Raw genomic sequence first — 53,820 nt, forward strand, 5'->3', positions numbered from 1 at the left:
CACGGTCGCCGTCCTCGCCGATGTGCTGCGCTCGCACGGCGCGGACCGGGCGCGCACGGCCGCATCCTGGTCGCGCGTCGCGGTCGAAGGCACCCGCGGACGAATCCAGTTCTCCCGCACGCCGGGCATCAGCGTGTGGCAATGGGCCTGGCCGCCAGTCCAGGTCGTCGATCGAGACCCGGCGGAACCCGATCGCTTCCGGATCCTCCACACCGGTTGAGAGACCACGGCGGCCCGAACCCGGAACAGCCTGATCAGGGGCACCGTACTCCCCGGCCCGGGGCGGCGTCGCCGCCTTGTCAGCGAGCGGTGTTCTCGGCGACCGGCTTCTCCTCGGCCGCCGGACGTCGCGCTGTGGCGGGGGATCGCAGCAGAGTGCTGGCGGGGCGCGTCACGCCCTCCATGACGCTACGAGGCATGCCAGGTGAGCCAGCCGCCAAGGACTTGACGGGATCAGCCCCATGCCGGTTGGTCCCGTCGGCATGATGCGGACATGGACGCAGGTGTATGGGTCGGGGCGCTCTTCGGAGTGTGCGGGACCGTCGTAGGCGGTGGACTCTCGATCTGGGCAACGGTCATCGCCCAGCGACAGCAGGCTCAGGCGGCTCGACAACTCGTCATCGATCAACGGGTAGACACCGCAGTCGATTCGGCGATACAGATGTTTTCCCAGATCAAACAACAGCTCCTCGGAAGGCCCTCTGAGCGCGAAAGCGGAGGACCAGAGCGCATCGAGCTCTGGCGGAAGGCCCTACACCAGCAGGTGCACAAGCTGGAACCGATCTTGCTGAGGATCCGCAATGAGACGGTCCGCCTTCGGCTCAGCAAGATCGCCGAGTACTTGGCATGGCACGACGTGTCCATGACGCCGGAGCTTGGAGGGGCCTCAGGGATCCTCACGGATCTCTGTGATCACGCATTGGACTGCCTGGGCGCCTTCGTGCGGGACGAACCGCTTCCCAAGGAGAGCACAGGGCTCACCAAGGCTCGCGCGACCGAGGCGCTCTACCTAGAGGAGATGGAGCAACGAGCGCGCGACTTCTTGGAGGGGTACCACTGATCTCTGATGCCTCGGCCTGTTTGTCGGCGTGAGAGCAAGACAGGATGACGCCGTGGAAGCAGAGACGTTGGCGGGGCTGATCGGTTTCGGCGGTGCTGTGGTGGGTGCTGGAGGCGCCCTGCTCGGCGCATGGCTCCAGCAACATCATCAGGCCAAGACTGCCAAGAACGAGCGCCTCGAAGCTCGGGGGTACACGGCGGGAGAGAAGGCCCTCGCAGAGCTGTACCAACTCCGGCAGCACCTGGTGGAGTCTGGCGTGGCCGGAGAGGTCCCACAAGAGCGTCAGCCCTGGCGCTTCATCGCCGTTACGCACCTGGACGAGGCCGAGTTGGCCGTGATGCTCATGCCGCGAGCCCCGCTTGTCCACGAGCGTGTGGTGGAGGTCCTGATCCTCGCCAAGCGGTTCGAGCTAGCAGGGCAGCACCGTCACCAGCAGATCCGATGGATCAAGGGCTGCGTGGCCTCGGCGATCGACATCCTCTCTGCCCACATGCGCGGAGAGCCGGTCCCGGAGATCGGCTTGGACCGTTTCCGGACCCGGGCGCGAGAGCACGACAGCCGGTTTGAGCCCTGGAATGGCGGAGACGACGGATGACCGTAAGTCCGGCCAAGGAGAGAGAAGCGTGCAACCAGAGACGTTGGCGGGAATGTTCGGTCTCGGGGGAGCCCTTGTGGGCGCGGCGGTCTCCACCGGAGCGGTCGTCTGGCAGCAGCGGAAGATAGCCCGCGAGTCCGAGCGCGTTCACCTGCTGGGTCTTGCCGAGGCAGCGGCCAACGAAGTCATCCGGCTGAGCTACGAGCTTGAGGACCACTTCGATAAGCGCGTGGCAGACCACCAGACTCTGGATCGCCGAGAGTGGCGCGACGAGCTTCAACGCTTGAACCGAGCCTTAGAGGAACAGGCCCTGCGGTTCCCCGACATGGAGGTCCAGCGTTTCCTAGCGTCGGTCCACCACGACCTACTTAGCCCGGAAAAACTGTTCATGCACGCGGACGAGCGCAGGACGGTATCGAGGTACCAGTTGATCTGCTCGGACATGAAGCTCGTCATGGGTACCGTGCTCCGTCGCCAACCCTTTCCCTCTAGAAGCATATGGAACAACTCCCGGTACCTGTTTCGACCACTATGACTCCTGCGCATCTCGCCTGGCCGAACCGACCTGAGAAGGGGACGACGTGGAAGCAGAGGTATCAGCGGGATGGATCGGCCTGATCGGGGCCTCGGTCGGTGCGGCAGGCGCCCTCGTGGGTGGATGGTTCCAGCAGCGGTATCAGGCGAAGATGGCACGGGAGGATCGAGAGGAGGCCCGAAACGACCTCCTGGAGGAGCGCGGTAGAACCGCAGCCGACAAAGCCCTTGCCGAGCTGTACGCCCTTCGCAGGCACGTCGTCACGTGGAAGATCGGCTGGTCCGCCGTGGAGCGGGTCGAGTGGGTCCAGGAGGGGCACACCTACGCAGATGACGCGGAGCTGAACGCTGCTCTCATCCCGAAGGCCGCCGAGCTGAGAGAGCGTCTCCGAGACGCGTTGATCGCTATCCGCAGGTCCATGTTTATTGACGCCCACGAGGCAGGTAACGAGCCGTACTTAAGCGAGTTCGACACGGAACATGCGATCGAGCTGCTCTCGGCCTACATGCGTGGTGACGGCCTGCCTCAGCCCACCCTCCGGGAGGAGCGGGCGGGCGTGGAACGCGATATGCGGCAAAGGCTGTATGAAGAGGAGGAGCGACCTCGCCCGGATTCGTCATGACGCCCTCAGAACAGGTGCTTGCACTTTGTGCTAGTGCACCGGATAATCGCGATCAGTAGGATAAGTACGTCCTCATGCAGGCCCCGACTCCTCTGGAGGTTCCGGGGCCTTTCACATGTTCGGGAGGACTTCAGTGGAGGACGAAATCTGGCTGACAGTCCGCGAGGCCGCCGAGCCGACGGGCGTCAGCATCGTGACGGTCTATTCGTGGGTGCGCCGAGGTCACCTGACAGTCGAGGGCCTCGATCACCGAGGCCAGAAGCTCTTCCGCCATCTCGACGTCACGAGGGCCGAGATGACGACCCGGGCCAAGGCCAAGCGCGTGCTGGTCCCTGCGGCTTGACCTCTAGTCCCCCGTCGCGTGTGCCAGACCGAGTAGGTACATATAGGCGTGATTGCGGTCATCTGCCAACTTGGCGAGGGGCTCCGTGAGGTCAAAGCCGAAGTATCCCTGCCACGCCACCAAGGACATCTCCAACGAGGCCATGACGACCATGAGAGCGGTCATGACCGTGGCCGCCTCTCCGACGAGACGGTCATCGGACCCCGCTGCGAGGTTCCGAGCGCGGTTCGTCATCCAGGGCCGACTATGAGCGGCGCCTGACAGGAGGCCGTACGGCGTTGGCAACCACGAGGGCAAAGCGCTGGCGACCCGTTCCGTGATGTTGTAATCCAGCCCCGCAGATTCACCATCGACCTCGTAGCCGACGAGCTTTCCCTTGGCGTTGTGGCGTTGGACTACGTTGGCGTCCGCCAGTGATTGAGTGACGTACGCATCCAGGTCGACGGCTTCGACCTCTCGCTCAGGCCCGAGGACCCGAGCCAGCTTTGCTGTGTGTTCCGTGTCCTTGCGCCAGAGCCCCGCGCATCGGGCGAGCCGGAGGGCGCAGGAGATTGACGGGTCGATCAGGTACTCTAGGAAAAGACAGCTCTCCAGGACAGCCCGTGCCGCGACAAGCGGAGACCAGACGGGCGGAGGCTTTCGGACGATGTCGTGTTCCAAAGCCCGCACGTGATCGAGAGCCGTATCCCAGGAAAGCCCCGCTATTTCGAGAAGCATCCCGTGGAGCGATCCTCGGGCGGTGCCCACCGGATCAGAGTTGGCGTTGATTGTTTCGATATCCGACACAAGTCGCGAGCCTGTCTCAGGCTGCCAGTCATCTGGGAAGCACTTCTCCACCAGTTCCCTGTAGCGCCGCAGGACCTCAGCCGCAGCGGCGGCAAAGTCGTCCTTGATCGGCACGGCAAAGGGGCGGACACCCTCGCCCTCGGGTGTTTCGTCAAAGGTCATAGCTGGAGCGTACGGATGGTCACGGACATGCCGTCATTTCCTGACCGTCCACCCGTCACCACACGCACGTGAGGGGGTGCCGGCCGTGGCCCGAACCTTCTCCGCCGAGGACGAGGAGCAGCTCCGTCAGCTCCACGCTGACGGCGTCAGCCGCAACGAGACGGCCGTCAGTTGGAGTGGTCCGTCGGCACCATCACCAACCACGCTCAGCGCCTCGGGCTGGCCTTCGACCGTGAGGCCGTCAGGGCCGCGACTGACGCCCGTCAGGTAGATCTGAAGGACAGGCGTCAGCGGATTCAGGAGCAGCTCCTGGATCTCGCGGAGCGGGCCATCGACCGGGCCCAGAGCCGGTACCTCCTGACGGGCCCTGACCAGCGGCGGCAGCCACAGGCCAGGAGAGTGTGATCCGGCTGTGGACCTTGTCGATAACCCGCTGGCCGCGCATCTGGTCATCCGGGGTGCCGGCCGGGTAGACACGGATCTGCGGGCCGGGGCCGCCACGCTGGTCCCGGGCCCAAGCGCGCACATGTTCGGCCATGATCCCGGCGAAGGTGCGGCCCGACTAGGGCGCGTATCGGGTCGTGATCAATGAGCATCGCAGCTTCCGGGGCGGGTGCCCGTCTGGGGTACGGGGCCCGGCGGTCTGCGGCTGCGCCGTGTGGGCGCGAGTGACCGGAAGCAATGTCGGAGGCAGGCAGCGGGGTCCGGGGACCCCGGCTGCGTGCCCGCTGGGGCGGTGTGTCAGACCATGGCGAGCCGGTCCACCAGCAGCTCCACCCTGCACTCGGCGTCCTCCGGCGGGAGCCGTCCCGCCCGGGTCAGGGTCGCCAGCCCGTGCAGGGCCGCCCAGAACACCTCGGTGAACAGCGCCGGGGTGACGCTGTCCCCGGCGACCTCGCCCAGGTTCTCCAGCAGCGCGGCGAAGCCGTCCTTGAGCGGTTCCGGGGTGTCCTCCTGGGCGTACGCCAGGCCGCCGTCGAGCTGGAACAGGGCGTCGTAGGCGGCCGGGTTGCGTGCGGCGAAGTCGAGGTAGGCGCGGGCGAGGGCGGCGACCCGGGCGCGCGGGCCGTCCGCGGCGGCGGTCGCGGCCCGCACCGCCGCGGCCATCTCGGCGGCGCCCTGGAGGGCGACGGCGCCGATGATCTCGCGCTTGCCGCGGAAGTGGCTGTAGAGGACGGGCTGGCTGTATTCGATGCGCTCGGCCAGCCGGCGGGTGGTGACCGCGTCCCAGCCGTGCTGCTCGGCGAGTTCGCGGGCCGTCGCCACGATGAGGCGTTCGCGCTCCGCCCGTTCGCGCTGCTTGCGTTCCTGTACCGACATGATTCCATCCTAGCACCGCTAGACAACAGAGCAGCAGTAGAGTTAGCGTTGCCTCGGCAGCTAGCAACACTAGATTTCAGGAGGGGTCATCATGCTCAACGCACTCCAGGTCGTCACCACCGTGGTCGTCGGCGTGATGGTGGGGGTGGAGTTCGCCGTCCCCTTCTTCATCAACCCGATCATCAACGCACTCCCCGAGGACGCCGGCCAACTCGCCCGCGCCGACGGGGGCCGGAGGGGCGGCGCCGTGATGCCGTTCTGGTACATCACCTCGCTCGTCCTCGTCGGCATCTGGGCCGTCGCCGGATGGGGCGACCACGGCACCGGCCTCGTCGTCACCGCCGGCGCGCTGCTGATCGTCAGCGTGCTCATGTCGGTCCTGCTGCTCGTTCCGATCAACAACCGGGTCAAGACGTGGACCCCCGAGAACCGGCCCGCCGACTGGAAGCAGCAGATGAACCGCTGGGACCGCTGGCACTATGTCCGCGTCGCCGTCATCATCGCCGCCTTCGCGCTGCTGGTCGCCGCCCTCGCCTGAGCCCGCGGGGCGACACCGCACTGGTGGCGCACGATCCCCACTCCCCGGGCGGCAGCGGGCCACCGAAATCCCGACATCCGGGAATGCAACTGCCGCTGAGAGCCCGCAACTGCGATCCCGACAAGCTACGTCCCTCGATGACCTGCGCGGCTCCCGGCTCTGGTTCGGGTGAGGTCTTTGATCCAGATCACCGAGGCACGCAGGTGAAGCCCGGCGAGGTAGCTTTCCGGGGTCTTGTCGTAGCGGGTCGCGATGCCCCGCCACGCGTCGGGTAGCCGGGTCACGTTGCCGCGACCCGGCCCATGCTTGTTTCCAAGCACCACGGCTCAAGCAAGCCCATGGGCTTCACAGGATCTGCTGTTTGTTAGCGCCATCGCCCGAATGAAGCTGACGATGGCATTCGGAGTGAACGAGCCGAAGATTGTTGATCTCATCAGATCCGCCGTGTCGTCGGTAGGTGAAGTGGTGTTTGTGTAACCGCTTCTTCATCGCGTCGAACCAGTTGATCCACTCGCGTGGACTGTCTGGTTCGTATTCCGCGCCGGCGATCAGCGCTTGCCCGCAGAGTGGACAGGTTCCTTTCTGGCGGGCTGCCAGGGTAAGGCTGGTCTTGTCCATCGGTGGGGGTGTGCGCGTCTTGCGGCGTTGGCTCCAGTAGTCGCAGAGTGTGGGGTCGTCGGGTGAGGACTTTCCCCTGACCAGTTGGTGCCTTCTGATGTTGGTCCAGGCGAACTTGGGAAGGTGTGCACCTGTGGTGCGGTCACCGAAGACCCAGTTGTCGTTCTTGGACCGGTTGAGCCTGCCGAAGTACTTGCTAACGATCCAGTGCTTCGACTTCTTCGGGTGGGTGCGTTTGGCCCACTTGTAGGCGAGCGTCCACGCATAACTGTCCAGCGCTGAAAATGTTCGGCTGGACACCACTGTCCGGTAATACGCGGACCCGGCCTGCTCCAGCATCACCGCCTGAATCTGCGGCGCGGAGACTGAGCTGACGGCGATCCCGTGCTCGTCCTTCTGGTGACCACAGCCCTGTAAGTGCTGTACGCCTCGTCTAAGGTCGTCTCCGGCGTGAACAGGTGTCGTGGGACCTTGCGCATGGCAGTCTCGACTTCCTTCGAGGCGATCGTGCCGTCATGCGATGAGCTCATCGACGACCTGGTCGCGCAGTTGTGTAGCGCGATCGGATTCGACGGTCACGTCAGTCATGCGGCGAGTCCTTCCTGAAACTGCGTCAGAGCGGATCACCACCTGGCCCGCAGAATCCTCTCCGGAGTGTAGTCAGGCGACTACTCTTCAGGAGAGCTGTGTGTAGACATCCCGCTAAGCCACCGATCAAAGATGGCCCCGGGCGTGTCGACACTGCGGCTATGGCGTGAAGCGGATGGTTAGGTTAGCCCAGCCGTCCGGGCTCACGTACTGCCATGCGCCGAGTTCGTCGGCAGACAGCATGGCCTCGGAGTACAGGGCCCCGACCAAGAGTTTCCAGGGCTCGGCTCTCTCGACGGCTTCTTCGTGGGACAGATCTCGTAGCGACTTGTCGGCAGCTTTGAATATGGCTGTGCGGATGTCCACGTACCGTGGCGTGTGGGCGGTCCCTGTGGTGACCCCTGTTTTGCTGATAAACGTCCATTCGGCGTGCCAGGGGCCATGTGTCATGGGCTGATCGTCCGCTCTGGCGAAGTGTTCGGTGAGTTCTGTCTGCGCGAGGAGCCCTGAGTTTGCGGTGAATATGAGACAGAGACACGCCGTGGCGTCGGCGTGTCTCTGTCCGATACTCACCGCAAACTCAGCCGCCCCCCTGCCTATGCAGGGGCGATGCCTCGTTGGCGCTGAGCGTGAAGCCGGGCGATGGCCCGCAGCTGCCGCCGCTCGTACGCGGTGGCGGGGCGGACGGATGCCTGGGGCGCGCGCCACGTGAGGCCGGTGGGACGGGTGAGGCAGACGAACGGTCCTACGAAGTCGGTGATCGTGGCAGGCATGTCGTAATGCCGGTCGTAGACCACCATGCCGATCGCGAGGCTGAATGGGGTGCTGGTTGTCCTCCTCACTTCGGCCTCCGTCCCAGATGCCGAGCGATCAGTTCGCTCAGGGCGGCCGACTGCTGCCGGAGTTCCTCAAGGGTGGGGCGATCGTCGCCGCCCTGCTGCTGCCCGCCCTGCCCCTGCGGCCCGTCGTCCTGCCCCTGCGGCGGTGGGGGCGTTGCCGGAGTGGTCATCTACGCCACCACCCTCACGCCATGAATGACGCGCGGGCCGATGTCGATGCCGTGCACGGCCAGCCACAGCGTCCGCCGACGCTGCCGCCGCAGCCGACGCGCAGCGCGCTCCTCACGTTGCTCGTGCGCGATGACGTACGGCCGGACCATGGCGAAGCTGTGGTCGTACGGCGGCCCGGAGGCGGTGGGCCGTGCGGGTGCGTGGGGCACGCGTGCCGGAGGTGGCATCGTCGGCGTGTGCTGGTGCGGGGCCGCGCGGTGGCGGCCGGATGGCGGCAACAGCAGCCGTAGCAGCGCTTCGAAGATCCACGCGATAGCGTTTGCCATGCCTATCAACCTCCGTGGGGTTGAGGGCCACGCCCCCGGGCCGCGGTGCATGCGGTTGCGGGGGTCTTGCCTGTGGCCAGTGGTGTGGTGGCCGACTGCCCCGGCTGCACACCCGGTGTAGTCGATTGGTCACCAGGAGAACGTAATCCCCATAGAATGGGCAGGGTTCAGCAGCAATCGCTGTAATCCGCTGCCCTGCCGTGCCGCTTGCAGCGGGCGCAAGCCGGGAGGTCACAGCGTTGGACGAGTCGATCTCATCCGAGGACTTCAATAACCCCCCTCTAAACCCACTCCAGCGCTACGGCGCCGATGTAAGGCGCGTGCGCCTGGGACGTAAGCTCACGCAGAAGCATCTGGCCACGAGTACGGGCTACTCCGTGTCGTACGTCAGTCAGGTGGAGTCCGGAAAGCTGCTCCCGAGTGAGAAGTTCGCCAGCGGCTGTGACCGGGTGTTCGGGACGAACGGACTCTTCACGGGCATGCTCCGCCGACTCGAGGAGGGCGACCACCCCACGCATTTCGTGCCCTACGTTCAGTTGGAGCAGAAGGCATCGCACATTCTCAACTTCTCGGCGACCATCATCGTGGGCATGCTCCAGACCGAGGAGTACGCACGGGCCATCTTCCGCGCGGGCCACCCATTCGCATCCGACGAGGTGATCCAGGGCAAGGTGGCGGCACGTATAAGGCGACGCGATGTCCTCGACCAGGACAGGCCACCGAAGCTGTGGGCTGTGCTCCACGAAGCGTGCCTGCGGACATATGTGGGTGGCCCGGCCGTCATGGCCGATCAGCTTGAGTTCTTGGTGAAGTCGGCGGCTCGCCCCGGGATCGACCTTCAGGTGATCCCCTTCACGGCCGGAGCCGCAGCCGCGCATTCGGTGCCGTTTACGCTGCTCACCTTCAAGGACTCGCCTACGGTTCTGTACTCGGATGATCCGCAGGGAGGCAGGCTCTGCCGCACGGCGGCAACGGTGACGGTTGTCATGCAAAACTACGATCGGCTACGGGCACACGCACTGCCCCCTGACGAATCGCTGGCCTTTATCGAGACTGTGCGCGAGGAGTACACGTCATGAGCCACTACCGGAACCTTACGTCTGCCGTCTGGATCAAGTCGTCCTACAGCTCGTCGTCCGGCGGCGAGTGCGTGGAGTTCTCCCCCACCTTCGCCGCGTCCGGTGTGGTCCCAGTTCGGGACTCCAAGACCCCGCAGGGTCCTGCGGTCGTCGTCCCGGCGGACGCCTGGTCCTCCTTCGTCTCCGCCGTCAAACGCGGGGAGTTCCCCTCCACCTGACCCGCGCGACAACCAGCAAGCAAGCGGCCCCCGTGCATCGGGGGCCGCCGCATGTGATCAATTCCTTGCCTCCGTTGGTGACCGAGGCATAGCCTCCGGGCACAACAACCGTAATTCGGAAGGCAGTTCCCATGCGTACAGCTGTCATCACGGCGCCAGGACAGGTGGAGATCTCGGAGATACCTGTGCCGGACGTGGGCGACTCGGAGGTGCTCGTACGCATCGCCGCCTGCGGGGTGTGCACCATGGAGGCCAACCTGTACGCGGGACGCATGACCGTCTACCCCGCCGCCGCCGGCCATGAGATCGCCGGGTGGGTCGAGAAGGTGGGCGCCAAGGCCGCCGGGCTGGACGACATGCCGGCCGTCGGCGACCTCGTCACCATCGACGGGCTGCCCCGCTGCGGCACCTGCCGCAGCTGCCGGGCGGGGCAGTCCGCCATCTGCGTCGCCCTCCAGGGGCACAAGCGCGAGGACGGCGCGATCGCCATGGGCGCGGGGCTCGCCGACTACATCACGGTGGACGCCTCGCGGGTGTGGTCCGTGGGCGACACCGACCCGGCCGTCGCCGCCATGGGGGAACCGCTCGCCTGCGTGGTCCACTCGCTGCGCCGCGGTGGATTCCGGGCCGGCGACCGGGTCACGGTGATCGGCGCCGGGTACATGGGCCATCTGCACCTCGCCGTGGCCAAGCAGCTGCAGGCGCGCAGCGTGGCCGTGGTGGAGCGGGACGAGCAGCGCCTGGCCGCCATCGCCGCGGCCGGCGCGGACGCCGCCGTCGCCCCCGATGAGCTGGGGCAACTCGCCGGTGCGGACGTGGTGTTCGTGACCATCGCGTCCAAGGAGTCCATCGCCTTGGCGCTGGCCGCGGTCGCCGACGGCGGCCGGATCGTGCTCTTCGGCGGCTCCGACGGGCCGCCGGCCGAGCTGCCCGGCTACGAGGTGCACCGCCGCCAGCTGACGGTCACCGGCTCCTTCAGCCATGAGCGGGAGGACTGGCGAGCGGCGGCGGAGCTGCTGCGCGGCGGCGCGCTGACCGGCCGTCTTGAGACGCTGGTCACCGCGCGGTATGCGCTGGACGAGGTCGAGAAGGCGCTGAAGCAGGCCGCGGAGACGCCGGTCTACCGGGTCGTCGTGACGCCGTAACCCCGCGGGCGGCATTCCCACCACCCCCACCGAGAGGACCGAGAGGATCACCGTGCCGCACGAGAACACCCTGCGCGTCGGCGTGCAGCTGCACCCCCAGCACACCGATCTGGCCCAACTGCGCACCGCCTGGCGCGAGGCCGACGCCCTGGGCGTCGACTCGATCTGGACCTGGGACCACTTCCTGCCGCACCACGGCGACCCGGCCGGGAATCACTTCGAGTGCTGGTCGCTGCTGTCCGCGATGGCCATCGAGACCAGCCGGGCCACCATCGGCCCCCTCGTCAGCTGCACCGCGTTCCGCAATCCGCATGTGCTCGCCGACATGGCCCGCACCGTCGACCAGCTCAGCGGCGGGCGGCTGGTGCTGGGGCTCGGCGCGGGGTGGTTCGAGGCGGAGCACACGGAGTACGGCATCCCGTTCCCGGGGCCGGCCGAGCGCATGGACGCGTTCGCCGCCTCCCTCGCGGCGATCAAGGAGCGGCTGGCGAAGCTCAACCCGGGGCCCGCGGGGCCGCTGCCGCTGCTGATCGGCGGGGCCGGGCGGCGGCGCACCCTGGAGCTGGTGGCGCGCGAGGCGGACTGGTGGAACTGGTACGGCTGGGCCTCCGAGGACCCGGTCGCCGACTTCCGCGAGCTGAACGGCGTGCTGGACCAGTGGTGCGAGCGCGTCGGCCGCGACCCGGGCCAGGTGGCCCGTACGGTCATGGTCAACCCGGACCAGCTGCCGCTCGTGGAGGGCTTCGCCGAGGCCGGCGCGGTCCACGTCGTGCTGTCCCTGGCCGCGCCGTACGACCTTCGGAAGGTCGAGGAGCTGCTCAAGGTGCGCGAGGCGCTGGGCGCCGGGCGGGCTTCTTGACGGCTGACGCCGCGCCGCCCCGCGAGGTCCTGGGGCGGCGCTTTCGCCTGCTCATGGGCTGTCTGCTGCTGTCCACCCTCGGCAACGGCCTGTGCTTCCCGTTCACTTCCATCTACATCAGCGAGCTGCTCGGGCTCGGCTCCCGGGCCGCGGGCGGCTACTTCATCGCCATGGCGGCGGCCAGCTTCGCGGCCGCGCTGCTCGGCGGGCCGCTCGCGGACCGGGCGGGGCCGCACCGGGTGGGGGCGCTCGGCGCCGCGGCGCTCGCGGTCGGGTACGGGATGCTGGCCCCGGTCGACGCGGTGGTGCCGGTGCTGATCTCGGGCGCGTGCGTCGGGGTGGGCTTCGGCCTGTTCTACGCCTCGATCGTCGGCGTCGTGGACGCCGCCGTCCCGGAGAGCGGGCGCCGTACGGCCTTCTCCGTCCGGCACATCGTGAACAACGTGGGGATCGGGGCGGGCTCGGTCATCGCCGGCCTGGCCCTGCGCGGGGCCGAGGCCCCGGCCGGGACGCTGCGCTGGCTGTACGTGGCCAACGCGGCGGCCGCGGTGCCGCTGATGGTGGTGATCTGGGCCATGCGGCCGCGGGATCCGGCCGGGGGACGGAAAGGAAAAGGCGAGCAGGGCGACGGGCCGACGTACCGCACGCTGCTGCGCGGCCGCCCGATGGCGCTGCTGGTGCTGGCCCAGGCGCTGTTCGCGATCGTCGGCTTCACCCAGATCGAGGCGACGGTACCGCTGCTGCTCCACGACCACATGGGCATCACGCTGGGGTGGGTGTCCGCGGTGGTGGCGGCGAACTCGTTCGCGCTGGTGGCGCTGCAGCCGCTGCTGCGGCGGCGGCTGGAGCGGCTGCCGGAGACGGTCGCGCTGGCCGCCGGTCCGGTGCTGTGGGTGGCGGCGTTCGGCTGCGGTCTCGGCGCGGTGCTCGCCGGGGATACGGCCTCGTCCACGGTGCGGTACGGGCTGCTGCTGGCCTTCGCTGTGGTCTTCGCGGCGGGCGAGCTGATGTACTCCTCGGCGTTCTATCCGCTGCTGCTGCGCTGGTCCGGGGAGGCGGCCGTGGGCCGGGCGAGCGCCCTGGCGTCGCTGGCCTGGAACCTCGGCACGGCCTCCGGGCCGCCGATCGGGCTGTTCGTGATCGTGCACGCCTCCGCGACGGGCAGCTGGGTCGCGCTCGCGGTCGGCGCGGTCGCGGCGTTCGTGGTGGCGGGCGCGCTGCACCGCCGGGCGGCGGGCGGGTGAGCTCCCGCCGCCCGGCCGGGTGAGGCTACTTCGACCGCTGCCTACGCCTTGGGCAGATAGTCGTTGGAGTACGCGTCCTCAGGCGTGATCGCCTTCTCCAGCAGGCCCTGGTCGTACATGAAGTCGGCCATGCGGCTCCAGCTCTGGGCGTCGTTGGTGCCCAGCTCGCCCGCGTCGTTCTGCATCATGGGCGTGGTGGCCTTGAGCACCGCGAGCGCGTTCTTCTGCCGCTTCTCGTCCCCCAGCCCGGGGACGTACTTCTGGCTGAGCTTGACGGTGTCCTCGGGCTTGTCGATGGCGTACTGGAGACCGCGCAGGGTGGCGTCGACGAACTTCTTCATCTCGTCGCCGCGCTTGTCCAGCGTCTTTTCCTGGACGCCGATTCCCACGCCGACCAGCGGGTCGCCCTCGGCGCCTCCGTCGAGCGTCAGGGAACGGACCTCCTGGCCGGCCTCCTTGAAGGCGACGGCGTCATTGTTGAGGTAGCCCATCACGCCTTCGACCTTTTTGCCGGTCAGCGCCGCCTGCTGGGTGAAGCCGATGTTCTTCACCTTGGCGTCCTTGACGGAGAGCCCGCCCTCTTTCAGCAAGGCCAGCAGACCGAAATACGTCTCGCCATAGGGCCCGGGGGTGCCGATCGTACGGCCCTTCAGGTCCGTGGGCTTCTTGATGTCGGAATTCTTGGGGACGATCAGGCCCACCGGGTATTTCTGATAAAAGGTGGCGATGTCCACGATGGGGAGATTCTTGGAGCGGGCCTGCAGCATCTCGTCCCCGCCCGCGTAGACGACATCCTCCTTGCCCGACTTCAGGGCTCCGAAGAGATCCTCGGCGGCACCGTGGTGACGCAGATCGACATTCAGCCCGGCGTCCTTGTAGTACCCCTTCTCTGCCGCCACGTAGAACGGGGCGAACTGGATGTTGGGCGTGTACGTCAGCCCGACCGTGATGCTGTCACCGCTCTTGCCCCCCGCGTCCTTCGGCTTCTCGGCGCATGAGGTCAGGGTGGCCGCCGCCACCACAGACGCGAGAGCCGCCCCCATGACCTGGCGTCTCAGGGTGTGCCTCGTGGACGTTCCTACCAAACGCACGTACTTCTCCTCAGTGAGTGGAAGATGTCAGTCAGCGCTGTACGAGCCGCTCGACCAGGCGAATCACGCCATAGAAGCCGGCGGCGAGAAGTGCGAGCATGACGAGCGTCGAGAACAGCCCGACGGTGTCGGCCTCCTGCCGCTGGACCGACAGGAGCTGTCCCAGCCCCTCGCCGCCCATGACGAACTCGCCGACCACCGCACCGGTGATGGACAGGGTGAAGCCGTTGCGCACCCCCGTGAGGATGCTGGGCAGCGCGAGCGGCAGCTCGATGTACCACAGCATCCCCCACCACCCCACGCCGTCCACGCGCGCGGCCCCCATCACATCGGGGTCCAGCGAGCGCAAGCCCAGCACGGTGTTCACCAGGATGGGGAAGAAGACCAGCAGCGCGCACATCATCGCGAAAGGCAGCAGCCCGTAGCCGAACCACAGCGCGAACAGCGGGGCCAGGGCCACCGCGGGCACCGCCTGCGAAGCGGCCAGATACGGCTGGAGCGCCGCGGCCGCGAGGTCACTGCGCGCGATCAGGTAGCCCAGCGGCAGCGCCACCCCGAGCCCCATGCCGCAGCCCGCCAGGGCCTCCCGCACCGTCTGCTTGGTGTAATGAAGCAGGTCACCGTGGAGTAGCTCGTCGACGAAATGTTTCGCCAGGTCGTACGGCGCCGGAAGGTAGAACGTGTCCACCGCGCCGACACGGATGGCGAGATCCCACACGATGAGCAGGGCCAGCCCGAATACGAGCGGCGGGAGCACCCCGCGGGAAGCGGACCCCACCGCGGTCCTGCGAACTCGGCGGCCGTGCGACCCCTTGGGGCTTTGACTTCCGCGACCCGCGTGCGCTGCCTTCCCGCTGTTCTTGCCGGACTTTCGTACCTGTCCGGGCCGGGGTGAATGCGACGGGACCGTCCCCGGTCCGCCACTGGTGCCCGCCGTGGCGGTCGCACCCCTTCCGCGCCCTTGCGTCATCCCCAAATCCCCTTGTATTACCGGCGGTTGCCAGATCTCCCGGCACGCCCAGCGTGCAACCTATCGCCAGCCCGCTCCGGATCACAATGTGGTTGGGAAAATGGAAATCGCTCCGTCATACAGAAGGCCGCGCGGGAGATCACGGAAGATCTTGGTGACGCTCTCGCCGTGGCTCTCGGCGACTCTTCACGTACCGGTGGGGAAACGGTCGAGGATGCCGAGCTCACAGGCGCGCACCCCCGCCTGAAAACGGGAGTTCACCTCGAGCAGCTCGAGGATTCCGGTGACGTAGCGGCGGTAGGTGCGCACCGAGATCGCCAGCTCCCGGGCCGCGGCCTCGTCCGTGACCCCGTCCCCCAGCCGCCGCAGCACCCGCCGCACCATCTCGGTGCGGGCGCGGTTGCCGAAGTCGAGCGGGCGGGCGGCGGGCGTGGCGGTGCGCCAGATGTTGCCGAACATGCCGTGCAGGGTGGCGACCACGGCCGGGTCCTGGATGATGGAGGCCTGCCGCCCGTCGGCCGAGTCCGCGCACACCAGGGCGGTCCGCCTGTCGGCGATCAGGGCTGTGGGCAGCGGCACCGCCGCGATCCGGATCTGCGGGGAGCGGGCCCCGAGGCCGCCGCCCGGCCCGAGCGCGGGGCCGGGGTCGGCCGGGGGCCGGGTGCGCAGCACCCTTACGTCCATGGCGTCGCCGAGGTCCGAGACCAGGGTGTGCAGGGCCGCGTGGTCGGCCGCCAGCCGGGGCGTGGGCTCCGGGAAAGCCGCATCGACGCTGCGTACGGCCTGGCCGACGACCTGTTCGGCGGCGGCGAGGAAGGCCGCGTCCGCCACCCCCACCTCGGTGAACAGCTCCTTCCGGGACTGCCGGGCGCGGTGTTCGTGGACGGTGGACTCCAGGAGAGTGCGCACCTCTTGCAGGGTGCGGTCGAGGGCGTCCTCGACCGCGGCGGCCGGCTCGGGGGTCCGCTCGGGGATCCGTTCCGTGATCCGGTCCGTCATCGCTTGCTTCATCGCTTCGTCGTCCCGCCTCGCGACATGGTCAGGTCTCGAGTGCTGTCAGGGGCGGCTTGGCAAAAGCCCCGCCTCAACCGCCCGTACCCCGGCCTGGAACCGGGAATGCGCCCCCAGCTCGCGCATGATCTCCGCGACGTAACGGCGGTAGGTGCGCAGCGACACCTTGAGATCGCGCGCCGCCACCTCGTCGGTGACTCCGGCCCGCAGGCACTCCAGGATCCGCCGCGCGGTGTCGGTGCACAGCCGTCCGGCCGGGCCCGGGGGCTCGGCGAGCGCCACGGCGTTCCCCCACGCCCCGGCAAACATCAGGTCCAGGGCCTGCACCGTGGCCGCGTCCTCCACGAGGGAGGCCCGCGGCCGGGCCCGCTCCGGCCCGGGGGCCGGCTCGGGGTGAGGACCGGGGTCGAGCCCCGGCTCCGGCCGTACGTAGCCGATCCGGCCGTCGACGAGCAGGGCCTCGGGTAACCCGCCGTCGGCCGCCCGCGCCTCGCAGCGCGCATCGGTACGCGCCAGCGCGGGGACCCGCGGGCCGGCCAGGGCGCCCGGCAGGCACAGCAGCCGGACGGCGACGCCCTCGCGGCCGGGGCGGGGCGGGCGGGCGAGCGCCGCGCAGACGGCGTCCTCCTGCTCGGGGTCGCCGGACAGCACGACGGCCACGGTCCGCTCGGCTCCGGCGATGAGCCGGTCGGCGACCTCGGCGGCCGACGCCCGGCAGGGCCCGGCCCGCACCCACGACTGCCGGTCCAGGTCCTGGCGGTGCCGGGTCACCACGGATTCGATCAGATCGTGGGCCGCCAGCAGCGCCCGCTCCACATGGTCGGAGCCCGCAGCACCGGCCGCCCCGCGCTCGGGTGACGGCTCGGGCATCCTCGCAAGACCAACCATGACTTCCCCTGCAGGGCGAAGGTGACCTGATTTCTGAAATTCGGGCCTGGTTCGAGAATTTCTTGTACCGCTCTTGCCCGCGTTCTTCGGGTGCTGCTTCTTGTAGCGCTTCTTGCGATGTTTCTTGTTGCGATCACGCGAGCAGGAACAAATGCTATGCAATTCCATTGACGACAGTAATTCGCACACAGCAACGGCGTCAACGCAACGAGTGAGAGTAAAGGGTTGGCAAATGACGGCGTGTCAGACCTTACCGCAACGCCCCGCGCGCGCAACGACACGCGGAATGTCAGGAAGTTGCAGGTATCCGCACCACCCGATCGCCCGGCCGACACCCAGCGCAGCCGCCGGGCCACCCTGGGCGAGCGGCGGCCGAGGCCGCTGTCCGGTTGCTGCCAGCCGCCAACCGGACACCCCGGTACCCCCGTCCGGGGGGTTGAGACGCCACCGAGGCCGTCACCGCGGCCGTCACCGCGGCCCGCCGCCGCGAGCCGTCACTGCGGGCCGAAGCTGATCGGGCCGTGGAAATCCCGGCCTTGAATAACCGGCCCGGTGATCCGCGCGTCACTCGCGATGGAATTGTGGACGGCACCGGCCTCTTGGGCCGGTGTTCCGTACCGGCTCATCCAGGCCGCCAGATCGCGCCCCAACTCCGGGTCCTGACGAGCCTGCTGGACCAACAGCTCGGCCAGCCGGCGCAGCCGCTCCGGGTCGTCGTACGGAATCGCGACAGGCCCGCCATCGCCGGCCGGGTCGCCCGCCGGATCCGCGCCCGGGTCGGCCGCCGGGTCGTATGGGCTCCGCCGCAGCACCCTGCGGGACAGCGCGCCCAGCCCCTCCAGTGCCCGCCGGCCCGCCTCGCCGCCGGCCCCGGACACCACCGCGTTGACCGCCGCGATCAGCGCACCCGCCGTCACCGGATCCATGGGCCCCTCCCTCGCTCGTTCACCGCTGCCGAACCGCACGCTACCGAACGGCGGCTCATGGGCCGACGGATTCCGCGCGAAGGGTGAACCAGACCGTCTTGCCCGTGGTGTTGAGGTCCGTGCCCCACTCGTCGGCCGTCTTGCTGAGCAGGAACATCCCGCGCCCGCTCTCGGAGAGGAAGTCGGGCTCCTTGACCACCGGCAGCGACGACTCGCTGTCGCTGACGGCGGCCCGTATGCCGTACGGGCGGTTCTCGAGGGTGAGCACGCACTCGGGCGAGGCGGCGTGCTTGTGGACGTTGGAGAGCAGCTCGGTGACGCACATCGCCGCCGCGGTGATCAACTCCTCGCGGCCCCACTGGCGCAGCCGCGCGCCCACGACGCGGCGCACGTCCGCGAGGGTCTGCGGATGGACGCGCAGGCGTAGCTCATATCTCCCCCAGCTGTCGCTGGGAGGTGCCCCCTGCGGGATGTTCTCTGCCATGTCGTCCAGGGCCCTCCAAGGCACGGCGCGCTGCCGTGGCGCACAGGCGATCCTGTCCCATGTCCGTGCTACTCGCAATGTTTCGACCCACTCGCGCAAGACTGGCATATGCCGCCTGGTGGTTGTAGTTGGCGATACGTCAGACTGGCGACATGTCCTACCACCCAGTGCCCACCGTGCGGCGCAGGCGGCTGGGGTCCACTCTGCGCAAGCTGCGTACCGAAGCGGGGATGACATTGGACGCGGCCGCGGAGGCGCTGAACGCGGCCCAGAGGGGACGTACGGACGCCCGCCGCTGGAGCGCCCCGAAGCTGTCCCGGATAGAGAACGCGAACGCGACCATCCGCGCCACGGAGGTCGCCACCCTGCTGGAGGCCTACGCGATCAGCGACGTGGAGGTGCACGCGGCGCTGGAGAGGCTGGCCCGGGACGCCGGGAAGCGCGGCTGGTGGCAGACCTACCGCGGCGTGGTCGCCCCCGCGTACGCCGACTACATCTCGCTGGAGAGCGACGCCGAATGCGTCCGCGACTACGCCCCGCTGGTCGTCCCCGGGCTGCTGCAGACGCCCGACTACGCCAGGGAGACGATCGCCGCCAACGCGGTCGCCCGCAGCGAGGCGGAGGTCGCCGCGCTCGCCGAGGTGCGGCTGGCCCGCCAGGCGGTGCTGACCCGCCCGCGCGCTCCGCTGCGGCTGTGGGCCGTGATCCACGAGGCCGCCCTCCACCGGCGTTTCTCCGGCCGCCCGGCCATCATGGCCGAGCAGCTGCGGCGGCTGCTGGACGTCGCGGACTGGCCCACGGTCACGCTGCAGGTGATGCCGATCGACGCCGCGCCCAACCCGGGGGACGCGGGCGCCTTCACGCTCGTCGGGTTCCCCGGGCCGATGCCGGACGTGGTCACCCAGGAGAACCTGCGCGGCCCCGTGTACGTCGAAGGAGTCGACGACGTCAACGTCTTCGCCGACGCCTTCGGCCACATCGTCGACAGCGCGCTGTCGACGGATGAGACGAAGGCCCTCATCGCCGGTCTCGTAGGAAAGAGGGCCCCACACCGTGAACACCTCAGAAGTACCCGAGAACCCGCATGACATGTCCCCGTGCCCGTATCCGTCCGCCGGCGCGGCCCGCCCGCGCTGGCGCAAGTCCTCGCACTCCGTGGGCGAGGGCCAGTGTGTCGAGGTCGCCGCGTGGGGTGGCCTGGTCCGGCTGCGCGAGAGCGACGACCCGGGCGCGGTCCTCGGCGCCGCCCCGGCCGTCTGGGCCGCCTTCGTGCGCGGCGTGAAGGCGGGCTTATACGACGCATGAGACGACGCGGGGCCCGGTCCGGACAGGCCGGGCCCCGTCGTCGTTCACACCCCTCAGACGGCGAACCGAGCCCCTGAAACATCAGAACTGCACGTCCGAGCAGGCGTAGAAGGCATTGGAGGTGTCGGCGACCGTCCACACGGCGAGGATCAAGTGTTTGCCGCTCTTCCCGCTCGGCATGGTGCCCGAGTGGGAGAGCGTGGACGGCGGACGCCGGCCGTTGTACGGGACGGTCAGGAACGGCGCGGACTCCAGGCTCGCGCGAGTGAGCTTCGAGTTGGGGTTCCAACCGTTCTTGGTGATGAAGTACTTGAAGTCCGTCGTGGCATGCGAGGCGGTGAAGCGCCAGGTGAAGGTGTGGCTCTGTCCGGCGCTGACCTTGGTGGCCGGCCACTGGCCGCCGCGCGCGTCGTCCAGCTGGGAGAACCGGCTGTTGCCGCCCGCGCAGATCGTGCCGTCGGCCGGACCGCCCGACGGGAAGCCCTTGGGGCCCTCGACGCTCTGCGGTTCGTACTGGATGTCGCCGCAGTTGGTGACGGTGCCGTTGGCGCACAGCTTCTGACGGCTGATGGGCGAGTCGGTGTAGGCGTGGCCAAAGGCGCTGCCGCCGGTCGCGAGAACGGAGATCGCCGCGAGCCCGAGGCCGATGACCGCGGCGCTGATCTTCTTGCGCATGCTTCGCTCCTGAAGACGTGGGGAGTGCTTCGGCGAGCCGAGTGCAGTGCGGTCTAGACCAAGTCGCAGAGTAACCGCGGTTCTTGGTCATGTCCATGCTAATTCGCGGAGATGTCCATACCAATGAAGCGCCCCGTCCGGAGCACCCCCGCTGGTCGGGTAGGATTCATCCGTCAGCAGGCGCCGCTAGCTCAGTTGGTTAGAGCAGCTGACTCTTAATCAGCGGGTCCGGGGTTCGAGTCCCTGGCGGCGCACGTGGCTTACGCTACTGACCAGGGGCTTCTCGGTTTTCCGAGGAGCCCCTGTCGCGTATCCACAGCGGCGGCAGCCGGTGGAGCGCCAGAGAGAGCACCGCGGCCACGGGCAGGAAGTTGCCGTAGCAGCCGAGCGGTCCACGGGCCTGGACCCGCTGGGGCACCCCGAGCCGCACCCCCTCCGGCTCGCCATCGCGACCAGCGCCGATCCGACGAGGGCACCCAGCCTCGGGCGGCTTACGGAAGCGCCCCGGGCGAGGCGGCGACGGCCGGGCGGCGGGGACAGCCCCGGAAGGCGCCCGCCACCACCCGCCCGGCCACGCACCCCGCTAAGCTGACGCGATCGGAGGTGGCGGTGACGGCGCACACTCGCGGCATGGCGAGCGACATCCAGGAGCGCATCAAGCGCCTGATCGTCGACCAGCGGCTGCCGTCCGGCGCCCCGCTGCCGACCGAGACCGAGCTGATGGAGCTGCTCGGCGTCAGCCGCAACTCCGTGCGCGAGGCCCTCAAGGGGCTGCAGGCCATGGGCATCGTGGAGATCCGCCACGGCTTCGGCACCTACGTCGGACCCATGTCGATGGGCCCGATGATCGAGGGCTTGATCTTCCGCACCGTCGCCGGCCACTACCGCGGCGAGGACAGCCTGCTGCAGCTGCTGGAGCTGCGCGAGGCGGTGGAGACCGGGCTGATCGCGCGGCTGGCCGGGCGAATACCCCAGGCCGACCTGGCCGAGCTGGACGCCCTGGTCGAGCGGATGGAGGTGGAGGCCGCCGAGGGCGCCGTACGCGCCGACACCGACCGGGCCTTCCACGCCGCCCTCCACCGCGGCCTGGACAATCTGCTGCTCAGCGAGATGCTCGAAGCGTTCTGGGACGCCTTCCACCGGGTGCGCACCGATCTGGTGGACCTGCACACCGACCCCAAGATCACCTGCCGCCAGCACCGGGAGATCCTGGAGGCGGTCCGCACCGGCGATGTCGTACGGGCCGAGGCCGCCGTCCGCGATCACTTCGGCAACATCCGGGAGCGGCTGCGCTCCCCGCACCACGGCTGAGCCGGCTCTCCGCGTCACGACCGGCCCGGCCCCCGCCTGCCCACCCCGCGGCCGTTTCACCCCGGGTCGCCGGAAAGGTCCGGTTCTCGCTGTTGCGCCTCGGTGAGGCAGCCGTTCCATGTCCGCATCGTCGGGTCTCTCCACTAATGTGCCCCCCGTACGGCCGAGGGGGGCCGTTTCGGGGGAGACCACACGACGAACGGGACTTCAGGCACGCGGCCAGCCTTCGCGTGCGGGGGGATGACTCATGACGTCGACGCCGACCGGCGCCCGGCAGCACACACGCGCGCCCATCCCGCGGCAGCATCAGAGCGAACCACCCCGGCACCGGCCCCGGCCGCCGCTGCCGGCGTACGACTACGAGCACTACAGCCGACTCGCCGGCCCGCTCAGCCGGCCAGATGCCGACAGTGCCGGAAATTCAGCCAAACCGTATCGGGTGCGCTACCGCGGCCTGCTGGCCGACGAGCCGCACCGCGTCCGCGCCGCACTGCTGCTCTGCGCCGCGCCCCTGCTCTCACTGGGACTGCTGCTGTGGCTGATGCAGCCCGCCCACTGGACCAGCCGGGAGGGCGTCGGCCCCGTCCTTTCGGTCATGGACACCGTGATGCTGGTCTCCATCGGGCTGATCGAGCTGTTCCGCACGCTCAATGTGCTGTCCAACGCGCACGCCACCCTTGTCGCCCGCGACCCGGTCCCCGTGGTGCCCGAGACCGGCACCAAGGTCGCCTTCCTCACCTCCTTCGTGCCCGGCAAGGAGCCGCTGGAGATGGTGACCAGGACCCTGGAGGCGGCGGTGCGGGTGCGCCACCGCGGACCGCTGCACGTCTGGCTCCTCGACGAGGGCGACGACCCGGCGGTGAAGGCGGTCTGCGCGCGCCTGGGCGCGCGCCACTTCACCCGCAAGGGCGTCGAGAAGTGGAACCGGCCCAAGGGCCCGCACCGCGCCAGGACCAAACACGGCAACTACAACGCCTGGCTGGACGCCCACGGCGACGCGTACGACTACTTCGCCTCCGTCGACACCGACCACGTACCGCTCCCCAACTACCTGGAGCGGATGCTCGGCTACTTCCGCGACCCTGACGTCGCCTTCGTGGTCGGCCCGCAGGTCTACGGAAACTACGACACGGCCGTCACCAAGGCCGCCGAGAGCCAGCAGTTCCTCTTCCACGCCCTCATCCAGCGCGCGGGGAACGCCTACGGCGGCCCCATGTTCGTCGGTACCAACAACGCCGTGCGGATCAGCGCCCTCAAGGGCATCGGCGGGCTGTACGACTCGATCACCGAGGACATGGCCACCGGCTTCGAGCTGCACCGCCACCGCAACCCCGCCACCGGCCGCAAGTGGCGCTCCGTCTACACCCCCGACGTGCTCGCGGTCGGCGAGGGCCCGGGCGCCTGGACCGACTTCTTCACCCAGCAACTGCGCTGGTCCCGAGGCACCTACGAGACGCTCCTCAAACAGTTCTGGAAGGCGCCGCTCACCCTGCCGCCGGGCAAGCTCCTCAACTACACGCTGATGGTGATCTTCTATCCGGCGTCGGCGCTCAACTGGATTCTCGCCGCCCTCAGCTGCGCGCTCTTCCTCGGCTTCGGCGCCTCGGGCCTCCAGATCGACCCCGCCATCTGGATGATGCTCTACGGCAACGCCTCGGCCCTGCAGATCGGCCTGTACATCTGGAACCGGCGGCACAACGTCTCCCCGCACGAGCCGGAGGGCTCCGGCGGCGTGGCCGGCATGGTGATGTCCGCCCTCGCCGCGCCGATCTACGCCCGCTCGCTGATGGACGCCGTACTGCGCCGCAAGAGCAGGTTCGTGGTGACGCCCAAGGGCGACTCGGCGAGCCCCGACACGCTCTTCGGCACCTTCCGGATTCACCTTTTCTTCCTGGCGGTCTTCGGCGGGTCGCTCGCCTCTTCCTTCCACTTCGGCCACAGTCATCCAGCGATGACCGTTTGGGCATCACTTGCCCTGGCTGTCACGGCCGCGCCGATCATCGCCTGGCGGTGGACCCTCCGCCAGGAGAAACGGACCGAGAAACGGACCACCGAAGCATCCCTTGGGGGACGATAAGACGTGAAGTACCGACCGAGTCGCCGCACCCGCCGCTTCGGGATCGGTGCGGCGGCTGTGCTCATGCTGGCCGGAATGAACGGACCGGCCCTTTACCGCTTCAGCTCGGACAAATACCACAAGTACAAGATCAACCAGCCGGAGTACAAGGCCGAGAACGGCCACTGGGACGTGGTGAACGTCCCCGAGGAGTACCGGATCAACACGATCCACGCCGCCCTGCTGCACACGGGCAAAGTGCTGCTCGTCGCCGGCTCCGGGAACAACGCCAAGAGTTTCGCCGCCAAGTCCTTCCGGAGCGTCCTGTGGGACCCCGAGAAGAACACCTACAAGAACATCCCCACCCCCAGGGATTTCTTCTGCGCCGGACACAGCCAGCTGCCGGACGGAAAACTGCTGGTCGCGGGCGGCACCCAACGCTACGAGAAGCTCAAGGGCGATGTCGAGAAGGCCGGTGGCCTGATGTTCGTCCACAACGAGGACCCGGACAAGCCGAAGACGTTCCCGGCGAACACCCGCTTCACCGGCAAGCGGAACGGCAAGATCTTCGAGTCCAAGGACCCGGTCCTGGTCCCGCGCGCCAAGAAGACCAAGAAGCGCAAGACCGGCAAGGTCACCGTGACCGCCAGCACCGTCCGGGTCTATGTGGAGGCGCTGCACAAGGGGAAGCGGTACCAGACCGGGACCCAGGACAATTACCGGATCGAGGGGCTGAAGGGCAAGGACCGGCAGAACTTCTACGGCATCGCGCAGAAGCTGTCCTTCGACAAGAAGGACTTCCAGGGCATCAAGGCCGCCTACGAGTTCGACCCGGTCGCCGAGCGGTACGTCCCCGTCGACCCGATGCACGAGGCCCGCTGGTACCCGACCCTGACCACCCTCGAGGACGGCCGGGTGCTCTCGGTCTCCGGCCTGGACGAGATCGGCCAGGTCGTGCCGGGTAAGAACGAGATCTACAACCCCCGGACCAAGAAATGGAAGTACCTGTCCAAGAAGCGGTTCTTCCCCACGTACCCAGCGCTCTTCCTCACCGACGGCGGCAGGATCTTCTACACCGGATCCAACGCCGGATACGGCCCCGACGACGTGGGCCGCACCCCCGGCGTCTGGGATCTGAAGACCAATGAGTTCCACACCGTGCCCGGCATGAGCGACCCGGACATCCTGGAGACGTCGATGTCCGTACTGCTGCCCCCGGCACAGGAACAGCGGTACATGGTGCTCGGCGGCGGCGGGGTCGGCGAGGACCCGAGGTCCACCGCGAAGACCCGGATCGCCGATCTGCACGCGGACCGGCCGCGCTTCCGCGACGGGCCGAAGCTGTACTCCAAGGTCCGCTACCCCAGCAGCGTCATCCTCCCGGACGACACCCTCCTGACCACCAACGGCTCGGGCGACTACCGCGGGCGCGACGGCAGCAATGTGCTGCGGGCCGAGATCTACGACCCCAGGAGCAACACCTGGCGCGGTGTGGCCGACCCGCTGGTGGGCCGCAACTACCACTCCGGGGCGCTGCTGCTGCCCGACGGCCGGGTGATGACCTTCGGCTCCGACTCGCTGTTCAGCGACGCCGCCAACACCAGGCCGGGGAAGTTCCAGCAGCAGATCGACCTGTACACCCCGCCGTATCTGTTCCGTGACGCCCGGCCCACGCTGACCGACACCGCGCCGCGGACCCTCAAGCACGGCGCGAAGGCCACCTACCGGACCCCGCACGCCTCGACGATCCGGCGGGTGCGGCTGATCCGCCCGGGCTCCTTCACCCATGTCACCAACGTCGAGCAGCGGTCGATCGCGCTGGACTTCATCACCAGCAGGGACAGCGTCAGCGTCCGGATCCCGAGGGACCCTTCGCTGGTCCCGCCGGGGTGGTACATGCTCACGGTGGTGGACGAGGAGGGGACCCCGTCGGAGTCGGTGTGGGTGGAGGTACCCGCGCGGGCGGGCGCCTCCAAACACTGACAGGCCCTCTCCGTCCTCGGCTACCCGGCTAGTCGGCGTTACGGGCGAGGTCGAGCGCGTACCGCGGCCACCACTGGCCGGCCTGGGGGCCGCCCTTGCAGGTGCCGTCCGACTCGCCCGGACGCTTGATCCACAGATAGGCGGCGACCGCGCTGTCGCCCGTGCGGACCGTCGGCGTCTCGCCCAGCGCCCGCCCCTTGGGGTTGCACCAGGCCTCGGGGTCCTCCTTGCCCGGCACCGGGCCGTTGCCGTTGCGGCTGGTGTCGATCACGAAGGGCCTGCCGCCGACCAGGGCGGAGAGCTTCTTGCCGTATGCCTTGTTGTCCTCGGTGGTCTGGTAGTTGGCGATGTTGAGCGCGAAGCCGTCGGCCTTCTTCAGCCCCGCGCGCCGCAGCGGCTCGGCCATCCGGCGCGGGTCCTTGATCCAGTGCGGATTCCCGGCGTCCAGATAGACCTTGGTGCGGGGCAGCCCCTTGAGCTTGTCCACGGCCCCGGTCAGCAGGTCGTAACGCTCCTCGAGGAACTGCTTGGGCGTGCAGCCGTCCACCGCGTGCGGCAGCGCGTCCGGCTCCAGGATGACCGTGGCGGCCCGGTCGCCGATGCCCCTGACCGCCTTGTCCAGCCAGGCGCGGTACGCGTCGCCGTCGGCAGCTCCGCCCTTCGAATACTGCCCGCAGTCGCGGTGCGGGATGTTGTAGAAGACCAGCAGCGCGTCGCGGTCCTCCTGGGCGGCGGCCTCAGTGAACCCGCGCGCCTGGCCCTCCGGGTCGTCCACCCCCAGCCACTCGGCGACCGGCTGCTCGGCGATCCGCCCTATCAGCTTCGCCTCGTCGCCCTCTCCCTTCCTGCGGTACTCGGCGACCTGCCGAGCCGCACTGCCATCCGGATTCACCCAGTACGGCACGATATTCCGAGGACGCTGCGCGGGCCTGGCGGCCGCGATCGCCTCCTCCTCGCTGTCGGAGGCCGATGAGCCGAAGCAGCCGGAGAGCGTCACGAGCGACAGAAGCGCCCCCGCCGCCGCCCCCACACGGACAGCCCTGCGCCGATGGCCGGTGTAACTCCCGTACATCCACTCCCCCTTGGGTGCACGCTCCGGGGGACACCCCTCAGGCCCCCGGGTAGGACAAGACCGGTCGAATCCATGCTTACACACCACACCGACCCCCACGTGGTTGTCCACAGCCCTTTGCGTGATTTCGCCCGTACGCCGCGGGGCGGGCCCTGAGTCACGCCGGGGCGCGCACGCCGGGGCCCGCTCCACCTACCGAATCCCCGTCAGATACGCCGAGACCACCACGCGCGCCCCGTGCGCCCCGTACTGTCCACCCCTCGCGACCAGCCGCAGCTCCGCCCGGCCCCGCGCCCGCGCCCCGAACACCCGCCGCGCGTCGAACCACTCGGCCGTGACCATCTCGACGCCCTCGACCGTGAACTCGGCCACCGTCCCGTCCGCCCGCCACACCCGCACCGCGTCCCCGCGTCTGACCCCGCCGAGGCGGCGGACGACACCGGCGTCGGCGGGCCCGACCAACACCGCCGTGCCCGGGGCCCCCGGCCGCGCCCCCACGCCGTACCAACCCACGCCGTACCAACCCACGCCGCGCCGGCCCACGCCGTGCCGGCCCGCGCCCCGGCCCCGGCCCCGGCCCCTACCCCGGTCCCCGTCGGTGACCTGCGCCGCGATCCCCGCCGACTCGACGACGACGCGCCGCGCCCGTACGGGCGGCAGCGGTTCCCGGGCCGGTGGCAGCGGATGCGCGGGCGGACGCCCCACGGCCGCCACATCCCCCGTCACCGGCACCACGCCGCCCAGGCCCTCCGCGGTGTCGTGGCCCCACAGCCACAGCCCGAGCAGCAGCGCCGCCCAGGCCACCCCCGCGACCGGCCGGCCGACCCGGCCGAAGCCCTTCCCGTACACCGCCGTCAGCCCGACGCCGTGCCGACCGGGCGGCGGCGGCGGTGCACCGCAAGCCCGGCGACGGCCAGCGCCGTGCCCCCGGAGAGCACCAGGCCGTACGCCTCGGCCCCGCCGAAGTCATGGCGCGCCGCGCCGTCGGCCGGGGCGGTGCCCGGGTGAGCGTGGTGGGCGGGGCGCGCGGGGATGTTGTCCTCCTGGTCCGCGACGGCGGGGCCGGCGACGGCCAGGACCACCGCCGCCACACAAGCGGCCATACGGAACGTGAGGGCGAGCGAACGCATGGTGAACCTCCTGACACCACCGAGGCTCACGCGCACCGCCCAGGGCCGCATCCGCTGCGGCCCTGGGCTGCTCCGTACGGGTCAGATACGTCCGACCGGCGTCAGACCCGCTCGACCAGGTCACGGCAGGGGCGGTCTTGTCATGCACGGGTGATACCGAAGCGACAGCATGCCGGTGACTCACTCGTCGCTGCGCGCTCGGCCAGGGGATGAATCAACCGGTCTTTGCCGCCCTGGCTACGCTGTGGTCGTCGCGGCACAGCGTCGTCCCGGCGCCCCAGCAAGCCCTTGTGTACAGGAGACCGGCAACATGGCAGAGCGTAAGCCCATCGAATCTTGGCTCACGGACATGGACGGGGTGCTGATGCACGAAGGCATCCCGGTGCCGGGAGCGGACGCCTTCATCAAGAAGCTGCGCGACTCCGGCCGCCCTTTTCTGGTCCTCACCAACAATTCGATCTACACGGCACGGGACCTGCATGCCCGGCTGAGTCGTATCGGGCTGGACGTGCCTGCGGAGAACATTTGGACCTCCGCTCTGGCCACCGCGAAGTTCCTCGACGACCAGCACCCCGGCGGGTCCGCCTATGTCATCGGGGAGGCCGGCCTGACGACCGCCTTGCATGAGGTCGGGTATGTCCTGACCGACACCGAGCCCGATTTCGTGATCTTGGGTGAGACTCGAACTTACTCGTTCGAGGCCATGACGAAGGCCGTCCGGCTGATTAACAGTGGCGCCCGTTTTATCGCCACGAACCCTGATGAGACCGGCCCGTCGGCAGAAGGTGCGCTCCCTGCAACGGGGGCTGTCGCCGCGCTGATCACTGCGGCTACCGGCAAGAAGCCGTACTTCATCGGCAAGCCGAATCCCCTGATGATGCGGACCGCGCTCAACACGATCGGGGGGCACTCGGAAACCAGCGCGATGATAGGTGACCGCATGGACACGGACATCCTTGCCGGACTGGAGGCCGGGATGGAGACCTTCTTGGTGCTCACCGGGTTGACCACCGAGGAGGACATCAACCGCTACCCGTACCGGCCGACCCACGTCAAGGACTCCATCGCGGGCCTGGTCGACTTCGTTTGACCGACGCGCGCTCTGGCCGCTGCGGGCAGATGTTCAGCGTAGTAAATGCTGCGGGCGCGCCGGTGTGCTTCTGGGCGCCGGAATTCCTGAGCATGGACACTGGCCGCTCCCGCGGCAGACACACGCCGCACCTGGCCGTGCCGGGCCCCGACTGACCCGCGGCGGGCGCTCCAGCGCGACAGAGCCGGGCGGGCGGCCGATCCTGGTGGGGAACGGCCGCGTCTCAAAAAGGCCGCTTCCGCTCCCCCGCGAAGGAGATTCACATGGGCATCAAGGACAAGCTCAAGGACGCGATCAGCAAGGGCCAGGACCGGGCGCGGCACGCCACACGCAAGGGCGGCAAGGGCCCTGCCGACCAGCCCCGGAGCAGCGCGGAGAAGCTGGACGAAGAGCTCCGCCGCCGGGGCGAGCCGCCCCGAGGGCAGTAACGGCCGCCGGTCTCACCACCTCGGACGCCGGGACCTGACCACCAGCGCGGCGCCGACGACGACGAGCACGCCGCTGATCGCGGCGAGTCCGAGGAGCACGGCGCCCCGGCCCGTCGCGGCGAGTTCAGGCGGCAGATGGTCGCGACTGCTGCCCTCGCCGCGGGGGCCGGGGGTGGCGTCGGTGCGGGCGGGCGTCTCCTTTCCGGGGCCGCCGGTGCGCCCGCCGACGCCGGCCCCCTGGCCGGTACGGGTGGACTCGGGCTCGCCGGTGCTGAGCCCGCCGGTGCCGGGCCGCTCACCGGTACGGGGCGCATCAGTGCTGGGCCCATCGGTGCTGGGCGTGTCCTTACGGGGCTCCCTCGTCTCCCCCGTACCGGCCCCGCCCTCCTCCTCCACCCCCGCCTTCGCCGCGCGCTCGATACGGAAGTCGTAGTCGCCGGACTGGCCGACCCAGTCCCCGTCGTCCGCGCGGCGCTCCATGGTGATGACGTTCGCGGTGACAGGGCCCGTGGGTGCGGAGCCGGTGAAGCGGGACCGCACCCGCACCTTCACGCTCCCTCGCGCGGGCACCGTGAAGCCCTGGAACGGGTCGTCGAAGACGCCGATGTTCTCGTCCTCGTCGGTGGTCTCGAAGGAGACGGGCCGCCATCGGCCGCCGTCGGCGTCGTGAGCGTCGTCGGCGTAGGGGTCGAGGAACTCCATCCGGATGTGGCCGGGCCGCAGTGCGTGCGCGCGGTCGACGAGGATCGCGATGGGGTGGATGGCGCGGCACTCGGCACGGGTGGTGTTGCGCAGCTCCAGGCGCCAGGCGCGCCAGCCGCCGCCCCGCGCGTACTGGGCCGGCCCGCCGTACAGCCGGGCGTCGATCGGGAAGTGAGGGCTCCCCCGCCGGCCGCAGGAGGGCACGGACGCCGCCGGCGCGGACGCGGCGGCGGACTGGGCGGTTCCGCACCACACCACCGGCACCAGCAGCGCGAGCGCGGCGGCGGACTTGGCGGCTGCTCGGACGACGAGGGGGGAGGGAGAGCGCATGGGCGACCTCTGCTGCGGTGGATTCCCGGGTGCCCTGCTGTCTTCCACTCCAGGGGGCCGACACGCGGCCGATGGGGCCGATTGCCTCCGACTGGCGGTCAACAAACCCCTCGATCGGCCCATCGACCCGTCAGCCCACCGGCTCATCACCCCACTCGCTCACCCCACTCGCTCACCCCACCGCGAACAGCGGCGCCAGCACCAGCTGCGCCGCGCCTTCCACGACCGCCCGGCCGCCCCGGCCGACCACCTCCACCGGGACCGTACGGCCGCCGGACCGCGCCGCGTCCGCGGCCAGCGTCTCGGCCACGCCGCGCGCGTACGGCTCGGGTGCGGCCAGTACGACGCGGCCGCCGAGCAGCACCCGGTCGATGTCGAGCAGCCGTACGAGGTTGGCGGCGCCGACGCCGAGCAGCCGGGCCGCCCGGGCCGGGTCGCCGTCCGCGACCGCGGCCAGGCACAGCGCCTCCAGGCAGCCATGGTTGCCGCAGCCGCAGGGCGGCCCGTCCAGCTGGATGACCTGGTGACCGAACTCCCCCGCGCCGGTGCGGGCGCCCCGGTGGACGGTCCCGCCGAGGACGAGTCCGGCGCCCAGGCCGGTGCCGAGGTGCAGATACGCGAAGGCCCCGGCGGGGAAGGACCCGGCGGCGCGCTGCCGGGCGCCGCCGACGGTGAGCCCGAGGGCGGCGGCGTTGGTGTCCTTGTCCAGGACGACGGGCAGGCCGAGCCGCTCGGCGAGCGCGTCGCGCAGCGGGAAGCCGTCCCAGCGGGGGAAGCCGGTGACGCGGCGCAGCACCCCGGAGCCGTGGTCGAGCGGCCCGGGCGCGGCGACCCCGGCCCCGAGCAGCCCGTCGCGGCCGCCGCCGGCCTCGGCGAGCAGCGCCTCGACCTCGCCGCCGGCCACGGCGACCGCCTCCTTGGCCCCCGCGCCGAAGTCGAAGGGGACCGTGCGCAGGCCGAGCGGCGCGCCCGCGAGGTCGACCAGCACGGCGGTCAGCTCGTCGCGGTCCAGGTGCAGCCCGATCGCCCGCCGCGCGCCCGGGACCAGCCGCAGGACCGTGCGCGGCTTACCGCCGGTGGACGCCCGGTGGCCCGCCTCGGCGGCCAGCCCGTCGGCCCGCAGCCGGGCCGTGATCTTGCTGACGGCCTGCGGGGTCAGTCCGGTGTGCGCGGCCAGCTCCAACCGGCTGACCCCGCCATCGCCCGCGTCCCGCAGCAGGCCGAGGACGAGGGCCGCGTTGTGGCCGCGCAGGGCGGTCAGATTGGCGCCGGGCCCGGCCGCCGAGGACTTCGCGCTGTTCACGCCCCCTATTGTGGCCCCCGCTTGCGCTTCCGCAACACTGTTGTCAAAGTAGCGCTATGGCTGACCCCCGCGCCGGCACCCCTGGCTCCGCCCCCGTACGTGTCGCCCTCATCGGCTTCGGTCTGGCGGGCTCCGTCTTCCACGCCCCCCTGATCGCCGCCACGGACGGCCTCGCCCTCGACACCGTGGTCACCTCCAGCCCGGAGCGGCAGCGGCAGGCCGCCGACGAGTACCCGCGGGTGCGTCTCGCCGCCTCCGCCGAGGAGCTGTGGGTGCGCGCCGGGGAGCTGGACCTGGTCGTCATCGCCTCCCCCAACCGCACCCATGTCCCCCTCGCGCGCGCCGCTCTGGAGGCCGGGCTGCCGGTCGTCGTCGACAAGCCGCTCGCCGCGACCGCCGCCGAGGCCGAGGAGCTGGCCGCGCTCGCCGACCGCCGCGGCCTGCTGCTGAGCGTCTTCCAGAACCGCCGCTGGGACAACGACTTCCGTACGCTGCGCAAGCTGCTCGCCGAGGGCGCGCTCGGCGAGGTGCAGCGCTTCGAGTCCCGCTTCGAGCGCTGGCGCCCCCAGCTCAAGGGCGGCTGGCGCGAGTCCGGTGACCCGGCCGAAGTCGGCGGGCTGCTGTACGACCTGGGCAGCCACCTCGTCGACCAGGCCCTCACCCTCTTCGGGCCGGTCACCTCCGTCTACGCGGAGGTCGATGTGCGCCGCCCCGGCGCCCGCACCGACGACGACACCTTCGTCGCCCTCACCCACACGAGCGGCGTCCGCTCCCACCTGTGGATGAGCGCGATCGCCGCACAACTGGGCCCGCGCTTCCGGGTGCTGGGCAGCCAGGCGGGCTATGTGAAGTACGGCCTCGACCCCCAGGAGGGCGCCCTCCGCGAGGGCCTGCGTCCCGGCACCGACGGCGGCGCCCCCTGGGGCGCCGAGCCCGAGGCCGCCTGGGGCCGACTGGGCGCCGGAGAGTCCCCCCTGACCGGCGGCGGCGAGCTTGTGCCCACCCTCCCGGGCGACTACCCCGCCTACTACCGCGCCATCGCCACCGCTCTCCGCGAGGGCGGCACCCCACCGGTGACCGCCACCGAGGCCGCGGCCGCCCTCCGCGTCCTGGAGGCGGCCCGCACCTCTGCCGCGGAGGGCCGTACGGTCCGGATCACGCGTCCTTGAACTCCTGGCGCTGCCGCCCGAGTCCGTCGATCTCCAGCTCGACGACGTCCCCGGCCCGCAGATACGGCTTGGGCTCGGGCCGCCCCATGGCCACGCCCGCCGGGGTGCCGGTGTTGATGACATCACCCGGGTAGAGGGTCATGAACTGACTGAGATAGCGGACCACCTGGGCCACCGGGAAGATCTGGTCCGCCGTGGTGCCGTCCTGCTTGAGCTCGCCGTTCACCCACAGCCGCAAGGCCAGCGCCTGGGGATCGGGGATCTCGTCGGCGGTCACCAGCCAGGGGCCGAGGGGGTTGAAGGTCTCGCAGTTCTTGCCCTTGTCCCACTGGCCGCCGCGCTCGATCTGGAACGCCCGCTCCGAGACGTCGTGGGCGACGGCATAGCCCGCGACCGAGGCGAGAGCCTCCTCATCGGAGGCGAGGTAGCGGGCCGTGCGCCCGATGACGACGGCCAGCTCCACCTCCCAGTCGGTCTTCTCACTGCCGCGCGGCACCAGGACCGTGTCCTCGGGGCCGACGACCGTGTCCGGGGCCTTCATGAAGAGGATCGGCTCCTCGGGGATCGCGGCGCCGGTCTCCGTGGCGTGGTCGTGGTAGTTCAGCCCGATGCACACGATCTTGCCGATACGGCCCAGCGGCGGGCCGATCCGGGAGTCCGTGGCGTCCAGCGCGGGCAGTTCCCCGGACGCGGCCGCCTCGCGGATGCGGGCGAGCGCCGCCTCGTCGGCGAGCAGGGCCCCGTCGATGTCCTTGACCAGGCCCGACAGATCGCGCGGGGTGCCCGACTCATCGAGCACCGCCGGGCGTTCGGCCCCCGCAGGTCCGACACGCAGCAGCTTCATCCTGATGACTCCCATAAGTCGAAGGGCGGTCCTGGCTGGCGATCCTCCAAGAGCGGCGTCCACTCCGCAAGACTCCGTTCACCTACTGGACCGCGCCCCCTTTGGCCCGCTCCTCCCGGCCCGTGCGGTGGATCAGGGCCCGTTCGACCGCCGTCCAGGTCGTGCTGGTCGCCAGGTACAGCCCCGCCGCGAGCGGCACCACGGCGGCGGTGACGAGCGTGCCGAACGACAGCAGGGGCAGCAGCTTGGCCGCCCCTGCCCGGACCCCGACGGCGGCCGGCTGGACGGCGGCCGCCTTGCGGGCGCGTAGGGAGGTCCAGACCGCCACCGCCGCGATCAGCGCGAACAGGGCGAGGTAGACCGGCCCGTGCGGCCCGGCCAGGTGCCCGCCCCACCGGCCGCCCAGCGGGGCGCCCGCCAGGGTGTGGTCCAGGAGGTCCCCGGCGCCGCTGCCGGTGGAGAACAGGTGGTACATCACAAAGAAGACGGGGAGTTGGACGAGCGTCGGCAGGCAGCCCGCGACCGGGGAGACCGACTCCTTCTCGTACAGCTCGGCCATCGCGCGCCGCAGCCGCTCGGGGTCGCGCTTGTGGCGGCGGTTCAGCTCGGCCATCTTCGGCGCGAGCGCGGCGCGCGCCTTCTCGCCGCGCACGGCCGCGCGGGCGAGCGGATGGAGCGCGGCGCGCACGCACAGCGTGAACAGGACGATGGCGGCGGCCGTCGCGGACGCCCCGAACAGCGGTGCGAGACAGTCGGCGAACCAACTGAGCAGCGTGCCCAGCAAGGCGAAAACAGACATGGGGAAAGCCCTCCACGGGGTCTCGTCGTAATGCCGGTGAGTCGGCGTGACGAGCCGCATGGGCTCTGCCAGGGGAGTCCCGAACGGAGTCCTGGACGGAAGAAGAGCGCCTACGCGGCCGTCGGCAGGCGACGGCCGGGCGCTCGCGGCCGCGGCCGGCCGGAGGCGTCGGGATCCCGCTGGGCCAGGAACGCCGTGCGGCGCTCCCTGTCCCGTATCGCGGTGCGTATTCGGCCCGGCGGAACCGGGGCGAGGCAGCACGCGGCCAGCAGCGCGCAGGTCACCAGCGCGGTCGCGATCGCGGCGGTCGCGGCGAGGGCGACGACGCTGATCAGGCCGGTGTGGGTGAGGAGCGATCCGGTCAGCAGGAAAAGGAGCACGCCGAGGTGCGTCCGCAGCACTTCGATGCGGTGGACCACCAGACTCCCCCCTCCCCTTAACACCCGCGACAGCCGCGACAGCCGCGAGACCCGCAACGCCCTTGCCCGGCTGCTCCATTCGTCAGCGAGATACGTACACGAGTCTAGTCGCCGCCACCGACAGCGCGCGGCTCGGCCGTCTTCAGCCTGCCCCACACCACCAGCCGGTACCGGGAGGTGTACTCCGGGGTGCAGGTCGTCAGCGTGATGTAGGACCCCGGCTCGCTGTAGCGGTAGCGCGGATGCGTCGAGCTGTAGGGCACCGCCGCGACGACCGTGCCGTCGGACGGCGAGGTGCGCGGCAGGGTCCGCTCGACGACGTAGGTGTAGCGGCCGTCGGCGGTGTCGACGCGGACCGTGTCGCCGGGGCTCACCTCGTCGAGGTGGCGGAACGGCTCCCCGTGCGTATTGCGGTGGCCCGCGAGCGCGACGTTGCCCGCCTGGCCGGGCTGTGCGGTCTTCGGGTAGTGGCCCACATAGCCCTTGTTGAGCACCCCGGCCCTGCTGATGCCCTCGGCCACGGGGACGGTCAGCCCGATGCGGGGGACGCGCAGCACGGCGTACGCCTGGTCCCGGCGCGGGGCCCGGCTCCCGGCGGCCGCCGGCGACGTACGGGCCGTCTCGCGGCCGGAGTCCGGGTCGGCGGCCCCGGTCGGGTCGCCCCCGGACGGATCCTCGGCCGAGCCGTCCCCGGCCCCCGCCCCACCGCGCCACTCCCGCTCCAGCGCTGCCACTTCCCGCTCGGCGCCCTCCCGCGCCTGCCGGTTGGTCCACCACAGTTGGTGGACGACGAAGAGCAGCATGACGAGCCCGAAGGTGACGGTGATCTCCGCGCCGGTCCACAGGACCCGGGCCAGGACGGCCCGCCGCGGGCGCCGCCCTCGTACGACCACCGGTAACCGCTGCCGTCGCACGCCGACCTCCCTCCGGGGCCTGCCTCCGGTCGGGGCACCATAGGCCCTGCGGCCCGCACTCTCCAGAGCGAGACACGAGCCCGGCACGCCCCGCGCTCTGCGGAGCGAGACGCACAGAAGCCGGGCAGAGCTCCCTACGCGCCCAGCAGCCGCGAGACCGTATAGATCACCAGCCCCGCCAGCGCGCCCACGACCGTGCCGTTGATCCGGATGAACTGCAGGTCCCGCCCGATGTGCGCCTCGATCTTCCGTGAGGTGTGCTCCGCGTCCCAGCCCGCCACGGTCTCGGTGATCAGCGAGGTGATCTCGTCCCGGTATGTGGTGACCACGTACACCGCCGCGTCCTCCAGCCACCCGTCGACCTTCGCCCGCAGCCGCCCCTCCGTGGCCAGCCGCGTGCCGAGCGAGAGGATCGCCGCCCGCGCCCGCAGCCGCAGCTCGCTGCGCTCGTCCTCGGCCGCCGCGACGATCATCGCCCGTACGGAGGCCCAGGCCGAGGCGATCAGGTCCTGCACCTCGCTCCGCCCCAGCACTTCCCCCTTCAGGCGCTCCACCCGCGCCCGGGTGTCCGTGTCGGACTGCAGATCGCCCGCGAAATCCGCCAGGAAGCGGTCCAGCGCGCCGCGCGCCGGATGCGCCGGCATGTCGCGCATCTCACTGACGAACCGGAGCAGCTCCTTGTAGACCCGCTCGCCGACCTTCCGGTCGACGAACCGCGGGGTCCAGCCGGGCGCGCCGCCCGCCACCGCCTCCATCACCGACTCGTTGTGCTCGACGAGCCAGTCGTGGGCGCGCAGGCACACCAGGTCCACGACCCGGTGGTGACCGCCGTCCGCGACGATCCGCTCCAGCATCTTGCCGAGGCCCGGCGCGATCTCCTGCGCGTCGGCGCGCCGGGTGATCGCCTCGCCCACCACGGCCTGGACGTCGGAGTCGCGCAGCACCGTGAGCGCGCCACGCAGGGCCGTCGCCAGTTCGGCCGTCACCCGGTCGGCGTGGGCGGGCTCGGCCAGCCAGGTGCCCAGCCGGCTGCCGATGCCGACGGACCGCAGCCGCAGCCGCACCACGTCGCCGGAGAGGAAGTTCTCGCCGACGAACTCGCCGAGGCTCACCCCCAGCTGGTCCTTCTTGGTCGGGATGATCGCGGTGTGCGGAATGGGCAGCCCCATGGGCCGCCGGAACAGCGCGGTCACCGCGAACCAGTCGGCCAGGGCGCCGACCATCCCGGCCTCGGCGGCCGCGGCCGCGTACCCCGCCCAGCCGCCCGCGCCGGCCGCCCGCGCCCAGGTGGCCAGCGCGTATGCGGCGGCGACGGCCAGCAGCATCGCCGTCGCGACCGTCTTCATGCGGCGCACGCCACGGCGCTTCTCCACATCCAGGGGGCTGTCCGAGGAGAAGGCGGCCCTCGCCGCCGCAGGCGGCGGCCCCGCCTCATCCGTCGGCATGGGTTTCATCGGGTCCATCGGGTCCATCCGGTCCATTCGCTCCACCCGGTCGAGCCGTCCCCTCGGTCATTGTCTCTTTCTTGTCTCAGTCCCGATTCCGTCACCTATGGAGTGGAACGTACGGGCGGTTCCCATCGTCTGAGTGGGCGAGCGACCCCGTACGTCAGGGGCAGGCCGACGGGCGGACGCGTCCCGCGCCATGGGATCATGGTGAGCCGACCGGACCGCAGCGACGCCGCTGTTCTCGCACAGTTCCCGTCCACTTTCGGAACCCACAGTTCCGTCTGCCCGAGGAGACCCCCGTCCATGAGTGTGCCCCCCATGCCCAGACGCACGGCCTACGCCGTGCTCGCTGCGCTGGCGGCTGTGGTGGTCCTCGTCTCGACCGCGATATTCGTCGGGGTCGGCAACAGCGACGGCAACATCGACGCCGCCGCCCGCAAGCCCCGTAGCTCCGCCGCCCCGGCCTCGGCCGGCGCCTGGGTGGGCACCTGGTCCACGTCCGCCGCGGCGGCCGAGCCGAACACGCTGCGGGGCTATGCCGGCATGTCGATACGGAACGTCATTCACACCAGCGTCGGCGGCAGCCAGGCGCGTATCCAGCTGTCCAACTTCTACAGCGCCCGCCCGCTGACGATCACGCACGCCTCGCTGGCCCTGGCGGCTGCCCCCAGCAACCCCACCGCCGCCGCGGGCACGATGCGCCGCCTCAGCTTCAGTGAGCGCCCGTGGGTGACCATCCCGCCGGGCCGGGCCGTCACCAGCGACGCGGTGCGGCTGGACATCCCGGCCGCCGCCGACCTGTTGGTGACCACCTACGCCCCGCGCGCCTCCGGCTCGGTGACCTATCACCCGCACGCCCGTCAGACCTCCTACCTGGCGCGCGGCGACCGTACGGAGGACGCCGCCGGGGCGGCCTACACCGAACAGAGCCCCTACTGGCGCTATCTGACGGCCGTGGACGTGTGGAGCAGGGAGGCGCAGGGCGCCGTCGCCGTCATCGGCGACTCCATCACCGACGGCATCACCTCCACCGCCGGGGCCAACCACCGCTGGACCGACTTCCTCGCCGAGCGGCTGCGCACCGAGCCCGGGGCGCCCCGCTACGGCGTCCTCAACTCGGGCATCAGCGGCAACCGCGTACTGAGCGACGGCACCCAGGTCCCGCCGAACAACCCCAGCGCCCTGTCCCGCTTCCAGCGCGATGTGCTCTCCCGTACGGCCGTCAAGGCCGTCGTCGTCGAGCTGGGCGTCAACGACATACTGCGGACCCCGCACCAGACCGACCCGGACACGATCGTCGGCGGGCTGCGGCGGCTGACCGAGCAGGCGCACGCGCGCGGGCTGCGCGTCATCGGGGCCACCCTGGCGCCCTTCTACGGCCACCGCGGCTACACCCCCCACCTGGACGCCGTGCGCCAGCAGGTCAACACGCAGATCCGGGCGGGCCGGGTCTTCGACGACGTGGTCGACTTCGACCAGGCGCTGCGCGACCCGATGTACCCGATCCGGCTGCGCCCGTCGTACGACTCGGGCGACCACCTCCACCCGAGCGACGAGGGCTACCGGGCGATGGCGCGGGCGCTGGACCTGGAGGACCTCAAGGGCGGCGCGGCGGCCGCGCTCTAACCGCCGCTCCGGTCGGCCGGCTCCGCGCGACTATTCGCCCTTCTCCATGGACGGCCGCTCCGGCGGCCTGCGCCGCTCGCGCCGCTCGGCGTGGCGCTCCCTGCGCTCCGCCTGGCGCTCGGCCCGCACTTCCCGCCGCTCCGCGTGGCGCTCGGCCTGGAGCCGCTTGCGCTCCTCCTTGAGGCGCTGACGCTCCTCCTTGCGCAGCTTGCGCTCCACGGCCACGCCGCCGAAGAGCGCCAGGCCGGTGACGGTCACCCGCGGCGAGCCCGGCGAGCCGTCACCGGACCCGCTGTGGTCGAAGGCGCCCATAATGCCGACGCCGCCGACGTGCACGTCCATGTCCGGCGGGGCCGTGACCTGAATCCCGCCCATGACCGCGAAGCAGCGGATCACCGTGTCGCGGTCCTCGAAGCGGGCCTCGCGCAGATCGATCTCCCCGCCGCCCCAGAAGACGAAGGCGGTGAAGGACCGCGGCACGGTCCAACGGCCCTTGCGCTGGAAACCGCCCATGACCGCGATCCCGGTCCGGGAGGTCGGCGTGGCGCCGATCCGCTCCGCCCAGCCGCCGTCGGCCGCGGGCACGGGGCCGGCGGCCGGGCGGCCGGGCACCGGGAGGTCCCGTACGAGCGGTTCGAGCTCGGCGTGGGTCCGGGCCCGGTACGCCGCGTCCAGCCGCTCCTCGAACTCCTCCATGGTGAGGCGTCCTTCGGCGACCGCGTCCCTGAGCGCCTCCGCGATCCGCTCGCGCTCGGCGTCCGAGGCCCGCATCTCGAGCCCGGCCTGAGGTTCGGGTGTCGCGTCCGCCGAGGACGCACCGCTCGTCATACGGACAGGTTAACGGGGCAGGGCCGCGGAGCCCATGCCCATCAGACCGGGTCGGCCGACCGCCGCGCGGAGTTGCCCTCCTGCTCCGCCTCGCCCTCCCGCTCCGCCTCTCCTTCCGCCGTTCCCTCCGCGTCCGGCCCACTCCCCGCCGGATACAGCATCCTGGCGATGACGTCCTCGATGTCCGGCTCCCGCACCGACAGGTCCACCAGCGGATATCCATCCGCCACCGCCGCCACGACCGGCGCGGCGCTGCTCCCTGCCGGGAAGGCCAGCCACTGCCGCGGCCCCTCCACCCGCACCGTCCGTGAGCCGGGGATCTCGATCGGCGGCAGCTCCCGCTCCAGGTCGACGACGAGCGTCCGCTCGCTCTCGCCCACCGCGTGCAGCCCCTCCAGCCCGCCGTCGTACACCAGCCGCCCGTGGTCGATGACCATCACCCGCTTGCACAGCTGTTCGATGTCGGTCAGGTCATGGGTCGTCAGCAGCACGGTCGTGCCCTGCTCAACATTCACCTCGCGCAGGAACTCCCGCACCTTCGCCTTACTGACCACATCCAGCCCGATCGTCGGCTCGTCGAGGTAGAGCACTTCGGGGTCGTGCAGCAGGGCGGCCGCGATGTCGCCGCGCATCCGCTGGCCGAGGGAGAGCTGACGGACCGGCACGTCCAGAAGCGCGCCGAGTTCGAGGAGTTCAACGCACCGGTCGAGGTTCTCCCGGTACCGGGCGTCGGGGATCCGGTACATCCGCCGCACCAGCGCGTACGAGTCGCGCAGCGGCAGGTCCCACCACAGGGTCGTACGCTGCCCGAAGACCACCCCGATACGGCGCGCCAGCCGCGTCCGCTCACGCGACGGGTCGATCCCGGCCACCCGCAGCCGGCCGCCGCTGGGCACCAGGATGCCGGTGAGCATCTTGATCGTGGTGGACTTCCCGGCGCCGTTGGGCCCGATGTAGCCGACCATCTCCCCGCGCGGCACCCGGAAGCTGATGCCGTCGACGGCGCGCACCTCGCGCCGCTCGCGGCGCAGCAGCCCGGCCCGGCGCCGCACCTGAAAGACCTTCTCGACCCCGTCGAGCACGATGAAGTCATCCGTGAAGTCGTCCATGAAGTCGCCGTTGACGTCGCCGTTGTAGTCGCCGTTTACGTCACTGTTGACGTCACCCATGAAGGCTCAGCCCCTCTCAGCTGCCCGTGCTCCGATACGACCGCAGCCCCGTCCGCCAGGCCAGCCCGGCCAGCGCGCAGCAGCCCAGCGCGACCAGCGGGGCGGCGAAGCCGATCCAGCTCGGCAGGCCCAGTGGGTTCTCCCTGCCCAGGATGTGCAGCGCGGGCAGCCAGTTGACGAAGGCCAGCGGAATGACGAAGGTGACGCCGCGCAGCAGGTCCTGCGCGAAGACCGTCGGCGGGTACTGCAGCAGGGTGTTGCCGCCGTAGGTGAAGGAGTTCTGCACCTGGGAGGCGTCGTTGGCCCAGAACTGGAAGGCCCCGCCGGCCACGAACACCGCCCCGAAGATCGCTCCTCCGCTCAGCAGCATCACCGGCACCAGCAGCACCCGGTCGGCCGTCCAGTCGATGTCCAGCCGGATCAGCGACCAGATGAGCAGCAGCAGCCCCTGGCTGATCCGGCCCAGCCGGCGCAGCGCGAACCGGTCGGCGGCCGCCTGCGCGAGGATCGGCACGGGCCGCACCAGCAGCGTGTCCAGCGTCCCGTCGCGGACCCTGCGGCCGATGCGGTCCATGCTGCCCAGGATCAGGTCCGTCAGGCCGAAGGCGGTGCTGGTGGTGCCGTAGAGGAAGGCCACCTCGGGCAGGGAGAAGCCGCCGAGCGTGCCGACGTGCGAGAACATCAGCGCGATGACGACGAAGTCGAGCCCGGTCGCCAGGAAGTTCCCGATCGTCATGATCAGGAACGAGGTGCGGTACGCCATCGTGGAGCGCACCCACATCCCGATGATCAGCAGATAGGCGCGCAGCCCGTGGTACACGCGGGAGCGGAGGGGCTCAGCCACCCTGCACCACCACCTTCCGCGTGGCGACGGACTGCAGCGCCCGCCCCGCCGCGAACAGCACGACCGCCCACCCCGCCTGGAAGGCGAACGCCCGCAGGAGCCCAAGCCCGCGGTGCTCCCCCAGGAAGACATCCGCGGGCACCTGCAGCATCGCCGCCCACGGCAGCGCCCGGGCCACCTCGCCCAGCGCCCCCGGGAAGACGTTCAGCGGAAGGGTCATCCCGGAGAAGAACAAGCACAGCAGACTGCTCAGCATGGAAAGCCCCGAGCTGTCGAGCAGCCAGAAGGCGGTGAGCCCGACCAGATAGTGCACCGCGAAGCTCACGCACACCGCGAGGGCCACCGACAGCAGGAACCAGACCCAGGTCAGCGGGGAGCCGGGCAGAGTCAGCTCGAAGGCCAGCGAGCCGAGCACCATGGGCACGATCCCGCGCCCCAGCAACTGGAAGGTGGCCCGGCCGAGGTCCCCGGCCAGCCACCACAGCTGCAGATCCACCGGGCGGTAGAGGTCGACGGCGATGTCGCCGGAGCGGATCCGCTCCTGCAGCTCATCCTGGAAGCCCTCACCCATCAGCGCCATGGTCGCGAGCAGCGCCTGGCCGAGCCAGACGAAGGTCAGCGCCTGGGAGAGGTCATAGCCGCCCAGGTGGGGCCGCTGGTCCCACAGGGCGATGTAGGTGTAGGCGATGATGAAGCCGAAGACCGTATTGGTGAACACTCCGGCCGCGGTGGCGACCCGGTATGTCGCGTAGCGTCTGAAACCGCTCAGCGCGACGGCCGCGTACAGCCGAAGATGACCGCGCCACATGTGACCGCGCCGCATGTGACCGCCCCCTCCTCCCCGCCCGGCACCAAAGCTCAGGAGCCTAACCGCGCGGCCGGAGGGAAGGCGAGGCATTATTCGCCCGAATGGAGCGCGGAACGCCACCCGATTGGAAGGCGGAAATCGTCCATTTCGCCGGTCACAGAGGTGTCACAGGTGTGGGCCACGGTCCCGGTCCGGAACGGATGATGCGACAGTGTTTTCTGGGGCGTACCAGGCCAATCGCCCGACCGTGCACGATTCCGCCGCGGCGCAACCCTCGACGGCGGCCGAGGAGTCTCAAAGGACATGAGCGACGAGCCCCAACTGATCGACGGCGGCATGGGCGGCCCGGACGTCACCAGCACCGACAGCACCAAGGCCGGCAGGGCCGCCCGCCCCAAGGGCAGAAAGGGCCGTCCCAAGCGCACCGGCTGGCGCCGTCTGCTCCCCACCTGGCGGATGGTGCTCAGCGGCTTTCTGGTGATCGTGCTGCTCGTCGCGGGCGGCCTGGTCACCGGCTATCTGCTCGTCGACATCCCCGCCGCCAAGGACATCGCCATCGCCCAGAGCAATGTCTTCCTCTACTCCGACGGCACCCCGCTCGCCCGCGAAGGCAAGGTCAACCGGGAGAACGTACCGCTCAGCCAGGTGCCCAAAGCCACCCAGCACGCGGTGCTGGCGGCCGAGGACCGGGACTTCTACTCCGAGTCGGCCATCAACCCCGAGGCGATGATCCGCGCCGCCTGGAACACCGCCACCGGCAAGGGCAAGCAGTCCGGCTCCACCATCACCCAGCAGTACGTGAAGAACTACTACCTGGACCAGGAACAGACCGTCTCCCGGAAGGTGAAGGAATTCTTCATCTCGATCAAGCTGGACCGGGAGGTGAGCAAGGACGACATCCTCGAGGGCTATCTCAACACCAGCTACTTCGGGCGCAACGCCTACGGCATCCAGGCCGCCGCCCAGGCCTACTACGGCAAGGACGCCAAGGACCTCGAGCTCGGCGAGGGCGCGTACCTCGCGACCCTGCTCAACGCCCCCAACGCGTACGACGTGGTCACCCACCCGCAGAACAGGGACCGGGCGCTGGCCCGCTGGAACTACGTCCTGGACGGCATGGTCAAGAAGAGCTGGCTGACCAAGACCGCCCGCGACAAGATGACCTTCCCGGCCCCCGGCAAGGTCACCGCCCAGTCGGGCATGTCCGGGCAGCGCGGATATCTGATCGAGGCCGTCGAGGCGTACCTCACCAACAAGGGCATCATCGACGAGCAGACCCTGGCCCGCGGCGGCTACCGGATCACCACCACCATCGACCGGAAGAAGCAGGACGCCTTCGTCGCGGCGGTGCGCGACAAGCTGATGAGCAAGCTCAGCGACTCCCGCAAGGTCGACAAGTACGTCCGGGCGGGCGGCGCCTCGATCGACCCGAAGACCGGCGAGGTGGTCGCCCTCTACGGCGGCATCGACTACACCAAACAGTTCGTCAACAACGCGACCCGCACCGACTACCAGGTCGGGTCCACCTTCAAGCCGCTCGTGCTCACCTCCGCGCTGCAGAACGGCTCCACCACCCAGGGCGGGGAGCAGATCACCCCGGACACGATCTACGACGGCACCAACCAGCGCGAGGTCGTCGGGGCCGACGGACCCACCGGATACGCCCCGGCCAACGAGGACGACGTCGACTACGGCGCCATCGACGTCACCACGGCCACCGACAAATCGGTGAACTCCGTCTACGCGCAGATGGCCCAGGACGTCGGCCCGGCCAAGGTCGAGCAGACCGCCATCGCCCTCGGCGTCCCCAAGGACACCCCCGACCTGACCGCCTCCCCCTCCATCGCGCTCGGCCCCGCCACCGCCAGCGTGCTGGACATGACCGAGGCGTACGCGACGCTCGCCAACCACGGCGTCCACACCCCGTACGCCCTGGTCACGAAGATCACCAAGGACGGCCAGAAGCTCAGGGTCCCGTCGCCGAAGACCGACCAGGCCGTCTCGCGCGCCGCCGCCGACACCACCACCAGCGTCCTGCAGAGCGTGGTGGACGGCGGCACCGCCACCGCGGCCCAGGCCGCCGGGCACCCCGCGGCGGGCAAGACCGGCACCGCGGAGGACGACAAGGCGGCCTGGTTCGCGGGGTACACCCCGGACCTGGCGACGGTCGTGGCCGTGATGGGCCAGGACTCCGCCACCGGGGCGCAGAAGTCGCTGTACGGGGCGACCGGCCTGCCCCGTATCAACGGCGGCGGCTACCCCACGGAGATCTGGGCCGCGTACACCGCCGCCGCGCTCCAGGGGCGCACCCCGGCCCAGTTCGACCTGAGCACGGGGGACGGCACCGACACCCCGACGCTCCCGACCGACCCGGCCACCACCGACCCGGCCATCACCACCCCGCCGGAAATCCCCACCTCACCGACCGACACCATCCCCACCACCGACCCGACCACCGACCCGACCCTGCCCACCCTCACCCCGCCCACGGGCCCGACGACCCAGCCGACGTACACCCCGCCGACAGGCATCCCGACGGCGGATCCGACGACGGCCGACCCGGGCGGCCCGGGCGATCCCCAGGGCCCCGGAGGCCCTGAGGCGGGCGGCTGAGCGCGCGACGAAAAAGGCGAGGGTGGTGACCGAGGTCACCACCCTCGCGCATGTCGCACGCGTACAGCCGACTGAAGATCCGGCTAGAGATACAGGCCGGTGGAGTCCTCGGACCCCTCCAGCCGCTCGGCCGCGACCGCGTGCAGATCGCGCTCCCGCATCAGCACGTACGCGACACCGCGGACCTCGACCTCGGCCCGGTCCTCCGGGTCGTAGAGCACCCGGTCGCCCGGCTCCACGGTCCGCACGCTCTGCCCGACCGCGACCACCTCGGCCCAGGCCAGCCGCCTGCCGACCGCTGCGGTCGCCGGGATGACGATGCCGCCGGTCGAGCGCCGCTCGCCCTCCGGAATGTCGGTTCGGACCAGCACCCGGTCGTGCAGCATCCGGATGGGCAGCTTGTCATGGGAGGTGTTCGTACTCACGCCCCTGACCGTACCTGGCCCGGCGGCGCGCCGGAGGCACAGGCCGGACACGGCCCGCCCGAACGCCCCCGGCCGCCCCCTGCCCGCTACGAACGGCGACGCCGCGATGACATGGCGTACAGCCCGGCGAGGCCCACCACCACGAGCGTCAACGGGACGATCCGCTCCAGCCGCGGGATCCCTTCCTCGGAGACGAACTGCGCCCGTACGCCGGTGACCGCGCGGTTCACGGAGACATAGGCCCGCCCCGCCGTCCGGTCCACCGCCGACGCCGCCTTCGCCTTCGCGTCCCCGACGATCGTCTTGGGATGCATCCGCACCCCGATCTCGTCGAGCGTCACGGCGAGCTGCTGCCGCCTGCGGGCGATGTCCGCCTCGATCTGCGCAGGGGTCCTGGCCTCCGACACCGCGCTGCCTCCGTCATTCTCGATGATCCGGTGATGGACAGTCTGTCAGCTCCCCCTGGTACATGCCCCACAGCACCCCCGATAGGGAACCTGGCTAATGTCGGGTACGTACACACCCGCGCCACGCACCCGTGCCACGAGGAGACCCCACCATGAGCGAGCGCCTGCAGCCCGGCGACACCGCCCCCGCCTTCACCCTCCCCGACGCGGACGGCAAGCCTGTCTCGCTCGCCGACTACGCCGGCCGCAAGGTGATCGCCTACTTCTACCCGGCCGCCCTCACCCCCGGCTGCACCAAGCAGGCCTGCGACTTCACCGACAACCTCGACCTCCTCGCCCAGCACGGCTACGACGTGGTCGGAATCTCCCCGGACAAGCCCGAGAAGCTGGCGAAGTTCCGCGAGAAGGAGAGCCTGAAAGTCACCCTCGTCGGCGACCCCGAGAAGGAGGTCCTCACGGCGTACGGCGCCTTCGGCGAGAAGAAGATGTACGGCAAGACGGTCACCGGCGTGATCCGCTCCACGGTCGTCATCGACGAACAGGGCAAGGTCGAGCGCGCCCTGTACAACGTCCGCGCCACGGGCCATGTCGCCAAGATCATCAAGGACCTGGGCCTCTGACGTACCGGCGCCGCGGGGGCCGGGCCCCGCGGCGCCGTCACACCACTGGCATTACCTGGCACGTAATCGACCCTCCTCGGCAGCTCGGACATCCTGAACACGTCGAAACGACGATCAAGCCGAGGAGCCGAGATGTTCTTTGAGACCGCCGATGGGACCCGCCTGGCCTACGAGGACTACGGACAGGGCCGGCCGATCGTCTTCGTCACCAGCTCCATGCTCAACACCGAGATGTGGGAGTACCAGATCCCGTTCTTCGTCGAGCAGGGCTTCCGCTGCGTCTCCTTCGACCGGCGCGGCCACGGCCGCTCGGACCGCCCCTCGACCGGCTACGACATCGACACCCTGGCCGACGACCTCGCCGCGTTCCTCGACCACCTCGACCTGCGCGACGTGATCTTCGTCGCCCACTCGCTGGGCGGCGCCGAAGTGGCCCGCTACCTCGGCCGCCACGGCGAGGACCGCGTCGACCGCGCCGTGTTCGTCTCCGCCATCCTGCCGTTCCTCAAGCAGACCGACGACAACCCCGAGGGCGTCCCCGAGGCCGCCCTGGACAGGACGCTGGCCAGGATCCGGGCCGACCGCCCCAAGTGGCTCACCACACAGTCGCAAGCCTTCTTCGCCACCCAGTTGGGCACCGAAGCCTCCCCCGCGATCATCGACTGGACGATCCGGATGTGCCTGTCCGCCTCCCCCTGGGCCGTGCAGCAGGTCCAGCAGACCGTCTACCACGCCGACAACCGCGAGCACCTGCGCCGGCTCACCATCCCCACCCTGGTCGTGCACGGCGACGCGGACTTCTCCGCGCCGGTCGAGGTGACCGGCCGCCGGACCGCCGCGCTGATCCCGGGCGCCGTCTACAAGGAGTACCCGGCGGCCGGGCACGGCCTCTTCTTCACCCAAAAGGACCGGCTCAACGCCGACATCCTCGGCTTCATCAAGTCCTGAGGTCCCGCGGGTCACCACCCCGTGGCACCGTCGATCCGCTCGCGCAGCAGATCCGCGTGGCCGTTGTGGCGCGCGTACTCGGCGATCAAGTCCACCATGATCCGCCGCAGCGCGATCGGCTCTCCGGTCCGCTTCCGGATCCCCGTCACATCCAGCGACTCGGCGGCGGCCACGATCTCCCGCGAGCGCTCGCACTCCGCCCGCCACACCGCGAACGCCTCCGCGGGGTCGCCGTCGAGCGCGTCGAAATCCTGGTCGGGGTCCTCGTCCGAGTAATACAGCAGCGGAACATCCTCACCGACGAACTGAATACGGAACCACCAGCGCTCAACCCCCGCCAAGTGCCGCACCAGACCGTGCAGCGACATCCCCGACGGCGCCACCCCCCGCTCCGAAAGCCGCCCCGGCTCCACCCCCGCGCACTTCGACTCGAACGTGGCCCGCTGCCAGTCCAGCACGCCGCTCAGCACCTCCCGCTCCCCACCCACCACGGGCGGATCGACCCGCGCTCCCTCCTCGCCCCACCTCGGCGCGAAGTGCTGGGGCACGCCTGATCCGGTCATCGTCCGTCTCCTTCGTCGGGATGCTTCGTCGGGATGGGCGGAGTCTGGCAGGGGCTACTGACAGCGGGGCCTGACCGCCGATGCCGTACGGGCAGTGCGTAACCGTTCGGCGACGGGTTCGTTACTCAGTGCGAGGATGCGACATGTGGTCGCACGGGGAGGGGAACCATGCGGATCGGACAAGCCGTGCCTGACCCATACGAGCGGGAGCGGTTAACCGCCGCTGTCGCCGAGTCGAAGGGTTGGGCGGACCTGATGCGCCGCCTCGGCGTCAAAGCGAGCGGCGGCCGGCGACGTGTCCTTCAGCGAAGGGTGGCCGAGTGCGCGCTCAATACCAGCCACTTCGAACAGCAGAGCCCGCGGCGAAAGTTCCCCGATGAAGCAATAGCCGAAGCAGTGGCGTCGTCGACCACCCTCCGAGAGGTCGTGGTCAAACTTCGCGCAACACCAGCGACCGGCACGTTGTCACACATTCGGCGCCGGATCACTGCCGCCGGAATCGATGTCAACCATTTCCCCGGTATGAACCGTCACCGACTGGAACTGCCGTTCACCGCTGAGGAGCTCAGCTCAGCCGCCTCCTCGACCCAGAGCATTCGGGGCGTGGCCCGCGAACTCGGCATACCCGACGACGGCCGATCACGCGCTGCGCTGGGACGCATGCTGAAGGAGCTGGGCATCGACACGAGCCACTTCCGCAACTCGCGCCTTGCGATCCCTGAGGATGCACTTCGCGAAGCTGTTCCCCAGGCGAGGAGCTTCGCCGAGGTCATGCGGTTGCTCGGGCTCCGAGTAAATGACACGAACCATCGCCGGGTGCGGCGGCGGATAGCACACTTAGGGCTCGACACCTCCCACTTCACACGGAGGACGTGGGGCACAGTCCGGATGAAGGAGCCGAGCCCCCGAGCTGATGATGTGTTCCGGATCCTTCCCCAAGGGTCACCGTGAATCGCCAACGGTTGCATCACGCGCTCCAAGCGGCCGGTGTCCCGTACTCCTGCGCATCCTGCGGCAACACCGGCGAGTGGCTGGGCAGGCCGATGACTCTGCAGATCGACCACGTCAACGGCGACTGGCTCGACAATCGGGCGGAGAATTTGCGCTACCTCTGCCCGAACTGCCACGCACTTACCGACACCTGGTGTCGGCATGGGAAGAAGAAGAGCACCACTACGTAGCGCTTACCCCAATACCGTCGCAGTCACCAGGGCGGTAGCATGGCCTGTGACTGGCGGCCGTGGCGTAATCAGGCAGCCGCGCGGCGCTTAGGCCGCCGTGGGAGAAATCCCGTGTGGGTTCGAGTCCCACCGGCCGCACCGTCCAAGGGGCGGTCCGCTGATCCAGCGGACCGCCCCTTCGGCGTCGCTCACCCCAGCAGATCCCCCACCAGCGGCGCCAGCGCCCGGAACGCCTTCCCCCGATGGCTGATCGCGTTCTTCTCCTCGGGAGTCAGCTCGGCGCAGGTACGGGTTTCGCCGTCGGGCTGGAGGATGGGGTCGTAGCCGAAGCCGCCGCCGCCGACGGGCTCGCGGCGGAGGGTGCCGGGCAGGCGGCCGGTGACGACGCGTTCGGTGCCGTCGGGGAGGGCGAGGGCGGCGGCGCATTCGAAGTGGGCGGCGCGGTGTTCGTCGGGGACGTCGGCGAGTTGGGCGAGGAGCAGTTCGAGGTTGGCCCGGTCGTCGCCGTGGCGGCCCGACCAGCGGGCCGAGAAGATGCCAGGGGCGCCGCCGAGGACGTCGACGCACAGCCCGGAGTCGTCGGCGACGGCGGGGTGGCCGGTGGCGCGGGCCAGGGCGTGGGCCTTGAGGAGGGCGTTCTCGGCGAAGGTCACGCCCGTCTCCTTGACGTCGGGGACCTCCGGATAGGCGTCGGCGCCCACGAGTTCGACGTCGAGCCCGGCGTCGCTCAGGATCGAGCGCAGCTCGACGATCTTGTAGGTGTTGCGGGTGGCGAGGATCAGGCGCTTCATGGGTGTTGATTATCGGTGGTGGTGTCAGGGGCTGCAGACCTTGGTCAGCTCACCGGCCGCGTCCTTGACGGGGGTCAGGTCGGGGTCCTGGCCCTTGTCGATGGCGGTCTGGACGTTGTCCACGGCCTGTTGGAGGTGGTCGACGGCCTTGCCGACATCCGCGTTGTCGGTCTTGTCCTTGATCTTGTCGATGTCGTTGTCGAGGGCGTCGAGGATCTTGTCGGCGTCCTGCGGGTCGTTCACGGTGCCGCTCACCGCGTCCTGGAGGTTGTCCACGTCGGTTGTGATGTCGACGGCGAGCTGCGCGCAGTCGATCGCCTTCTCGACCGCGCTGCAGCCCGCGGTGATCGGCATCGCGAGGGCGACGGCGGCGAGAGCGGTGAAGGCGGTCGTGCGGCGGTAACGGTGGTTGTGGCGCGGCGCCATGGACGGGTCCCCTCCCCTGATGGCGGTGACGGACGCACGGTTTCGCGCGCCCGTCCCCCCGTTTCCGTACCTGAGTTTCCGTACCTGACTACACGCCACCGGGCGTCAGTAGGTTGCTTTTGGATGTTTCACAGCTCGTCGGCGAGCGCCGCGCGCTGGATGTCGGCCAGTTCGCCGCAGCCCGCGACGGCCAGGTCGAGCAGCCCGTTCAGCTCCTCGCGCGCGAAGGGCTCGCCCTCGGCCGTGCCCTGGACCTCGACGAAGCGCCCGTCGCCCGTGCAGACGACGTTCATGTCGGTCTCGGCGCGTACGTCCTCCTCGTAGCACAGGTCGAGGAGCGGGACGCCGCCGACGATGCCGACGCTGACGGCCGAGACGGTCCCGGTGAGCGGCTGGCGGCCGGCCTTGATGAGCTTCTTGCCCTGGGCCCAGGTGATGGCGTCGGCGAGGGCCACATACGCGCCGGTGATGGCCGCGGTGCGGGTGCCTCCGTCGGCCTGGAGGACGTCGCAGTCCAGGACGACGGTGTTCTCGCCGAGGGCCTTGTAGTCGATGACGGCGCGCAGCGAGCGGCCGATCAGTCGGGAGATCTCGTGCGTACGGCCGCCGATCTTGCCGCGGACGGACTCGCGGTCGCCGCGGGTGTTGGTGGCGCGCGGCAGCATGGCGTACTCCGCGGTGACCCAGCCCTCGCCGCTGCCCTTGCGCCAGCGCGGCACGCCCTCGGTGAAGCTGGCCGTGCACAGGACGCGGGTGCCGCCGAAGGAGACGAGGACGGAGCCCTCGGCGTGCTTGCTCCATCCGCGCTCGATGGTCACGGGGCGGAGCTGGTCGGGCGTGCGGCCGTCGATACGAGACATGGGTCGAGCCTATCGGCAATGCCGAGGGCGGTTCAGTCGCTCATATCAGGTCGGCCGCTCGTATCAGGTCGGCCGCTCACATCAGGCCGGCCGCTCACATGAGGTCTTCGATCTCGGCGGCGACAGGGTCCGCATCGGTGCCGATGACGACCTGGATGGCGGTTCCCATCTTCACCACGCCGTGGGCGCCGGCGGCCTTGAGGAGGGCCTCGTTGACGAGGGCGGCGTCCTTTACCTCGGTGCGGAGCCGGGTGATGCAGCCCTCGACCTCGATGATGTTGTCGATGCCGCCGAGCCCGGCGACGATCTTCTCTGCCTTGCTGGCCATGTCCACTCCTGTTGTCTCGTCCTGCGAGCGGGTTGTCATACGTTAACCACGTTTAGTCCCGGTTCGCTCGGCTACGTCCGCCGTCGAGCCCACGGCCGACTCGGTGGTCTACACCATTATGTCGACCCGCGATCACCAGGGAACACCACCCGCCAGTGGTTCAGACCACACCGGAACGATAGATTCCGTTATCCCGCCCTTACGTGTTAGAACATGGTCTGCACCACTGTGGTGTAGACCATATGCGGGCCGTCCCCTCTCCCCCGAGCGCCCGCCTCACCAGGAGGAATCCGATGAGTACGGCCACCGCTACGGCCGCGCCCGCCAGGAAGCCGCGCGCCGGCCTGTTCCAGGGACTCCAGAAGGTCGGCCGCAGCCTGCAGCTGCCTATCGCGGTCCTGCCCGCCGCCGGAATCATGGTGCGGCTCGGGCAGCCTGACGTCTTCGGCGCCGACGGTCTCGGCTGGGACAAGGTCGCCGCCGTGTTCAACAACGCCGGCGGTGCGCTCACCGGCGCCCTGCCGCTGCTGTTCTGCGTGGGTGTGGCCATCGGGTTCGCCAAGAAGTCGGACGGCTCCACCGCGCTGGCCGCCGTGGTCGGCTTCCTGGTCTACAGCAAGGTGCTGGAGGCGTTCCCGGTCGCCGACGCGGTCATCCAGAAGGGCCAGGACATCCCGGCGAAGTACAACGACCCGGGCGTGCTCGGCGGCATCGTGATGGGGCTGCTGACCGCGGTGCTGTGGCAGCGCTTCCACCGCACCCGGCTGGTGGACTGGCTCGGCTTCTTCAACGGCCGCCGGCTGGTGCCGATCATCATGGCCTTCGTGGGGATCGTGGCGGGCGTCTTCTTCGGCCTGGTCTGGGAGCCCATAGGCGAGGGCATCGGCAACTTCGGCGAGTGGATGACGGGCCTGGGGTCCGCGGGCTCGGCGCTCTTCGGCGCCGTCAACCGCGCGCTGATCCCCATCGGCATGCACCAGTTCGTGAACACCGTGGCCTGGTTCCAGCTCGGCGACTTCACCAACGCCGCCGGCCAGGTCGTACACGGCGACTACAACCGCTTCCTGGCGGGCGACCCGACCGCCGGAATGTTCATGTCCGGCTTCTTCCCGATCATGATGTTCGGTCTTCCGGCCGCCGCCCTGGCCATGGCCCACACCGCCCGTCCCGAGCGCCGCAAGGCCGTGCTGGGGATGATGGTCTCGCTGGCGCTGACCTCGTTCGTCACCGGGGTGACCGAGCCGATCGAGTTCTCGTTCCTGTTCATCGCGCCGCTGCTGTATGTGATCCACGCGCTGCTGACCGCCGCGTCCATGGCGATCACCTGGGCCCTGGGCGTGCACGCGGGCTTCAACTTCTCCGCGGGCTTCATCGATTACGCGCTCAACTGGAGCCAGGCCACCAAGCCATGGCTGATCATCCCGGTCGGACTGGCCTTCGCGGCGATCTACTACACGCTCTTCCGCTTCGCGATCGTCAAGTTCGACCTCCCCACCCCGGGCCGCGAGCCCGAGGAGGAGGTCGAGGACCTCACCAAGGCGTAGCGAGTCATATGTCGAGGCCCCGGAACCGTTCTTGGGTTCCGGGGCCTCGTCGCGCGGGGCCGGGGGTCACAGCTCGTAGACCGCGCCCGCCTTCGCCAGCTCCACCGGCCCGCCGAAGACCGCCTGCGCGTCCCGCTGGTTGATCTGGGGGTCCGTCCACGGCGGGATGTGTGTCAGCACCAGGGTGCCGACCCCGGCGCGGCGCGCGTGCTCCCCCGCCTGCCGCCCGTTCAGATGCAGCTCGGGGATGTCTTCCTTGCCGTGGGTGAACGCCGCCTCGCACAGGAACAGGTCGGCGCCCCGGGCGAGCTCCACCAGCGCCTCGCACGGGCCGGTGTCGCCGGAGTAGACCAGTGAGCGCCCCCCGTGCTCGATGCGGAAGCCGAACGCCTCCACGGGGTGGCAGACCCGGACGGTGCGGATCGTGAAGGGGCCGAGGGTGA

The 53,820-nt window shown here is 70.0% G+C and carries 63 protein-coding genes, 2 tRNA genes and 2 pseudogenes (1 of these 67 only partly in view); 30 read left to right on the forward strand and 37 right to left on the reverse strand.

Going from position 1 to position 53,820, the window contains the following annotated elements:
* The 6 genes and pseudogenes from PV419_RS48300 to PV419_RS48325 all read left to right on the forward strand — a co-directional run.
* Positions 1–220, forward strand: a pseudogene (locus tag PV419_RS48300) (amino acid ABC transporter substrate-binding protein); the annotation flags it as partial.
* Positions 221–493: 273 nt separating this feature from the next.
* Positions 494–1,060 carry a hypothetical protein gene (locus PV419_RS48305; protein ID WP_319700119.1) on the forward strand — a complete coding sequence of 189 codons (567 nt, stop codon included), beginning with the start codon at positions 494–496 and terminating at the stop codon, positions 1,058–1,060.
* A 52-nt stretch (positions 1,061–1,112) separates the two neighbouring features.
* Positions 1,113–1,655 (forward strand): hypothetical protein, encoded by a 543-nt coding sequence (locus tag PV419_RS48310; RefSeq protein ID WP_319700121.1) that lies wholly within the window; start codon positions 1,113–1,115, stop codon positions 1,653–1,655.
* Positions 1,656–1,683: 28 nt separating this feature from the next.
* Positions 1,684–2,190 (forward strand): hypothetical protein, encoded by a 507-nt coding sequence (locus tag PV419_RS48315; RefSeq protein ID WP_319700123.1) that lies wholly within the window; start codon positions 1,684–1,686, stop codon positions 2,188–2,190.
* Positions 2,191–2,236: 46 nt separating this feature from the next.
* Positions 2,237–2,812 carry a hypothetical protein gene (locus tag PV419_RS48320; protein WP_319700124.1) on the forward strand — a complete coding sequence of 192 codons (576 nt, stop codon included), beginning with the start codon at positions 2,237–2,239 and terminating at the stop codon, positions 2,810–2,812.
* Between the two features lie 133 nt (positions 2,813–2,945).
* The gene (locus tag PV419_RS48325) at positions 2,946–3,155 is read left to right on the forward strand and encodes a helix-turn-helix domain-containing protein (RefSeq protein WP_319700126.1); all 210 of its coding nucleotides are present in this window, start codon (positions 2,946–2,948) and stop codon (positions 3,153–3,155) included.
* Between the two features lie 3 nt (positions 3,156–3,158).
* On the opposite strand, the gene PV419_RS48330 is transcribed toward PV419_RS48325, so the two are convergent.
* Complete coding sequence (locus tag PV419_RS48330) at positions 3,159–4,103, reverse strand: hypothetical protein (protein WP_319700128.1); 945 nt, start codon at positions 4,101–4,103, stop codon at positions 3,159–3,161.
* Positions 4,104–4,274: 171 nt separating this feature from the next.
* Between PV419_RS48330 and PV419_RS48335 the strand changes: the two genes are divergently transcribed.
* Positions 4,275–4,508, forward strand: a complete 234-nt coding sequence (locus tag PV419_RS48335) for a hypothetical protein (protein WP_319700130.1) — start codon at positions 4,275–4,277, stop codon at positions 4,506–4,508.
* Positions 4,509–4,844: 336 nt separating this feature from the next.
* Here PV419_RS48335 and PV419_RS48340 read toward each other — a convergent pair whose 3' ends face one another.
* The gene (locus PV419_RS48340) at positions 4,845–5,423 is read right to left on the reverse strand and encodes a TetR/AcrR family transcriptional regulator (RefSeq protein ID WP_319700132.1); all 579 of its coding nucleotides are present in this window, start codon (positions 5,421–5,423) and stop codon (positions 4,845–4,847) included.
* A gap of 91 nt (positions 5,424–5,514) precedes the next feature.
* Here PV419_RS48340 and PV419_RS48345 point away from each other — a divergent pair, with 91 nt between their 5' ends.
* Positions 5,515–5,961: a DUF1772 domain-containing protein gene (locus PV419_RS48345; RefSeq protein WP_319700134.1), complete on the forward strand. Its 447-nt coding sequence runs from the start codon at positions 5,515–5,517 to the stop codon at positions 5,959–5,961.
* Between the two features lie 345 nt (positions 5,962–6,306).
* Here the strand turns inward: PV419_RS48345 and PV419_RS48350 are convergent, their stop codons facing one another.
* The 6 genes and pseudogenes from PV419_RS48350 to PV419_RS48375 form a co-directional block, all read right to left on the reverse strand.
* Positions 6,307–6,918 (reverse strand): HNH endonuclease, encoded by a 612-nt coding sequence (locus PV419_RS48350; protein ID WP_319700255.1) that lies wholly within the window; start codon positions 6,916–6,918, stop codon positions 6,307–6,309.
* Positions 6,904–7,167, reverse strand: a pseudogene (locus PV419_RS48355) (methyltransferase, FxLD system); the annotation flags it as partial. The pseudogene PV419_RS48355 and the gene PV419_RS48350, both read right to left, overlap by 15 nt.
* 159 nt (positions 7,168–7,326) lie before the next feature.
* Positions 7,327–7,740, reverse strand: coding sequence for a hypothetical protein (locus PV419_RS48360; RefSeq protein WP_319700135.1), 414 nt, complete (start codon positions 7,738–7,740; stop codon positions 7,327–7,329).
* Between the two features lie 23 nt (positions 7,741–7,763).
* Positions 7,764–8,009, reverse strand: coding sequence for a hypothetical protein (locus PV419_RS48365; RefSeq protein WP_319700136.1), 246 nt, complete (start codon positions 8,007–8,009; stop codon positions 7,764–7,766).
* Entirely contained in the window at positions 8,006–8,176 is a 171-nt protein-coding gene (locus PV419_RS48370; RefSeq protein ID WP_319700138.1) for a hypothetical protein, read from the reverse strand. Before PV419_RS48370 ends, PV419_RS48365 begins: the two co-directional genes overlap by 4 nt.
* Positions 8,177–8,503 (reverse strand): hypothetical protein, encoded by a 327-nt coding sequence (locus PV419_RS48375; RefSeq protein WP_319700139.1) that lies wholly within the window; start codon positions 8,501–8,503, stop codon positions 8,177–8,179.
* A gap of 239 nt (positions 8,504–8,742) precedes the next feature.
* On the opposite strand from PV419_RS48375, the gene PV419_RS48380 reads away from it, so the two are divergent.
* From PV419_RS48380 to PV419_RS48400, 5 genes are all read left to right on the forward strand, one after another.
* A complete protein-coding gene (locus PV419_RS48380; protein WP_319700141.1) occupies positions 8,743–9,582 on the forward strand; it encodes a helix-turn-helix transcriptional regulator in 840 nt (279 codons plus the stop codon).
* Positions 9,579–9,800 (forward strand): DUF397 domain-containing protein, encoded by a 222-nt coding sequence (locus tag PV419_RS48385; RefSeq protein WP_319700143.1) that lies wholly within the window; start codon positions 9,579–9,581, stop codon positions 9,798–9,800. Before PV419_RS48380 ends, PV419_RS48385 begins: the two co-directional genes overlap by 4 nt.
* A gap of 131 nt (positions 9,801–9,931) precedes the next feature.
* Complete coding sequence (locus PV419_RS48390; RefSeq protein ID WP_319700145.1) at positions 9,932–10,945, forward strand: zinc-dependent alcohol dehydrogenase; 1,014 nt, start codon at positions 9,932–9,934, stop codon at positions 10,943–10,945.
* 52 nt (positions 10,946–10,997) lie between these two features.
* On the forward strand, positions 10,998–11,804 hold the full coding sequence (locus PV419_RS48395; protein ID WP_319700146.1) for an LLM class F420-dependent oxidoreductase: 807 nt from the start codon (positions 10,998–11,000) through the stop codon (positions 11,802–11,804).
* Complete coding sequence (locus PV419_RS48400; RefSeq protein ID WP_319700148.1) at positions 11,801–13,048, forward strand: MFS transporter; 1,248 nt, start codon at positions 11,801–11,803, stop codon at positions 13,046–13,048. The genes PV419_RS48395 and PV419_RS48400 overlap by 4 nt, the downstream gene beginning before the upstream one ends.
* Positions 13,049–13,089: 41 nt before the next feature.
* Here the strand turns inward: PV419_RS48400 and PV419_RS48405 are convergent, their stop codons facing one another.
* From PV419_RS48405 to PV419_RS48430, 6 genes are all read right to left on the reverse strand, one after another.
* The gene (locus PV419_RS48405) at positions 13,090–14,139 is read right to left on the reverse strand and encodes an ABC transporter substrate-binding protein (RefSeq protein WP_319700150.1); all 1,050 of its coding nucleotides are present in this window, start codon (positions 14,137–14,139) and stop codon (positions 13,090–13,092) included.
* Positions 14,140–14,170: 31 nt separating this feature from the next.
* Entirely contained in the window at positions 14,171–14,731 is a 561-nt protein-coding gene (locus tag PV419_RS48410; protein ID WP_319700257.1) for an ABC transporter permease, read from the reverse strand.
* Between the two features lie 564 nt (positions 14,732–15,295).
* Complete coding sequence (locus tag PV419_RS48415) at positions 15,296–16,120, reverse strand: DNA-binding response regulator (protein WP_319700151.1); 825 nt, start codon at positions 16,118–16,120, stop codon at positions 15,296–15,298.
* 45 nt (positions 16,121–16,165) lie between these two features.
* Positions 16,166–16,990, reverse strand: coding sequence for a helix-turn-helix transcriptional regulator (locus tag PV419_RS48420; RefSeq protein WP_319700153.1), 825 nt, complete (start codon positions 16,988–16,990; stop codon positions 16,166–16,168).
* Positions 16,991–17,502: 512 nt separating this feature from the next.
* Positions 17,503–17,934, reverse strand: a complete 432-nt coding sequence (locus PV419_RS48425) for a hypothetical protein (protein WP_319700155.1) — start codon at positions 17,932–17,934, stop codon at positions 17,503–17,505.
* A gap of 55 nt (positions 17,935–17,989) precedes the next feature.
* Positions 17,990–18,418 carry an ATP-binding protein gene (locus PV419_RS48430; protein ID WP_319700157.1) on the reverse strand — a complete coding sequence of 143 codons (429 nt, stop codon included), beginning with the start codon at positions 18,416–18,418 and terminating at the stop codon, positions 17,990–17,992.
* A gap of 152 nt (positions 18,419–18,570) precedes the next feature.
* Between PV419_RS48430 and PV419_RS48435 the strand changes: the two genes are divergently transcribed.
* The gene (locus PV419_RS48435) at positions 18,571–19,506 is read left to right on the forward strand and encodes a DUF5753 domain-containing protein (RefSeq protein WP_319700159.1); all 936 of its coding nucleotides are present in this window, start codon (positions 18,571–18,573) and stop codon (positions 19,504–19,506) included.
* A 1-nt stretch (position 19,507) separates the two neighbouring features.
* Complete coding sequence (locus PV419_RS48440; RefSeq protein WP_319700259.1) at positions 19,508–19,723, forward strand: DUF397 domain-containing protein; 216 nt, start codon at positions 19,508–19,510, stop codon at positions 19,721–19,723.
* 81 nt (positions 19,724–19,804) lie between these two features.
* On the opposite strand, the gene PV419_RS48445 is transcribed toward PV419_RS48440, so the two are convergent.
* Positions 19,805–20,398: a lytic polysaccharide monooxygenase gene (locus tag PV419_RS48445; RefSeq protein ID WP_319700161.1), complete on the reverse strand. Its 594-nt coding sequence runs from the start codon at positions 20,396–20,398 to the stop codon at positions 19,805–19,807.
* 180 nt (positions 20,399–20,578) lie between these two features.
* Here PV419_RS48445 and PV419_RS48450 point away from each other — a divergent pair.
* The 4 genes from PV419_RS48450 to PV419_RS48465 all read left to right on the forward strand — a co-directional run bounded on the left by PV419_RS48450 (position 20,579) and on the right by PV419_RS48465 (position 25,748).
* A tRNA-Lys gene (locus PV419_RS48450) sits at positions 20,579–20,652 on the forward strand.
* 376 nt (positions 20,653–21,028) lie between these two features.
* Positions 21,029–21,709, forward strand: coding sequence for a FadR/GntR family transcriptional regulator (locus PV419_RS48455; protein ID WP_319700162.1), 681 nt, complete (start codon positions 21,029–21,031; stop codon positions 21,707–21,709).
* A gap of 247 nt (positions 21,710–21,956) precedes the next feature.
* On the forward strand, positions 21,957–23,786 hold the full coding sequence (locus tag PV419_RS48460) for a cellulose synthase catalytic subunit (RefSeq protein ID WP_319700163.1): 1,830 nt from the start codon (positions 21,957–21,959) through the stop codon (positions 23,784–23,786).
* A 3-nt stretch (positions 23,787–23,789) separates the two neighbouring features.
* Positions 23,790–25,748: a galactose oxidase-like domain-containing protein gene (locus PV419_RS48465; RefSeq protein ID WP_319700165.1), complete on the forward strand. Its 1,959-nt coding sequence runs from the start codon at positions 23,790–23,792 to the stop codon at positions 25,746–25,748.
* Between the two features lie 28 nt (positions 25,749–25,776).
* Here PV419_RS48465 and PV419_RS48470 read toward each other — a convergent pair whose 3' ends face one another.
* The 3 genes from PV419_RS48470 to PV419_RS48480 form a co-directional block, all read right to left on the reverse strand.
* Entirely contained in the window at positions 25,777–26,820 is a 1,044-nt protein-coding gene (locus tag PV419_RS48470; RefSeq protein ID WP_319700167.1) for a glycoside hydrolase family 6 protein, read from the reverse strand.
* A gap of 192 nt (positions 26,821–27,012) precedes the next feature.
* Complete coding sequence (locus tag PV419_RS48475) at positions 27,013–27,669, reverse strand: class F sortase (RefSeq protein WP_319700169.1); 657 nt, start codon at positions 27,667–27,669, stop codon at positions 27,013–27,015.
* A gap of 5 nt (positions 27,670–27,674) precedes the next feature.
* On the reverse strand, positions 27,675–27,950 hold the full coding sequence (locus tag PV419_RS48480; protein ID WP_319700171.1) for a hypothetical protein: 276 nt from the start codon (positions 27,948–27,950) through the stop codon (positions 27,675–27,677).
* A 310-nt stretch (positions 27,951–28,260) separates the two neighbouring features.
* Between PV419_RS48480 and PV419_RS48485 the strand changes: the two genes are divergently transcribed.
* Both PV419_RS48485 and PV419_RS48490 read left to right on the forward strand, forming a co-directional pair.
* A complete protein-coding gene (locus tag PV419_RS48485; protein WP_319700172.1) occupies positions 28,261–29,040 on the forward strand; it encodes an HAD-IIA family hydrolase in 780 nt (259 codons plus the stop codon).
* Positions 29,041–29,303: 263 nt separating this feature from the next.
* Positions 29,304–29,468: an antitoxin gene (locus PV419_RS48490; protein ID WP_319700174.1), complete on the forward strand. Its 165-nt coding sequence runs from the start codon at positions 29,304–29,306 to the stop codon at positions 29,466–29,468.
* A 12-nt stretch (positions 29,469–29,480) separates the two neighbouring features.
* On the opposite strand, the gene PV419_RS48495 is transcribed toward PV419_RS48490, so the two are convergent.
* On the reverse strand, positions 29,481–30,500 hold the full coding sequence (locus tag PV419_RS48495) for a hypothetical protein (protein ID WP_319700175.1): 1,020 nt from the start codon (positions 30,498–30,500) through the stop codon (positions 29,481–29,483).
* A 172-nt stretch (positions 30,501–30,672) separates the two neighbouring features.
* Positions 30,673–31,803, reverse strand: coding sequence for an ROK family transcriptional regulator (locus PV419_RS48500; RefSeq protein WP_319700176.1), 1,131 nt, complete (start codon positions 31,801–31,803; stop codon positions 30,673–30,675).
* A 56-nt stretch (positions 31,804–31,859) separates the two neighbouring features.
* Here PV419_RS48500 and PV419_RS48505 point away from each other — a divergent pair, with 56 nt between their 5' ends.
* Entirely contained in the window at positions 31,860–32,972 is a 1,113-nt protein-coding gene (locus PV419_RS48505) for a Gfo/Idh/MocA family oxidoreductase (protein WP_319700178.1), read from the forward strand.
* Here the strand turns inward: PV419_RS48505 and PV419_RS48510 are convergent.
* The 5 genes from PV419_RS48510 to PV419_RS48530 form a co-directional block, all read right to left on the reverse strand.
* On the reverse strand, positions 32,959–33,816 hold the full coding sequence (locus tag PV419_RS48510; RefSeq protein WP_319700180.1) for a fumarylacetoacetate hydrolase family protein: 858 nt from the start codon (positions 33,814–33,816) through the stop codon (positions 32,959–32,961). The genes PV419_RS48505 and PV419_RS48510 overlap by 14 nt on opposite strands.
* 82 nt (positions 33,817–33,898) lie before the next feature.
* Positions 33,899–34,615 (reverse strand): YidC/Oxa1 family membrane protein insertase, encoded by a 717-nt coding sequence (locus PV419_RS48515; RefSeq protein WP_319700182.1) that lies wholly within the window; start codon positions 34,613–34,615, stop codon positions 33,899–33,901.
* Between the two features lie 110 nt (positions 34,616–34,725).
* The gene (locus tag PV419_RS48520) at positions 34,726–35,034 is read right to left on the reverse strand and encodes a DUF6412 domain-containing protein (protein WP_319700184.1); all 309 of its coding nucleotides are present in this window, start codon (positions 35,032–35,034) and stop codon (positions 34,726–34,728) included.
* A 104-nt stretch (positions 35,035–35,138) separates the two neighbouring features.
* Positions 35,139–35,948: a class E sortase gene (locus PV419_RS48525; protein WP_319700185.1), complete on the reverse strand. Its 810-nt coding sequence runs from the start codon at positions 35,946–35,948 to the stop codon at positions 35,139–35,141.
* 134 nt (positions 35,949–36,082) lie between these two features.
* Positions 36,083–37,393 (reverse strand): DUF445 domain-containing protein, encoded by a 1,311-nt coding sequence (locus PV419_RS48530; RefSeq protein ID WP_319700186.1) that lies wholly within the window; start codon positions 37,391–37,393, stop codon positions 36,083–36,085.
* A gap of 306 nt (positions 37,394–37,699) precedes the next feature.
* On the opposite strand from PV419_RS48530, the gene PV419_RS48535 reads away from it, so the two are divergent.
* Positions 37,700–39,022: an SGNH/GDSL hydrolase family protein gene (locus PV419_RS48535; RefSeq protein ID WP_319700188.1), complete on the forward strand. Its 1,323-nt coding sequence runs from the start codon at positions 37,700–37,702 to the stop codon at positions 39,020–39,022.
* 30 nt (positions 39,023–39,052) lie between these two features.
* Here PV419_RS48535 and PV419_RS48540 read toward each other — a convergent pair whose 3' ends face one another.
* From PV419_RS48540 to PV419_RS48555, 4 genes are all read right to left on the reverse strand, one after another.
* Positions 39,053–39,850 carry a DUF1707 domain-containing protein gene (locus PV419_RS48540; RefSeq protein WP_319700190.1) on the reverse strand — a complete coding sequence of 266 codons (798 nt, stop codon included), beginning with the start codon at positions 39,848–39,850 and terminating at the stop codon, positions 39,053–39,055.
* A gap of 41 nt (positions 39,851–39,891) precedes the next feature.
* Positions 39,892–40,959, reverse strand: coding sequence for an ATP-binding cassette domain-containing protein (locus PV419_RS48545; RefSeq protein WP_319700261.1), 1,068 nt, complete (start codon positions 40,957–40,959; stop codon positions 39,892–39,894).
* A 76-nt stretch (positions 40,960–41,035) separates the two neighbouring features.
* Positions 41,036–41,800: an ABC transporter permease gene (locus PV419_RS48550; protein WP_319700263.1), complete on the reverse strand. Its 765-nt coding sequence runs from the start codon at positions 41,798–41,800 to the stop codon at positions 41,036–41,038.
* Positions 41,801–41,855: 55 nt separating this feature from the next.
* On the reverse strand, positions 41,856–42,686 hold the full coding sequence (locus PV419_RS48555) for an ABC transporter permease (protein ID WP_319700192.1): 831 nt from the start codon (positions 42,684–42,686) through the stop codon (positions 41,856–41,858).
* A 288-nt stretch (positions 42,687–42,974) separates the two neighbouring features.
* On the opposite strand from PV419_RS48555, the gene PV419_RS48560 reads away from it, so the two are divergent.
* On the forward strand, positions 42,975–45,284 hold the full coding sequence (locus PV419_RS48560; RefSeq protein ID WP_319700194.1) for a transglycosylase domain-containing protein: 2,310 nt from the start codon (positions 42,975–42,977) through the stop codon (positions 45,282–45,284).
* A gap of 83 nt (positions 45,285–45,367) precedes the next feature.
* On the opposite strand, the gene PV419_RS48565 is transcribed toward PV419_RS48560, so the two are convergent.
* Together PV419_RS48565 and PV419_RS48570 are read right to left on the reverse strand one after the other, a co-directional pair.
* On the reverse strand, positions 45,368–45,670 hold the full coding sequence (locus PV419_RS48565; RefSeq protein ID WP_048831771.1) for a GroES family chaperonin: 303 nt from the start codon (positions 45,668–45,670) through the stop codon (positions 45,368–45,370).
* 125 nt (positions 45,671–45,795) lie between these two features.
* Entirely contained in the window at positions 45,796–46,116 is a 321-nt protein-coding gene (locus tag PV419_RS48570) for a DUF3618 domain-containing protein (protein ID WP_319700196.1), read from the reverse strand.
* 152 nt (positions 46,117–46,268) lie between these two features.
* Between PV419_RS48570 and bcp the strand changes: the two genes are divergently transcribed.
* Positions 46,269–46,736, forward strand: coding sequence for a thioredoxin-dependent thiol peroxidase (gene bcp / locus PV419_RS48575; protein ID WP_319700198.1), 468 nt, complete (start codon positions 46,269–46,271; stop codon positions 46,734–46,736).
* Between the two features lie 132 nt (positions 46,737–46,868).
* Positions 46,869–47,684 carry an alpha/beta hydrolase gene (locus PV419_RS48580; RefSeq protein ID WP_319700200.1) on the forward strand — a complete coding sequence of 272 codons (816 nt, stop codon included), beginning with the start codon at positions 46,869–46,871 and terminating at the stop codon, positions 47,682–47,684.
* Between the two features lie 11 nt (positions 47,685–47,695).
* Here PV419_RS48580 and PV419_RS48585 read toward each other — a convergent pair whose 3' ends face one another.
* Positions 47,696–48,247 carry a DinB family protein gene (locus PV419_RS48585; protein WP_319700203.1) on the reverse strand — a complete coding sequence of 184 codons (552 nt, stop codon included), beginning with the start codon at positions 48,245–48,247 and terminating at the stop codon, positions 47,696–47,698.
* Positions 48,248–48,415: 168 nt separating this feature from the next.
* Between PV419_RS48585 and PV419_RS48590 the strand changes: the two genes are divergently transcribed.
* The 3 genes from PV419_RS48590 (at position 48,416) to PV419_RS48600 (ending at position 49,566) form a co-directional block, all read left to right on the forward strand.
* Entirely contained in the window at positions 48,416–49,198 is a 783-nt protein-coding gene (locus PV419_RS48590) for an HNH endonuclease (protein ID WP_319700205.1), read from the forward strand.
* A gap of 92 nt (positions 49,199–49,290) precedes the next feature.
* Positions 49,291–49,428 (forward strand): HNH endonuclease, encoded by a 138-nt coding sequence (locus PV419_RS48595; RefSeq protein WP_319700265.1) that lies wholly within the window; start codon positions 49,291–49,293, stop codon positions 49,426–49,428.
* A gap of 53 nt (positions 49,429–49,481) precedes the next feature.
* Positions 49,482–49,566, forward strand: a tRNA-Leu gene (locus tag PV419_RS48600).
* Positions 49,567–49,616: 50 nt separating this feature from the next.
* Here PV419_RS48600 and rdgB read toward each other — a convergent pair.
* The 4 genes from rdgB to PV419_RS48620 form a co-directional block, all read right to left on the reverse strand.
* Positions 49,617–50,219: an RdgB/HAM1 family non-canonical purine NTP pyrophosphatase gene (rdgB, locus tag PV419_RS48605; RefSeq protein WP_319700207.1), complete on the reverse strand. Its 603-nt coding sequence runs from the start codon at positions 50,217–50,219 to the stop codon at positions 49,617–49,619.
* Between the two features lie 24 nt (positions 50,220–50,243).
* On the reverse strand, positions 50,244–50,645 hold the full coding sequence (locus tag PV419_RS48610) for a hypothetical protein (RefSeq protein WP_319700209.1): 402 nt from the start codon (positions 50,643–50,645) through the stop codon (positions 50,244–50,246).
* 128 nt (positions 50,646–50,773) lie between these two features.
* On the reverse strand, positions 50,774–51,505 hold the full coding sequence (rph, locus tag PV419_RS48615) for a ribonuclease PH (protein ID WP_319700212.1): 732 nt from the start codon (positions 51,503–51,505) through the stop codon (positions 50,774–50,776).
* 94 nt (positions 51,506–51,599) lie between these two features.
* Positions 51,600–51,872, reverse strand: a complete 273-nt coding sequence (locus PV419_RS48620; protein ID WP_319700214.1) for a PTS glucose/sucrose transporter subunit IIB — start codon at positions 51,870–51,872, stop codon at positions 51,600–51,602.
* Positions 51,873–52,126: 254 nt separating this feature from the next.
* On the opposite strand from PV419_RS48620, the gene PV419_RS48625 reads away from it, so the two are divergent.
* A complete protein-coding gene (locus tag PV419_RS48625; RefSeq protein ID WP_319700216.1) occupies positions 52,127–53,377 on the forward strand; it encodes a PTS transporter subunit EIIC in 1,251 nt (416 codons plus the stop codon).
* Positions 53,378–53,443: 66 nt separating this feature from the next.
* Here PV419_RS48625 and PV419_RS48630 read toward each other — a convergent pair whose 3' ends face one another.
* Positions 53,444–53,820 carry the 3' portion of an MBL fold metallo-hydrolase gene (locus PV419_RS48630; RefSeq protein ID WP_319700218.1) on the reverse strand. 376 nt of this gene lie beyond the right edge of the window, so only the last 377 of its 753 coding nucleotides appear in the window; its start codon lies off the right edge, out of view; its stop codon occupies positions 53,444–53,446.

It is taken from the genome of Streptomyces sp. ME19-01-6, from assembly GCF_033793745.1.
Taxonomy (GTDB): domain Bacteria; phylum Actinomycetota; class Actinomycetes; order Streptomycetales; family Streptomycetaceae; genus Streptomyces.

Coding starts and splice junctions, on each gene's coding strand:
- PV419_RS48305 (WP_319700119.1), top strand. CDS start 494: ATGGACGCAGGTGTATGGGTCGGGGCGCTCTTCGGAGTGTGCGGGACC.
- PV419_RS48330 (WP_319700128.1), bottom strand. CDS start 4,103: ATGACCTTTGACGAAACACCCGAGGGCGAGGGTGTCCGCCCCTTTGCC.
- PV419_RS48340 (WP_319700132.1), bottom strand. CDS start 5,423: ATGTCGGTACAGGAACGCAAGCAGCGCGAACGGGCGGAGCGCGAACGC.
- PV419_RS48345 (WP_319700134.1), top strand. CDS start 5,515: ATGCTCAACGCACTCCAGGTCGTCACCACCGTGGTCGTCGGCGTGATG.
- PV419_RS48350 (WP_319700255.1), bottom strand. CDS start 6,918: ATGCTGGAGCAGGCCGGGTCCGCGTATTACCGGACAGTGGTGTCCAGC.
- PV419_RS48370 (WP_319700138.1), bottom strand. CDS start 8,176: ATGACCACTCCGGCAACGCCCCCACCGCCGCAGGGGCAGGACGACGGG.
- PV419_RS48375 (WP_319700139.1), bottom strand. CDS start 8,503: ATGGCAAACGCTATCGCGTGGATCTTCGAAGCGCTGCTACGGCTGCTG.
- PV419_RS48385 (WP_319700143.1), top strand. CDS start 9,579: ATGAGCCACTACCGGAACCTTACGTCTGCCGTCTGGATCAAGTCGTCC.
- PV419_RS48390 (WP_319700145.1), top strand. CDS start 9,932: ATGCGTACAGCTGTCATCACGGCGCCAGGACAGGTGGAGATCTCGGAG.
- PV419_RS48415 (WP_319700151.1), bottom strand. CDS start 16,120: ATGAAGCAAGCGATGACGGACCGGATCACGGAACGGATCCCCGAGCGG.
- PV419_RS48420 (WP_319700153.1), bottom strand. CDS start 16,990: ATGCCCGAGCCGTCACCCGAGCGCGGGGCGGCCGGTGCTGCGGGCTCC.
- PV419_RS48425 (WP_319700155.1), bottom strand. CDS start 17,934: ATGGATCCGGTGACGGCGGGTGCGCTGATCGCGGCGGTCAACGCGGTG.
- PV419_RS48430 (WP_319700157.1), bottom strand. CDS start 18,418: ATGGCAGAGAACATCCCGCAGGGGGCACCTCCCAGCGACAGCTGGGGG.
- PV419_RS48435 (WP_319700159.1), top strand. CDS start 18,571: ATGTCCTACCACCCAGTGCCCACCGTGCGGCGCAGGCGGCTGGGGTCC.
- PV419_RS48440 (WP_319700259.1), top strand. CDS start 19,508: ATGTCCCCGTGCCCGTATCCGTCCGCCGGCGCGGCCCGCCCGCGCTGG.
- PV419_RS48445 (WP_319700161.1), bottom strand. CDS start 20,398: ATGCGCAAGAAGATCAGCGCCGCGGTCATCGGCCTCGGGCTCGCGGCG.
- PV419_RS48455 (WP_319700162.1), top strand. CDS start 21,029: ATGGCGAGCGACATCCAGGAGCGCATCAAGCGCCTGATCGTCGACCAG.
- PV419_RS48460 (WP_319700163.1), top strand. CDS start 21,957: ATGACGTCGACGCCGACCGGCGCCCGGCAGCACACACGCGCGCCCATC.
- PV419_RS48470 (WP_319700167.1), bottom strand. CDS start 26,820: ATGTACGGGAGTTACACCGGCCATCGGCGCAGGGCTGTCCGTGTGGGG.
- PV419_RS48480 (WP_319700171.1), bottom strand. CDS start 27,950: ATGCGTTCGCTCGCCCTCACGTTCCGTATGGCCGCTTGTGTGGCGGCG.
- PV419_RS48485 (WP_319700172.1), top strand. CDS start 28,261: ATGGCAGAGCGTAAGCCCATCGAATCTTGGCTCACGGACATGGACGGG.
- PV419_RS48490 (WP_319700174.1), top strand. CDS start 29,304: ATGGGCATCAAGGACAAGCTCAAGGACGCGATCAGCAAGGGCCAGGAC.
- PV419_RS48495 (WP_319700175.1), bottom strand. CDS start 30,500: ATGCGCTCTCCCTCCCCCCTCGTCGTCCGAGCAGCCGCCAAGTCCGCC.
- PV419_RS48505 (WP_319700178.1), top strand. CDS start 31,860: ATGGCTGACCCCCGCGCCGGCACCCCTGGCTCCGCCCCCGTACGTGTC.
- PV419_RS48510 (WP_319700180.1), bottom strand. CDS start 33,816: ATGAAGCTGCTGCGTGTCGGACCTGCGGGGGCCGAACGCCCGGCGGTG.
- PV419_RS48515 (WP_319700182.1), bottom strand. CDS start 34,615: ATGTCTGTTTTCGCCTTGCTGGGCACGCTGCTCAGTTGGTTCGCCGAC.
- PV419_RS48530 (WP_319700186.1), bottom strand. CDS start 37,393: ATGCCGACGGATGAGGCGGGGCCGCCGCCTGCGGCGGCGAGGGCCGCC.
- PV419_RS48535 (WP_319700188.1), top strand. CDS start 37,700: ATGAGTGTGCCCCCCATGCCCAGACGCACGGCCTACGCCGTGCTCGCT.
- PV419_RS48540 (WP_319700190.1), bottom strand. CDS start 39,850: ATGACGAGCGGTGCGTCCTCGGCGGACGCGACACCCGAACCTCAGGCC.
- PV419_RS48545 (WP_319700261.1), bottom strand. CDS start 40,959: ATGGACGACTTCACGGATGACTTCATCGTGCTCGACGGGGTCGAGAAG.
- PV419_RS48550 (WP_319700263.1), bottom strand. CDS start 41,800: ATGTGGGTGCGCTCCACGATGGCGTACCGCACCTCGTTCCTGATCATG.
- PV419_RS48555 (WP_319700192.1), bottom strand. CDS start 42,686: ATGCGGCGCGGTCACATGTGGCGCGGTCATCTTCGGCTGTACGCGGCC.
- PV419_RS48560 (WP_319700194.1), top strand. CDS start 42,975: ATGAGCGACGAGCCCCAACTGATCGACGGCGGCATGGGCGGCCCGGAC.
- PV419_RS48565 (WP_048831771.1), bottom strand. CDS start 45,670: ATGCTGCACGACCGGGTGCTGGTCCGAACCGACATTCCGGAGGGCGAG.
- bcp (WP_319700198.1), top strand. CDS start 46,269: ATGAGCGAGCGCCTGCAGCCCGGCGACACCGCCCCCGCCTTCACCCTC.
- PV419_RS48580 (WP_319700200.1), top strand. CDS start 46,869: ATGTTCTTTGAGACCGCCGATGGGACCCGCCTGGCCTACGAGGACTAC.
- PV419_RS48585 (WP_319700203.1), bottom strand. CDS start 48,247: ATGACCGGATCAGGCGTGCCCCAGCACTTCGCGCCGAGGTGGGGCGAG.
- PV419_RS48590 (WP_319700205.1), top strand. CDS start 48,416: ATGCGGATCGGACAAGCCGTGCCTGACCCATACGAGCGGGAGCGGTTA.
- PV419_RS48595 (WP_319700265.1), top strand. CDS start 49,291: ATGACTCTGCAGATCGACCACGTCAACGGCGACTGGCTCGACAATCGG.
- rdgB (WP_319700207.1), bottom strand. CDS start 50,219: ATGAAGCGCCTGATCCTCGCCACCCGCAACACCTACAAGATCGTCGAG.
- PV419_RS48610 (WP_319700209.1), bottom strand. CDS start 50,645: ATGGCGCCGCGCCACAACCACCGTTACCGCCGCACGACCGCCTTCACC.
- rph (WP_319700212.1), bottom strand. CDS start 51,505: ATGTCTCGTATCGACGGCCGCACGCCCGACCAGCTCCGCCCCGTGACC.
- PV419_RS48620 (WP_319700214.1), bottom strand. CDS start 51,872: ATGACAACCCGCTCGCAGGACGAGACAACAGGAGTGGACATGGCCAGC.
- PV419_RS48625 (WP_319700216.1), top strand. CDS start 52,127: ATGAGTACGGCCACCGCTACGGCCGCGCCCGCCAGGAAGCCGCGCGCC.